The sequence below is a fragment of the Burkholderia sp. Ap-955 genome, from assembly GCF_011753045.1.
Taxonomy (GTDB): domain Bacteria; phylum Pseudomonadota; class Gammaproteobacteria; order Burkholderiales; family Burkholderiaceae; genus Burkholderia; species Burkholderia lata_D.
The window spans coordinates 1-55,390 of sequence record NZ_VWWH01000045.1 but is presented as its reverse complement, the minus strand read 5'-3'; the positions used below and the strand labels follow the sequence as shown (position 1 = coordinate 55,390).

53 protein-coding genes and 1 pseudogene are annotated in these 55,390 nt (G+C 68.4%); 19 read left to right on the top strand and 35 right to left on the bottom strand.

Features of this window, described 5'->3' with window-relative positions:
* Window positions 1–160: pseudogene (locus F3J15_RS22495) on the bottom strand (DUF2760 domain-containing protein); the annotation flags it as partial.
* A 251-nt stretch (window positions 161–411) separates the two neighbouring features.
* Window positions 412–852 (bottom strand): Rrf2 family transcriptional regulator, encoded by a 441-nt coding sequence (locus F3J15_RS22490; RefSeq protein ID WP_166894129.1) that lies wholly within the window; start codon window positions 850–852, stop codon window positions 412–414.
* Window positions 853–1,003: 151 nt separating this feature from the next.
* Between F3J15_RS22490 and F3J15_RS22485 the strand changes: the two genes are divergently transcribed.
* From F3J15_RS22485 to F3J15_RS22465, 5 genes are all read left to right on the top strand, one after another.
* Window positions 1,004–1,918, top strand: a complete 915-nt coding sequence (locus F3J15_RS22485) for an NAD(P)/FAD-dependent oxidoreductase (protein WP_166894127.1) — start codon at window positions 1,004–1,006, stop codon at window positions 1,916–1,918.
* A 114-nt stretch (window positions 1,919–2,032) separates the two neighbouring features.
* A complete protein-coding gene (locus F3J15_RS22480; RefSeq protein WP_166894125.1) occupies window positions 2,033–2,992 on the top strand; it encodes a LysR family transcriptional regulator in 960 nt (319 codons plus the stop codon).
* A 128-nt stretch (window positions 2,993–3,120) separates the two neighbouring features.
* Window positions 3,121–4,251 carry a DSD1 family PLP-dependent enzyme gene (locus tag F3J15_RS22475; RefSeq protein WP_166894123.1) on the top strand — a complete coding sequence of 377 codons (1,131 nt, stop codon included), beginning with the start codon at window positions 3,121–3,123 and terminating at the stop codon, window positions 4,249–4,251.
* Between the two features lie 109 nt (window positions 4,252–4,360).
* Complete coding sequence (locus F3J15_RS22470; protein WP_166894121.1) at window positions 4,361–5,332, top strand: ornithine cyclodeaminase family protein; 972 nt, start codon at window positions 4,361–4,363, stop codon at window positions 5,330–5,332.
* 22 nt (window positions 5,333–5,354) lie between these two features.
* Window positions 5,355–6,077 (top strand): HAD-IA family hydrolase, encoded by a 723-nt coding sequence (locus F3J15_RS22465; RefSeq protein ID WP_166894119.1) that lies wholly within the window; start codon window positions 5,355–5,357, stop codon window positions 6,075–6,077.
* Between the two features lie 128 nt (window positions 6,078–6,205).
* On the opposite strand, the gene F3J15_RS22460 is transcribed toward F3J15_RS22465, so the two are convergent.
* Both F3J15_RS22460 and F3J15_RS22455 read right to left on the bottom strand, forming a co-directional pair.
* Window positions 6,206–6,823, bottom strand: a complete 618-nt coding sequence (locus F3J15_RS22460; RefSeq protein ID WP_166894117.1) for a glutathione S-transferase family protein — start codon at window positions 6,821–6,823, stop codon at window positions 6,206–6,208.
* 88 nt (window positions 6,824–6,911) lie between these two features.
* On the bottom strand, window positions 6,912–7,280 hold the full coding sequence (locus tag F3J15_RS22455) for a hypothetical protein (protein WP_166894115.1): 369 nt from the start codon (window positions 7,278–7,280) through the stop codon (window positions 6,912–6,914).
* Between the two features lie 81 nt (window positions 7,281–7,361).
* Between F3J15_RS22455 and F3J15_RS22450 the strand changes: the two genes are divergently transcribed.
* Complete coding sequence (locus F3J15_RS22450) at window positions 7,362–7,829, top strand: MarR family transcriptional regulator (RefSeq protein WP_046549281.1); 468 nt, start codon at window positions 7,362–7,364, stop codon at window positions 7,827–7,829.
* A gap of 36 nt (window positions 7,830–7,865) precedes the next feature.
* Here F3J15_RS22450 and F3J15_RS22445 read toward each other — a convergent pair whose 3' ends face one another.
* Window positions 7,866–8,459 carry a TetR/AcrR family transcriptional regulator gene (locus F3J15_RS22445; protein ID WP_166894113.1) on the bottom strand — a complete coding sequence of 198 codons (594 nt, stop codon included), beginning with the start codon at window positions 8,457–8,459 and terminating at the stop codon, window positions 7,866–7,868.
* A gap of 117 nt (window positions 8,460–8,576) precedes the next feature.
* Between F3J15_RS22445 and F3J15_RS22440 the strand changes: the two genes are divergently transcribed.
* The 4 genes from F3J15_RS22440 to F3J15_RS22425 all read left to right on the top strand — a co-directional run bounded on the left by F3J15_RS22440 (window position 8,577) and on the right by F3J15_RS22425 (window position 11,973).
* On the top strand, window positions 8,577–9,629 hold the full coding sequence (locus F3J15_RS22440) for a saccharopine dehydrogenase NADP-binding domain-containing protein (protein WP_166894111.1): 1,053 nt from the start codon (window positions 8,577–8,579) through the stop codon (window positions 9,627–9,629).
* Window positions 9,626–10,387: an isocitrate lyase/phosphoenolpyruvate mutase family protein gene (locus tag F3J15_RS22435; RefSeq protein WP_166894109.1), complete on the top strand. Its 762-nt coding sequence runs from the start codon at window positions 9,626–9,628 to the stop codon at window positions 10,385–10,387. The genes F3J15_RS22440 and F3J15_RS22435 overlap by 4 nt, the downstream gene beginning before the upstream one ends.
* Window positions 10,388–10,521: 134 nt before the next feature.
* The gene (locus F3J15_RS22430; protein ID WP_166894107.1) at window positions 10,522–11,079 is read left to right on the top strand and encodes a carboxymuconolactone decarboxylase family protein; all 558 of its coding nucleotides are present in this window, start codon (window positions 10,522–10,524) and stop codon (window positions 11,077–11,079) included.
* Window positions 11,080–11,127: 48 nt separating this feature from the next.
* Window positions 11,128–11,973, top strand: a complete 846-nt coding sequence (locus tag F3J15_RS22425; RefSeq protein ID WP_166894105.1) for a helix-turn-helix transcriptional regulator — start codon at window positions 11,128–11,130, stop codon at window positions 11,971–11,973.
* A gap of 30 nt (window positions 11,974–12,003) precedes the next feature.
* On the opposite strand, the gene F3J15_RS22420 is transcribed toward F3J15_RS22425, so the two are convergent.
* Window positions 12,004–13,215 (bottom strand): MFS transporter, encoded by a 1,212-nt coding sequence (locus tag F3J15_RS22420; protein WP_069250822.1) that lies wholly within the window; start codon window positions 13,213–13,215, stop codon window positions 12,004–12,006.
* A 70-nt stretch (window positions 13,216–13,285) separates the two neighbouring features.
* On the opposite strand from F3J15_RS22420, the gene F3J15_RS22415 reads away from it, so the two are divergent.
* Window positions 13,286–14,335 carry an AraC family transcriptional regulator gene (locus F3J15_RS22415; protein ID WP_166894103.1) on the top strand — a complete coding sequence of 350 codons (1,050 nt, stop codon included), beginning with the start codon at window positions 13,286–13,288 and terminating at the stop codon, window positions 14,333–14,335.
* Between the two features lie 94 nt (window positions 14,336–14,429).
* On the opposite strand, the gene F3J15_RS22410 is transcribed toward F3J15_RS22415, so the two are convergent.
* A complete protein-coding gene (locus tag F3J15_RS22410) occupies window positions 14,430–14,597 on the bottom strand; it encodes a hypothetical protein (protein ID WP_166894101.1) in 168 nt (55 codons plus the stop codon).
* A 56-nt stretch (window positions 14,598–14,653) separates the two neighbouring features.
* Window positions 14,654–16,552, bottom strand: coding sequence for a DUF3857 domain-containing protein (locus F3J15_RS22405; RefSeq protein WP_166894099.1), 1,899 nt, complete (start codon window positions 16,550–16,552; stop codon window positions 14,654–14,656).
* A gap of 342 nt (window positions 16,553–16,894) precedes the next feature.
* On the opposite strand from F3J15_RS22405, the gene F3J15_RS22400 reads away from it, so the two are divergent.
* From F3J15_RS22400 to F3J15_RS22390, 3 genes are all read left to right on the top strand, one after another.
* On the top strand, window positions 16,895–17,080 hold the full coding sequence (locus tag F3J15_RS22400; RefSeq protein ID WP_166894097.1) for a hypothetical protein: 186 nt from the start codon (window positions 16,895–16,897) through the stop codon (window positions 17,078–17,080).
* A 76-nt stretch (window positions 17,081–17,156) separates the two neighbouring features.
* The gene (locus F3J15_RS22395) at window positions 17,157–17,432 is read left to right on the top strand and encodes a hypothetical protein (protein WP_166894095.1); all 276 of its coding nucleotides are present in this window, start codon (window positions 17,157–17,159) and stop codon (window positions 17,430–17,432) included.
* A gap of 45 nt (window positions 17,433–17,477) precedes the next feature.
* Window positions 17,478–17,636, top strand: a complete 159-nt coding sequence (locus F3J15_RS22390; protein ID WP_166894093.1) for a hypothetical protein — start codon at window positions 17,478–17,480, stop codon at window positions 17,634–17,636.
* A gap of 113 nt (window positions 17,637–17,749) precedes the next feature.
* Here the strand turns inward: F3J15_RS22390 and F3J15_RS22385 are convergent, their stop codons facing one another.
* The 4 genes from F3J15_RS22385 to F3J15_RS22370 form a co-directional block, all read right to left on the bottom strand.
* A complete protein-coding gene (locus F3J15_RS22385) occupies window positions 17,750–18,070 on the bottom strand; it encodes a DUF1840 domain-containing protein (protein ID WP_166894091.1) in 321 nt (106 codons plus the stop codon).
* Between the two features lie 318 nt (window positions 18,071–18,388).
* Window positions 18,389–18,820, bottom strand: a complete 432-nt coding sequence (locus tag F3J15_RS22380; RefSeq protein WP_166894089.1) for a DUF3617 family protein — start codon at window positions 18,818–18,820, stop codon at window positions 18,389–18,391.
* A gap of 61 nt (window positions 18,821–18,881) precedes the next feature.
* Complete coding sequence (locus F3J15_RS22375; RefSeq protein WP_166894087.1) at window positions 18,882–19,883, bottom strand: OmpA family protein; 1,002 nt, start codon at window positions 19,881–19,883, stop codon at window positions 18,882–18,884.
* Between the two features lie 158 nt (window positions 19,884–20,041).
* The gene (locus tag F3J15_RS22370) at window positions 20,042–22,012 is read right to left on the bottom strand and encodes an APC family permease (protein ID WP_166894085.1); all 1,971 of its coding nucleotides are present in this window, start codon (window positions 22,010–22,012) and stop codon (window positions 20,042–20,044) included.
* Between the two features lie 489 nt (window positions 22,013–22,501).
* On the opposite strand from F3J15_RS22370, the gene F3J15_RS22365 reads away from it, so the two are divergent.
* Window positions 22,502–23,365, top strand: a complete 864-nt coding sequence (locus F3J15_RS22365; protein WP_069250818.1) for a crotonase/enoyl-CoA hydratase family protein — start codon at window positions 22,502–22,504, stop codon at window positions 23,363–23,365.
* A 48-nt stretch (window positions 23,366–23,413) separates the two neighbouring features.
* Here F3J15_RS22365 and pdeR read toward each other — a convergent pair whose 3' ends face one another.
* The 4 genes from pdeR to F3J15_RS22345 all read right to left on the bottom strand — a co-directional run bounded on the left by pdeR (window position 23,414) and on the right by F3J15_RS22345 (window position 31,911).
* Window positions 23,414–25,417 (bottom strand): cyclic di-GMP phosphodiesterase, encoded by a 2,004-nt coding sequence (pdeR, locus tag F3J15_RS22360; RefSeq protein ID WP_166894083.1) that lies wholly within the window; start codon window positions 25,415–25,417, stop codon window positions 23,414–23,416.
* Between the two features lie 566 nt (window positions 25,418–25,983).
* Window positions 25,984–29,634 carry a hydantoinase B/oxoprolinase family protein gene (locus F3J15_RS22355; RefSeq protein ID WP_166894081.1) on the bottom strand — a complete coding sequence of 1,217 codons (3,651 nt, stop codon included), beginning with the start codon at window positions 29,632–29,634 and terminating at the stop codon, window positions 25,984–25,986.
* Window positions 29,635–29,755: 121 nt separating this feature from the next.
* A complete protein-coding gene (locus F3J15_RS22350) occupies window positions 29,756–31,054 on the bottom strand; it encodes an MFS transporter (RefSeq protein WP_166894079.1) in 1,299 nt (432 codons plus the stop codon).
* Between the two features lie 83 nt (window positions 31,055–31,137).
* Entirely contained in the window at window positions 31,138–31,911 is a 774-nt protein-coding gene (locus F3J15_RS22345; protein ID WP_069250814.1) for a putative hydro-lyase, read from the bottom strand.
* Between the two features lie 205 nt (window positions 31,912–32,116).
* Here F3J15_RS22345 and F3J15_RS22340 point away from each other — a divergent pair, with 205 nt between their 5' ends.
* Together F3J15_RS22340 and F3J15_RS38130 are read left to right on the top strand one after the other, a co-directional pair.
* Window positions 32,117–33,049, top strand: a complete 933-nt coding sequence (locus F3J15_RS22340; protein WP_166894077.1) for a LysR family transcriptional regulator — start codon at window positions 32,117–32,119, stop codon at window positions 33,047–33,049.
* An 81-nt stretch (window positions 33,050–33,130) separates the two neighbouring features.
* Window positions 33,131–33,256 carry a hypothetical protein gene (locus F3J15_RS38130; protein WP_275691234.1) on the top strand — a complete coding sequence of 42 codons (126 nt, stop codon included), beginning with the start codon at window positions 33,131–33,133 and terminating at the stop codon, window positions 33,254–33,256.
* Between the two features lie 36 nt (window positions 33,257–33,292).
* Here F3J15_RS38130 and F3J15_RS22330 read toward each other — a convergent pair whose 3' ends face one another.
* The 10 genes from F3J15_RS22330 to F3J15_RS22285 all read right to left on the bottom strand — a co-directional run bounded on the left by F3J15_RS22330 (window position 33,293) and on the right by F3J15_RS22285 (window position 43,428).
* Window positions 33,293–33,607: a hypothetical protein gene (locus F3J15_RS22330; protein ID WP_240158951.1), complete on the bottom strand. Its 315-nt coding sequence runs from the start codon at window positions 33,605–33,607 to the stop codon at window positions 33,293–33,295.
* A 33-nt stretch (window positions 33,608–33,640) separates the two neighbouring features.
* On the bottom strand, window positions 33,641–33,967 hold the full coding sequence (locus F3J15_RS22325) for an antibiotic biosynthesis monooxygenase (protein WP_089447119.1): 327 nt from the start codon (window positions 33,965–33,967) through the stop codon (window positions 33,641–33,643).
* A 65-nt stretch (window positions 33,968–34,032) separates the two neighbouring features.
* Complete coding sequence (locus F3J15_RS22320) at window positions 34,033–35,019, bottom strand: YkgJ family cysteine cluster protein (RefSeq protein ID WP_166894075.1); 987 nt, start codon at window positions 35,017–35,019, stop codon at window positions 34,033–34,035.
* Window positions 35,013–35,810: a MetQ/NlpA family lipoprotein gene (locus F3J15_RS22315; RefSeq protein ID WP_240158955.1), complete on the bottom strand. Its 798-nt coding sequence runs from the start codon at window positions 35,808–35,810 to the stop codon at window positions 35,013–35,015. The genes F3J15_RS22320 and F3J15_RS22315 overlap by 7 nt, the downstream gene beginning before the upstream one ends.
* An 8-nt stretch (window positions 35,811–35,818) precedes the next feature.
* Window positions 35,819–36,874 (bottom strand): formylglycine-generating enzyme family protein, encoded by a 1,056-nt coding sequence (locus tag F3J15_RS22310; protein ID WP_166894071.1) that lies wholly within the window; start codon window positions 36,872–36,874, stop codon window positions 35,819–35,821.
* Window positions 36,875–36,890: 16 nt separating this feature from the next.
* A complete protein-coding gene (locus tag F3J15_RS22305; RefSeq protein ID WP_166894069.1) occupies window positions 36,891–38,849 on the bottom strand; it encodes an arylsulfatase in 1,959 nt (652 codons plus the stop codon).
* Window positions 38,850–39,062: 213 nt separating this feature from the next.
* Window positions 39,063–39,782, bottom strand: a complete 720-nt coding sequence (locus F3J15_RS22300; protein WP_069250807.1) for an SDR family oxidoreductase — start codon at window positions 39,780–39,782, stop codon at window positions 39,063–39,065.
* A gap of 136 nt (window positions 39,783–39,918) precedes the next feature.
* Window positions 39,919–41,226 (bottom strand): MFS transporter, encoded by a 1,308-nt coding sequence (locus tag F3J15_RS22295; protein ID WP_069250806.1) that lies wholly within the window; start codon window positions 41,224–41,226, stop codon window positions 39,919–39,921.
* 155 nt (window positions 41,227–41,381) lie between these two features.
* Window positions 41,382–42,275, bottom strand: a complete 894-nt coding sequence (locus tag F3J15_RS22290) for a DMT family transporter (protein ID WP_166894067.1) — start codon at window positions 42,273–42,275, stop codon at window positions 41,382–41,384.
* A gap of 241 nt (window positions 42,276–42,516) precedes the next feature.
* The gene (locus F3J15_RS22285) at window positions 42,517–43,428 is read right to left on the bottom strand and encodes a LysR family transcriptional regulator (RefSeq protein WP_039354427.1); all 912 of its coding nucleotides are present in this window, start codon (window positions 43,426–43,428) and stop codon (window positions 42,517–42,519) included.
* A 126-nt stretch (window positions 43,429–43,554) separates the two neighbouring features.
* Here F3J15_RS22285 and F3J15_RS22280 point away from each other — a divergent pair, with 126 nt between their 5' ends.
* Window positions 43,555–44,574, top strand: coding sequence for an NAD(P)-dependent alcohol dehydrogenase (locus tag F3J15_RS22280; RefSeq protein WP_166894065.1), 1,020 nt, complete (start codon window positions 43,555–43,557; stop codon window positions 44,572–44,574).
* A gap of 53 nt (window positions 44,575–44,627) precedes the next feature.
* On the opposite strand, the gene F3J15_RS22275 is transcribed toward F3J15_RS22280, so the two are convergent.
* The 3 genes from F3J15_RS22275 to F3J15_RS22265 are packed head-to-tail and all read right to left on the bottom strand — an operon-like array spanning window position 44,628 to window position 47,830.
* Entirely contained in the window at window positions 44,628–45,818 is a 1,191-nt protein-coding gene (locus F3J15_RS22275; RefSeq protein WP_089486489.1) for a porin, read from the bottom strand.
* Between the two features lie 51 nt (window positions 45,819–45,869).
* Window positions 45,870–46,658: an ABC transporter substrate-binding protein gene (locus F3J15_RS22270; protein ID WP_166894063.1), complete on the bottom strand. Its 789-nt coding sequence runs from the start codon at window positions 46,656–46,658 to the stop codon at window positions 45,870–45,872.
* A gap of 50 nt (window positions 46,659–46,708) precedes the next feature.
* Window positions 46,709–47,830, bottom strand: coding sequence for a M20 aminoacylase family protein (locus F3J15_RS22265; protein ID WP_166894133.1), 1,122 nt, complete (start codon window positions 47,828–47,830; stop codon window positions 46,709–46,711).
* Between the two features lie 184 nt (window positions 47,831–48,014).
* Between F3J15_RS22265 and F3J15_RS22260 the strand changes: the two genes are divergently transcribed.
* Window positions 48,015–48,974, top strand: a complete 960-nt coding sequence (locus F3J15_RS22260; protein ID WP_166894061.1) for a LysR substrate-binding domain-containing protein — start codon at window positions 48,015–48,017, stop codon at window positions 48,972–48,974.
* A gap of 57 nt (window positions 48,975–49,031) precedes the next feature.
* On the opposite strand, the gene F3J15_RS22255 is transcribed toward F3J15_RS22260, so the two are convergent.
* The 6 genes from F3J15_RS22255 to F3J15_RS22230 all read right to left on the bottom strand — a co-directional run.
* A complete protein-coding gene (locus tag F3J15_RS22255; protein WP_166894059.1) occupies window positions 49,032–51,344 on the bottom strand; it encodes a TonB-dependent receptor in 2,313 nt (770 codons plus the stop codon).
* 213 nt (window positions 51,345–51,557) lie between these two features.
* Entirely contained in the window at window positions 51,558–52,775 is a 1,218-nt protein-coding gene (locus F3J15_RS22250) for an MFS transporter (RefSeq protein ID WP_166894057.1), read from the bottom strand.
* Window positions 52,772–53,848, bottom strand: a complete 1,077-nt coding sequence (locus F3J15_RS22245) for an ABC transporter substrate-binding protein (protein ID WP_166894054.1) — start codon at window positions 53,846–53,848, stop codon at window positions 52,772–52,774. The genes F3J15_RS22250 and F3J15_RS22245 overlap by 4 nt, the downstream gene beginning before the upstream one ends.
* Before the next feature lie 34 nt (window positions 53,849–53,882).
* Window positions 53,883–54,293 carry a biopolymer transporter ExbD gene (locus F3J15_RS22240; protein WP_166894052.1) on the bottom strand — a complete coding sequence of 137 codons (411 nt, stop codon included), beginning with the start codon at window positions 54,291–54,293 and terminating at the stop codon, window positions 53,883–53,885.
* Window positions 54,293–55,006, bottom strand: a complete 714-nt coding sequence (locus tag F3J15_RS22235) for a MotA/TolQ/ExbB proton channel family protein (protein WP_166894050.1) — start codon at window positions 55,004–55,006, stop codon at window positions 54,293–54,295. The genes F3J15_RS22240 and F3J15_RS22235 overlap by 1 nt, the downstream gene beginning before the upstream one ends.
* A gap of 41 nt (window positions 55,007–55,047) precedes the next feature.
* Window positions 55,048–55,390 (bottom strand): energy transducer TonB (locus tag F3J15_RS22230; RefSeq protein WP_205190915.1); only part of this gene is annotated, 343 nt, incomplete at its 5' end.

Here is a 55,390-nt window from a genome sequence, read left to right as displayed (position 1 = left end):
CCGGGGCTGGTGCAGCGGCGGGTGCCGGCGCGACCGGTGCCGGGGCGCCATCGCGCACGCGCAGCACGCCGGCCGCGAACTCGCGGTTGCCGAGCACGGAGAAGAACGTGCCGACGGCCAGCGACAGCCGGCCGAAGAAGGACAGGTTGGATTCGGGCATGAGGTCTGGACTCCTGTGGGCTCGCGACATGGCGAGCGTTTCTTGCCTGGGCGCCCGGCGGCGGCGTGCGGATTGCGCACTGCCGCCGCCCGGCGCGTGATTCGGTCGCGCCCTCTCGGGTGCGGAAAACCCGTATTTTGCCCTGTGGCGGGCGAACCGGGCAGAAGTTGGGGGACAGAACATCGCGGTGCAGCGTTTTCGGCCGCGCACGACGGCACGTCGGGCGCGATCGGCCGCGATGCTGCGGCGCGTCAGCGCGGCTTGCGCCGCTTCGCGTGCTTCGCCTCGAAATCGCGCGACAGAATGCCGAGCGTGACTTCGCCGAAGCGGGCGAGCAGCGTCGTCTCGGCCTCCTTCAGCGTGGCCGACAGGTGCGCATTGACGGCCTGCTCGACCAGGCATTCGGCCTCATCGTCGGTCACGAGATCGGAGAACAGCGGCGGCTCGCCCACCGCGCGATAGACGTCGAGCAGCGTGATGTCGTCGAGCGCGACGCTCAGCACCCAGCCGCCGCCATGCCCCTTCTCCGACTGCACGTAGCCGCGGTCGCGCAAGCCGCCGAGCAGCCGCCGCACGACGACCGGGTTCGTGCACAGCATCGTCGCGATCGCTTCGGACGTCATCGGGCCGTCGACCTGATCCATGTGGATCAGCGCATGCAGCATGCGCGACAAGCGGCTATCGGTTCTCACGAGCGGTGCTCCCCTCTCTCGAAACTTTTGAAGTTGCGTGAATGATACCATCGCCCTATCATGCAACTTCTCGTGTTTCGTGAGTTGCGTTGAGTCGGCCACCCTCGGAGCACGTCCGTCATTCACGCAGGTTCAGGAAAGGAGTGGGTGCATGCATGACCATCATGAAGTGATCGTGATCGGCGGCAGCTTTGCGGGGCTGTCGGCCGCGATGCAGCTTGCGCGGGCGCGCCGCCGCGTGCTCGTGATCGACGCCGGCCGGCCGCGCAACCGCTTTGCCGCGCACGCGCACGGCTTTTTCGGGCAGGACGGCAAGCCGCCCGCGCAGATCGTCGACGAAGCCGCCGCGCAGCTCGCCGCGTACCCCACCGTGCAGCGGATCGCAGGCGACGTGCGCACGGCCGAGCGCGATGCGGACGGCCGCTTTCACGTGACGCTGGCCGACGGCAGCCGCGCGAGCGCCGACCGGTTGATCCTCGCAACCGGCATCCGTGACGCGTTGCCCGCGCTGCCGGGGCTTGCGGAACGCTGGGGCGTCAGCGTGCTGCATTGTCCGTATTGCCACGGGTACGAGGTGAGCGGCCAGCGGCTCGGCGTGCTCGCCACGCATCCGCTGTCGGTGCATCAGGCGATCCTGATTCCGGACTGGGGCCCGACGACGTGGTTCACGCAGGGCATGGTCGAAGCCAATCCAGAAGAAGCCGCGTTGCTCGACGCGCGCGGCGTGCGTATCGAGCCGTCGCCGGTCGTGGAAATCCTCGGCGATGCGCCGCGGATCGATGCGTTGCGGCTCGCCGACGGGCAGGTCGTGCCGATCGATGCGCTGTTCGTCGGCGCGCACACGGCGATGGCGAGCGATCTGGCGCAGCAGCTCGGCTGCGCATTCGACGACGGGCCGCTCGGCCCGGTCGTGCGTGTCGATGCCTTGAAGCAGACGAGCGTCGACGGCGTATTCGCAGCCGGCGACGCGTCGACGCCGATGAGCAATGCGACGTTCGCGTCGGCGTCGGGCGTGATGGCCGGGGTCGCCGCGCATCGGTCGCTGATTTTCGGGCTCGGCCGGTAACGGTGCGTGGCGTCGCGGGCCGTGTCATTCGAAGCGGCCAGGCAATCCGATTCGATGCGCGACCGACGCGATCCACAGCCGCATCGATGGATTCGCGGCGCGATGTGCGGTTTAATGCTCGACACATCCGGCATTAAGAGACATGAAATGCTCGACCTCGACGACCTTCGACTCGTACGCGCGATCGGCACGTCGCGCTCGCTGGCTTCTGCCGCGCGATTGCTCGACCTCACGCCGCCCGCGGTCACGATCCGCCTGCAGCGGATGGAAGCGCGATTGAACGCACGGCTCGCCGTGCGGCAGCCGAAAGGGATCGCGCTGACCGACGAAGGGCAGCGGCTGTACCAGGAAGCCGTCGACATCCTCGAGCGCGTGGAGGCGCTGCCGGTCAGCATCTCAGGCGACCACGGCGATGTGCGCGGCACGCTGCGCGTCGTCGCCCCGCTCGGCTTCGGCCGAAAGTACGTCGCGCGGATCGTGCGCGACGTGCAGCGCGCGCATCCGAAGCTCGACATCGCGCTCCACCTGTCGGAGAGCCCGTTGACCAGCGCGTCGGGCGCCGACGTGGTCGTTCACGTCGGCAGCCTCAAGTCGTCGTCGTGGATCGGGTATCCGCTCGCGCCCAACGAACGCTTCCTGTGCGCGAGCCCCGCCTACGCACGTCGCATCAAGGAACTGAACCATCCATCCGACCTGGCCCGCTACGACTGCCTGTGCCTGCGCGAAAACGACGAGGACATCCCGCGCTGGCGCTTCTCGCAAGGCGGCGACGTCAAGGGCGAACCGCGCCGGTCCGCCGTGATCCGCGTCAGCGGCGCGTTGTCGTCGAACGACGGCACCGTCATCACGGAATGGGCGCTGGCCGGGCTCGGGATCGTCGAGCGCTCCGAGTGGGACGTCGCGCCGCTGCTGGCGAACGGCAAGCTCGTGCGGTTGCTGCCCGACTGGCACCTGCCGCCCGCCCCCGTGACAGCGCTGCTGCCGTCGCGCACCGGCCGCTCCGCGCGGCAACGGGTGTTTCTCGAAGCCGCGACGCGGTTTCTGAGCCCGCCGCCGTGGCGCGGCAAGGCGTGAGCCGAGGCACGACCCGCACGATCCAGTCGATTAAGCAGCGTTTAATGCTGGATTAGCCATGCGTTAAACACGGGGCCCGGCGACACCCCTACAGTGTTCGCATCGGCAACCCTCCGAGGCAACGCATCGTGGACCTTCAAACCCTCAACACCCCGGCCGCCCTGATCGACGTCGGCCGCATGCAACACAACATCGGCCGCATGCAGGCGCATCTGGATGCGCTCGGCGTCAGGTTCCGGCCGCACGTCAAGACCACCAAATGCACGCACGTCGTCGATGCCCAGATCGCGGCCGGCGCGCAGGGCATCACCGTGTCGACGCTCAAGGAAGCCGAACAGTTTTTCGCGCACGGTATCCGGGACATCGTCTACGCAGTCGGCATGGTGCCCGCGAAACTCGGCCAGGCGCTCGCGCTGCGCCGGCAGGGCTGCGACCTGAAGCTGGTCGCCGACAGCCTGTCGGCCGCGCACGCGATCGCCGAATTCGGGCGCGCGCACGGCGAGCGCTTCGACGTGTGGATCGAGGTCGACGTCGACGGCCACCGCTCGGGGATTCCGCCCGACGCCGACCTGCTGATCGACGTGGGCCGCGCGCTCGTCGACGGCGGGATGATGCTCGGCGGGGTGCTGGCGCACGCGGGCTCCAGCTACGAATACAGCACACCCGACGCGCTGGCGGCCATCGCCGAGCAGGAACGCAGCCGCACCGTGCGGGCGGCGGAGCGCCTCCGGGCCGCCGGGCTGCCCTGTCCGGTCGTGAGCATCGGCTCGACACCCACCGCCCTCGCGGCGGAACACCTCGAAGGCGTCACCGAGGTGCGCGCCGGCGTGTACGTGATGTTCGATCTCGTGATGCACAACATCGGCGTGTGCGATCTGTCCGACATCGCGCTGTCGGTGCTGACCACCGTCATCGGGCACCAGGAAGAAAAAGGCTGGGCGATCGTCGACGCAGGCTGGATGGCGATGAGCCGCGACCGCGGCACGCAGCGCCAGGCGCACGACTTCGGCTACGGGCAGGTCTGCACCGAACACGGCGACGTGCTCGGCGACTACGTGATGAGCGCCGCCAACCAGGAGCACGGGATCGTGTCGTGCTCGGGCTCGCCCGATGCCGGCATTGCGCAACGGTTTCCGATCGGCACCCGCCTGCGCATCCTGCCGAATCACGCGTGCGCCGCCGGTGCGCAACATCCCGAATATCAGGCGATCGGCGAAGACGGCGGCGCGCAGACGTGGCCGCGCTTCTACGGGTGGTGAATCCGGCCGCGCATCCACGTCGCCTCTTCGACGCATTGACTATTTGTCCAAATCTGGACAAAATTTAAACTACCCCGATTAGCCTGGCGCCGAAAGCGCTTGCCAGAACATGCCGACCGACGACCGACTCCTGCTTCTCGACCGCGATACCGTCGCGCCCGCTCTCCAGGCCGCACAAGTGACGGCGGCCGTTCGCGAAGCCTTCGTGCTGCATAGCCAACGGGCCGGACGCGTGTTCCCGGTGGTGCGCGAGAAACTGCACACCGGCGGCGTGTTCGGCATCAAGTCGGGCGATGTCGCGAATCAGGATCTGCTCGGTTTCAAGGCGGCCGGATTCTGGCCCGGCAACCGCGGGCTCGGCGGCGAACCGCATCAGGCCACCGTCGCGCTGTTCGACCCGGCCACGGGCCGACCGCTGTGCATCATGGACGGCAATGCGATCACCACCGCGCGAACCGGCGCCGCCGGCGGCCTCGGGCTGCAACTGCTCGCGCGTCGCGACAGCGCGCGACTCTGCGTGTTCGGCACGGGCGTGCAGGCGCGCGTCCAGCTCGACTACGCACTCGGGCTGCTGCCGCAACGGTGCACCGTGCAGTACGTGAACGTCAGCGGCGAGCCCGACCCGGTGTTCGAATCGGCCTTCCGGGAACGATGCACGATCGGCGTGGCGCGCGACCGGAACGACGCGGTGGCCGATAGCGACGTGGTCATCACGGCAACGCCTGGCGGCGGCCCGCTGTTCGACGCGGATGCGGTCCAGCCGGGCACCCACCTGACCTGCGTGGGCGCCGACACCGCAGGCAAGCGCGAGCTGCCGGCAGGCGTGCTGGAACGCGCGCGGATTTTCGTGGACGATCACGATCAGGCGCGCAGCATCGGCGAATGCCAGTGGGCACCGGATTTGCCACGCACCGAAATCGGTGACATCCTCGCCGGAACCGCGACGGTCGACCGCGCGCCGCACGAGATTACCGTCTTCGACATGACCGGGCTCGCGCTTCAGGACCTGACCGTCGCACGCTTCCTGTATCGGCAGGCCCTCGAAAACGGCACCGGAATCTCCATTCCGTGGCCCTGGTAAACGAAACTCCCCGTCAACCTCTATGCGTCTCACCCAAGTTTCCGCGCTCTCGTTCGACCTGGACGACACCCTGTGGCCGTTCGGGCCGTCCGTCGTACGGGCCGAACGGGAGCTTCGCACGTGGCTGATCGAGCACGCGCCCGGTACCGAGCGTGTGCTGCCCACGCAGCAGGCGCTCAGCGACCTGCGTGAGGAATACGAACGATTGTGCCCCGACCTCGCCGGCGACTTCCGTGCGATGAGAATCGGCTCGATCCGGCTTGCGCTGGAGCGCGCGAACGAAGACGTCACGCTCACCGACCGTGCGTACGCGGCCTTCTATGCCGCGCGCAACCGGGTCGAATTCTATGACGATGCGTTGCCGGCGCTCGCGTGGTTGAGCACGCGGTTTCCGTTGATCGCGGTGACCAACGGCAACGCAGATCTGCGGCTGACCGGCGGCGGCGAATTCTTTCGTGCAACGCTCAGCGCGCAGGCGTTCGGGGTCGCGAAACCCGAGCCCGGGATATTTCATGCCGCGGCGGAAGCGCTCGATGTTCAGCCGGCGGAACTGCTGCATGTCGGCGACGATTACCACCTCGATATCGTCGGCGCATTGAACGCGGGGCTTCAGGCAGCGTGGGTGGTGCGCGATACGCATCCGGAAGCGGAGCGTGTGCAGCAGCAGGCCGCGACGCCGCACGTCACGCTCAGCGACCTGTCGATGCTGTGCCGCATGCTCGGCGGGCCTGACGACATGGCGTGAGCACCTGCGTGCGCCGCGTTCGCGACGCACGCTTCACCAATCTGAAACGCGGCGAGGCTGCAGCTCGCCGACTGCACACGCGCAGCGGTCGACCATGCCGATGCAACGCATGACCGGCCACCGCCCGTTCACGCCGCCTTGCGCGCGTCCGCGATCCGCTGCGGCGCCTTCGGCCGCGCATACAATCGTTCGAGATAAGCACGCAATTGCGGAAACGATTCGATCAGGTTGCACTCGCCGGCCCAGTCGATCAGGTAAGCCGTCACGCAATCGGCCACCGTCAGCGTGTCGCCGACGATGAACTCGCGCCCTTCGAGATGCTTGTCGAGGATCGTGGCCATCGTCCTGAAATCCTCACGCGCCAGTTCGATGTCGGCCGGCGAGCGCTTCTCCGGCGGATAGATGAACGAGTGCCGCGTGATCCGCCACAGCGGCTGCTCGAGCTCCGTCACCGCGAACATGACCCACCGGTAAGCCTCGGCCCGCAGCGCCGGATCGACCGGCAGCAGCGCCTTCTCCGGGTACTTGTCCGCGAGATACAGCACGATCGCGGCCGATTCGGGAATCACGAGGTCGCCGTCCACCAGCACGGGCACCTTGCCGGCCGGATTGAGGCGCAGGAATTCGGGGCGCTTGTGCTCGCCCTGGAGCAGGTTCACCGAGATGAACTCGAAATCGGCATCCAGCTCTTTCAGCCCCCACAGCGCGCGTTGCGAGCGGGTGCCGGCAAATCCGTAAAGCTTCATCGCCAGTCTCCATCCAGAATGTCGGGAAAACTTCCATCTGCCGGCCACGGCGCATCGCCGATACACGACGCGTGGCCTCGCGCGTCGTTCACGCGCCGGGAATCGCCAGCACCGGCATCACGTCGATCGCCACGCCCGGAAACAGCGTGAAATGCGGATGACCTTCGAACAGCGCGGCCGCGGCTTCGTGCGAGGCCGCCCGCACGACGGTGAAGCCGCTCATCGCGTTCGCCGTGTCCGTGACGCCGGCGGCATCGATGGTCTTCGTCTTGCCGAGCGGCCCGCCCATCTCGACGATCGCGTCGCGATGCCGGTCGACCCACGCATGCCAGGCAGCGATGCCGTCGCGCTCGCGCGTACGCCGCTCCTCGTCCGGCAGCGCCATCCACGCCTTCATCGCCGGGCTGTCCTTGGTCCCGAGAAATACCGCGAGATACAACTGCTGTTGCGCACTCATGCTGTCCCCTTCGGTGACGGACGCGACGGGCTGCCGCGCCTCGACCTTGACAAGATAGGTTGATATCAACACAATTGCAACATGGCACGAAAAGAAAAGCTCCCTTTCGAAACGACGCTGATGGTGCGCGATTGCTGCCTGTGCCTGCACATGCAGCGCGCGGCGCGTAATCTTGCGCGGATCTTCGACGATGTGCTGCGCCCGCTGGACCTCACCAACGGCCAGTTTTCGCTGCTGATGTCGCTGAACCGGCCCCAGCCGGCGCCGATGAAATCGGTCGCGTCGCTGCTCGCGATGGACCGCACCACGCTCACGGCCGCGCTCAAGCCGCTCGAGCGGCGCGGCCTGGTCACGATCATCCAGGATCCGGACGACCGGCGCAGCCGCCTGCTCGAACTGACGCAGGCCGGCCACGACCTGCTGGCCGAAGCGTTTCCGCTGTGGCAGCAGACGCATGCCGAGATCGAACGGCCGTTCGCGCCGGGGGAAGTCGATCAGTTGCGCGGCCAGTTGCGCGCGCTGTCGGTCGATCCGGCCGCGCGCGATTGAACCGAACCGGCGCGCGGATCGCTGCGGCCAGGCGGCTTACTTCCGGCCCTTCTTCGGCAGCAGCAGTTGCGCGAATTCCTGCAGGAAGGCCACGGGCCCATGCGCATGCAGCGCCTGCCCGCTGCTCAGCGCGCCGTCGATCACGGTCGCGAGCCGCAGTGCGAAGGTTTCCGGCTCGTCGACACCCATCGCCTCCGCCAGCTCGGTCAGCCGGCGCCGCAATTCCTGCTTGTGCGCGACGGCCACCTTGCGGGCCGGATGGTTGCCGTCCGCGTATTCGGCGGCGATGTTGATCTGCGGGCAGCCGCGATAGCCGGGGCGCGCAATGCGTTCGCCGATCCATTGCAGCTGCGCATCCAGTTCCTCGCGCGGCGAGCGCCGGTACTGCGCGGCCACCGCATCCCAATGCGCCCAGAAATCGGCGTCCTCGCGCAGCAGGAACGCTTCGATCAGGTCGTCCTTCGTCGTGAAGTAACGATAGAGACTCGTCTTCGCCACGCCCGCCTGCGCGACGATCAGGTCCACGCCGACCGCGCGCGTACCCTCCCGATAGAACAGCTCGCTGGCCGTTTGCAGAATGCGTTCGCGCGTATCGGGCGCGTTCCCTGGTGTGCCTGTTTCCTTTTTCATCCCGACCCGGCCGTGCTGGCCGCCCCTACCGCAACAGTGATCGGATCATAGCACCGCGCGCTTGACGACGCTACAGGTCTGTACTATAAAACAGACCGTTCTGTAGCGGAGTTGATCATGGACGATCGAATGACGGTTGCAGTCTATGGCGCCACGGGTCATACCGGGCGGTTTGTCGTCGCGGAGCTGGCGCGGCGTGGCCTGCGCGCGATCCGCATCGGCCGCGATGCCGCGCGGCTCGCGGATGACGGCGGCGATACGGCGCTCGCGCTCATGCGCGTCGCCACGATCGACGATCCGGCCGCGCTCGACGCCGCGTTGCGCGGCGCGGATGCGGTGATCAACTGCGCGGGTCCGTACCTCGATACCGCTTTGCCGCTGGCCGATGCCGCGCTGCGGGCCGGCATCCCCTATCTCGACCTGACCGCCGAGCAGCCGTCGGTGCTGGCGCTGGCCGAACACAGCGATGCGCGGGCGCGCGCCGCGGGCGTGACCCTCGTGCCGGCCGCGGCGTTCTATGGCGGCCTGGCCGACCTGCTCGTCACGGCCGTCGTGGACGAGCACCAGCCGATCGAGCGCGTCGATGTCGCAACCGGGCTCGACCGCTGGCATCCGACACGCGGCACGCGCGTGACGGGCGAACGCAATCGCACGGTGCGGCTCGTTCAGAAGGACGGGAAGCCGACGCCGGTGCCGTCGACCGCACGCGAACGCGCATGGCCGTTCCCGCCGCCGATCGGCCGCGTCGACGTGACGCTGCTGCCGTTTTCGGAAGTGATGACACTGTCGCGTCACCTGCGCATCGATACGATCGAATCGTGGCTCGCCACCGTCGCGCTGCGCGACGTGCGCGATGCCGCCACGCCGCCGCCCGAGCCGACCGACGAGATGGGCCGCTCGGCGCAGCAGTTCGCGATGGACGCGATCGTCGTGCAGGGCGGCACGACGCACCGCGCGACGGCGTCCGGGCAGGACATCTACGCGGTCAGCGCACCGATCATCGTCGAGGCAGCCGTGCGCCTGATCGCGGGCGACACCGTGGTGTCGGGCGGCGTGCGCAGTCTCGGCGAGCTGTTCGACGCGCGCGATTTCCTCGCGGCGCTCGATTCGGTGGCAGTATCGTTCGGCACGACAACCGATCCGGTTTTCAACCAGGAGACACAGGCATGAGCAGCAATGAAAAGGGTGCGCATTTCCGGTCGCTTCACCGCGCGGGCCAGCCGCTGGCGCTGTTCAACGTGTGGGACGCCGGCAGCGCGCGCACGGCGGCCGACGCGGGCGCCGTCGCACTGGCAACCGGCAGCTGGTCGGTCGCAGCAGCCAACGGTTTCGTCGACGGCGAGCAGATGCCGCGCGCGCTGATGATGGACGTGCTCGAGCGGATCACGCGCGCGACCGACCTGCCCGTCACCGTCGATCTCGAAAGCGGGTACGGCGAGCGGCCGGAAGATGTCGCCGAAACGATCGCGCTCAGCATCAAGGCCGGCGCGATCGGCTGCAACCTCGAAGACAGCTTCCCGGCGACGGGCGAATTGCGTGACGTCGACGCAGCGGCGGCCCGTCTCGCGGCAGCACGGCAGGCTGCCGATCGCGCGAGCGCAGACTACTTCATCAACGCGCGCACCGACGTGTTCTTCACGGCGCCGGCCGACACGCACGACGAGCGCCTGCTCGACGCCACGCTGGCCCGCGCACGCGCATATGCCGCGGCCGGTGCCGATGGCCTGTTCGTGCCGGGGCTGCGCTCGCCGGCACTCATCCGCGCGCTGACGGCCGCGTCGCCGCTGCCGGTGAACGTGATGCGCGTCACGGAAACGCCGACGCTCGCCGAATTCGCGGAATACGGCGTGGCCCGCATCAGCCACGGACCGTATCCGTACCTGCAGGCAATGAAAACACTGGCGGAGATGGTCAGGCAAGGCGGCTGACAGATTCGCAAAACGGACGGCGTCACGCGCGCACCGAACGATTACATCCCATGTAATTGGCGCACGACACGACCGCTCCTACGCTTCGGGTGTCGCGCCGCCATTCCGGCGGCGCTCATCGCCCCGGAGACATCATGTCCGCCTATCCGCTTCATACGATCGACTCGGCACCGGCCGCATCCAGGCCCGTCCTCCAGCAGCTCCAGCAAACCTTCGGCATCGTTCCGAACATCGCAGCGGCCATGGCCGCGTCGCCGGTGCTGATCAACAGCTTCATCGGCCTGTTCGAGCGCGTGCACGCCAGCAGCCTCACCGAGCCGCAGATCCAGACGCTCCTGCTCACCAACGCGGTCACGAACGCGAGCGAGTGGCCGGTCGCCTTCCATACCGCGCTTGCGTTGAAACAGGGTGTGACCCACGCCGACGTCGACGCGATCCGCCATGGCGCCCTGCCCGGCGACGCGACGCTGGCCGCGCTATCGGCCACGGCGCGCAAGCTGATCGACACCCGCGGCCGCCTGCCCGATGCCGACCGGCAGTCGTTCCTCGACGCCGGCTTCAGCGCCGAACAGTTGCTGGAAGTGATCGCGGTGGTCGCCGCATCGACGATCACGAACTACGTCGGCAGCGTGACGAAGCCCGCACTCGAAGCGCCGTTCGACGCATTCGCATGGCAGGCGAACGCCGCGTGAGTCCGATATAGTCGATCGCGTCGCTCACGGAACGTCCAGGGAGGCACGATGAACGCCAGCCGCCGCGAACCGCACGCGCCGCCGCATGCACTCGGCCAGTTGCTGCGCTACTGGCGCGACGTGCGCGGTGTGAGCCAGCTCGACCTGTCGCTCGACGCGGGCATCTCGCAGCGCCAGATCAGCTTCATCGAAAGCGGCCGCAGCGTGCCGGGCCGCGACACGCTGCTGACGCTCGCGCAGACGCTGGACGTGCCGCTGCGCGAGCGCAACGCGCTGCTGCTCGCGGCCGGGTATGCACCCGTGTATTCGGAAGCGCCGTGGGATGCGCAGGAGATGCAGGGCGTGATCGGCGCGCTCGAACGGGTCGTGCGCCAGCACGATCCGTTTCCGGCGATCGTGATGGATCGCCACTGGAACGTGTTGATGACCAACGACGCGGCGCCGCGCTTCTTTGGCTGCTTCATCGACATGGCCGCACGCGACGGCCCGCGCAACCTGCTGCGCCTGATGTTCGATCCACACGGCATGCGGCCGTTCCTGGCCGACTGGGAGACGGTGTCGCGCAGCTTGCTGCAGCGCGTGCATCGCGAATCGGTCGGCCGCGTGATCGATGACGACACACGGAAACTGCTCGACGACCTGCTCGCCAGCCCCGATGCGCCGCGCGACTGGAAAACGCCGCCGACACCGGCCGCCGCGCCGTCGCTGCCGGTCATCCCGATCGGCTTCGTGCATGAAGGCGTCGTGCTGCGTTACTTCTCGCTGGTCACGACGGTAGGGACGCCGCAAAGCGCCGCCGCGCAGGAACTGCGCATGGAGTGCATGTTCCCCGCCGACGACGCGACCGAAGCGCGCCACCGGCAGTTGCTCGACACGCACGCACCGGTGCGCTGAGCGGCGGGCCGGGCGGCCCGCCGGTGCCGGTCATTCCGCCAGCGCGGACACCACGCCGACACGCTTCGGCACGCCGGTCACGATCGTCGCGACCGCGACGGCCAGCACGACGGCTGCGGCAACGAACACGCCGGCCGCCCCGTTCGCGTCGAACACGACGCCACCGGCTGCCGCGCCCGTCGCGATCGCGAGCTGGATCGCCGCGACGATCAGCCCGCCGGCGCTCTCGGCTTCATCGGGCACGGTGCGCGTGACCCACGTCGACCAGGCGACGGGCACGCCGCCGAACGCCATCCCCCACAACGCGACGAGCACCGCGTCGATCATCGGCGCACGGCCGAGTGCGACGAGCGCGACGCCGAGCACGACCATCAGCGCGGGCATCCCGATCAGCATCGGCCGCAACCGGTGTTCGAGCACGCGGCCGGCGAGCGACGTGCCGACGAAGTTCGCGATGCCGTAGCCGAGCAGGATCGCCGACAGCCCGTTCACGCCGACGCCCGCGACCTGTTCGAGGAACGGCCGCAGGTACGTGAAGAACGCGAAGTGCCCGGTGAACACGAGGATCGTCGCGAACATGCCGAGGCCGACGGTCGGCCGGCGCAGCACGTCGATCAGCGTGCGCAGCCGCGTCGTGCCGCTCGGCGGCATCGACGGCAGCGTGAGGATCTGCGACACGAACGCGATGCCGCCGAGCGCGGCCGCGATCAGGAACACGTTGCGCCAGCCGATCAGGTGACCGAAGTAGCTGCCCATCGGCGCGGACGCGATCGTCGCGACCGCCACGCCGCTGAAGATAATCGACAGCGCACGCGGCACCATCGACGTCGGCACGAGCCGCATCGCGGTCGCGGTCGCCATCGTCCAGAAGCCGCCGAGTGCGATGCCGAGCACGACGCGGCCGATCAGCAGCATCGTCAGGTTGGGCGCGAACGCGACCGCCAGGTTCGACGCGACGAGCAGCACCGAGAACACGAGCAGCACGCGCCGCCGGTCGATCGTGCGCGTCAGCGCCGAGATCAGCAGACTCGTGACGAGCGCGACCGTCGCGGTGGCGGTGACGGCCTGCCCGGCCACGCCTTCGGTCACGCCGAGGCTGTCGGCCATCGGCGTCAGCAGGCTGGCCGGCAGGAATTCGGCCGTGACGAGCCCGAAGACGCCGAGCGTCATCGCGAATACCGCGCCCCAGGCCGGTTCGCGAGGGGCCGCCGTCGAGGCGGCCGTGGAGATTCCGGGATTCATGCGTGGTTCCGTGTCGGTTAGGGAAAGTACTGATAAGGGCGTATCGTAAGGAACCACGTCAGGACGGTCTATGACATACAATCCGTTCTTGTTGATCGTTCGTCCGAATCTCGCTATGTCCGAGCCCCTGCTTCCGCCCATCCCCGACGTGCACGACCTCGTCAGCGAGCTGCTGCTGGGGATGCGCCTGAGCGGCGTCCAGTACCGCCGCATCCAGGTCGCGCGGCCGTTCGGGCTGAATTTCGGCCACGTGACGGGCCGCGCGCAGTTCCATTTCGTTGGGCGCGGGCCCGTGCTGCTGCGCGACGCGTCGGGCGACACGATGCGGCTCGAAGCCGGCGACGCGATCCTGCTGCCGCACGGCGGCATGCACGCGCTGGTTTCCGACCCCGATGCACCGTGCCGCGAGATCAACGGCTTCGAGGTCGCGAAGATCTGCGATACGGTCGCGTCGGTGGCGTCGGCCGGCGTGTCGCCCGCCCGTTGCGCGACGACCGAGCCGGGCGCCGGCGATGCGCTGATCTTCAGCGCGTGCATGGAGCTCGATCTCGGCGGCATGCAGCCGCTCGTCGGCACGATGCCGGAGTTCATGCACGTCGGCACGCTGCTCGCGCGCTACCCGGAAATCCGCCCGATGCTCGATGCAATGGAGCGCGAAGCGTGCTCGGCCCGCGCGGGTTTCGCGGGCATCCTCGCGCGGCTCGCGGATGTGGTCGCCGCGTTCATCGTGCGCGGCTGGGTCGAGTGCGGATGCGGTGATGCAACGGGCTGGGTGCAGGCGCTGCGCGAACCCAAGCTCGGCCGCGCGATCGTCGCGCTGCATCGCGATCCGGGGCGCAACTGGAGCGTGGCGGAACTCGCGACCGAAGCGGGCGTGTCGCGTTCGGTGTTCGCCGAGCGCTTTCTCGCGGCCACCGGGATGACGCCGGTGCGCTACCTGACCGAGCTGCGGATGCGGCTCGCCGCGCAATGGATCACGCGCGACCACGAGACGATCGAGGCCGTCGCGTACCGGCTCGGCTACGGCTCGCTCGCCGCGTTCAGCCGCGCGTTCAAGCGCGTGGTGGGCAAGCCGCCGGGCGCCGTGCGCGCGGACGGCGAGGTGCGTGTCGAAGCGTAATGCGTGACGTGGCGCGCGTCACGCTTCACGCGTGATGCCGGCCGCGGCCGCCACGCGTCGCTCCCATTGCCTTCACACGTGATGCCAGCGCCGTTCAGTCACTGCGCGCTTCCAGCTTGTCGACCAGCGCCGTCGCGCACTGCACGGCAAGCGCCGCGCACTGCTCCGCATCCACGACTGCGCCGCTTGCGACGGTGCCCTGCACGATCCGGCCCAGCAAATCCTTCGAGAGATCGGCGATCTCGTAGTCCCGTTCCGTCATGATGTCCCTCCTGCGCATCGATCAATTGCCTCGACGCGCGCACTTCCCCTGCCCGTTCAACGCCCTTTCGCCCGCACGACGATCTGCGCCTGCGTGTCGCGTTCGATGTGTTCGAGCGACGCGCGCAGCGCCGTGAATTCGTCAGGCGTGCACACCTGACGGCCGAAATCCGCGGTCATCCGCCGCGTGACCTGCACGACGCGCGCGGCCGCGTCGAATACGTAATGCGACGTGAAGTCGACGAAGCGGTCGTGCACGGCCGTATCGGCCGGCAGGTCGGTCACCGCGACGTCGGCCGGCAGCGCGATCTGGCCGGTCTCGTCGAACGTGCCGCCGATGCAGCCCCACGGCTGCGTGCGCACGGGCTCGGCGAGCCAGTTCTCGACCTGCGTCGCGATGCCGCCCGTCAGGCTCGACAGCGCGGGCAACGCGGTCGTGCCGTCGGGCCACACGAAATGATCGAGCGTGCCCGACATCGTCACGTCGAACGGCCCGTCGGTGACGCGCCGGTCACTGGTCGACAGCTCCGCGCGGCCGCGCAAGCCGCTTTGCCGCAGCCGGTTGTTCGCCAGCTGCGCGATGCCATCGGGCGTCGCGCGGCGAAACAGGTTGCGTTCGAGTTCGGCCGTCCAGCCGTCGTCCTCGGTGTACGCGTGAAAACGCGTGGCGCCCGGCCCCGCGGCGTCGATCTCGACCCGCGCGATGCGGCCGCGCGGTTGCGTGGCCGGCGTACGCGACAGCACGCCCGTGTCGACCAGCAGCGCGGGACGGTCCATCACGATCGGCGGCAGATAGCCGAATGCGATGCCGGCCGTCGTCGTGTCCGCATAGCGCGCGAGATCGGGCAGCCACGTGATCGCGTGATTGATCGCACCGCCGCCGTAGCCGGGCACCGACGCCAACGTGTAAACGGACCCGAGATTGAGCAGCACCGGCTCGCTGCGGATGCCGACCGCCGCGAGCAGCGCGCCGAACAGCGCGACATGATCCTTGCAGTCGCCGTAGCGGTTGCGCAGGATGTCCGTCACGCGATGCGGCGCGGCGGCCGTTTCGCCGAGAAACAGCCCGACGTAGCGGATGTTCGCCTGCACCCAGTCGTACAGGATGCGCGCCTTGTCGCGCGGATCGGCGACACCAGCGGTGAGCGTGCGCGCCAGCTGCGCGACGGCCGGATCGTCCGCACCCGGATCGACCGCCGCGTTGCGGTAGCGCGCGGCGAACGCCGCATAGTCGGGCAGCGTCGAGACGACGAGCCGGTCGCCGTAGGTCGCGTAGCCGACCGCGCCGCTTTCGATGCGGTCGTACGGGCCGTGCCGGTAGTCGAATTCGTAGCGCGTGCGGCCGTTCGCGGTGACCGGCGGCAGCGCGACGTAGCCGCGCGCATCCGCGTACAGCGGCATGTCGGCCGGCACGTCGAAGATCAGCCGCTGGCTGTCGACCGGCTCGCGCGACGGCTCCACGGTATAGCCGAAGTAGCCGCGGTTGACCGGCTTCGTGCGGGTCTTGCGGAACGCCACGCGCGTGCTCGATCCGGCTTCGACGCCGGGGAACACGACAGTACGCAGCAGCCCGTCCTGGAACGTCGGCGCGCCGGCCGAGCGCGGCTCCTGCACGTCGCGGATGCCGTCCGCGCCGACCGGGTGCGCGACCCCGTCGCGGCCGATCGTCTCGGCCGCGAGCAGGTCCACCTTCTCGAGATTCTTGTCGAACCACACGTAGCGCTGCGCGACCGCGTCGATGCCGTTCGCATTGTTCGCACGCAGCGTCGAGTCGTCGTGCTCGTCGAGCGAACCGTCGTGCTGGATCACGAATTCGTGGACATCGCTGACGAGCGTGACGGGCGCGCCGGTGCCCGAATCGCCGTTGTCGCGCACATCGGCCACGGCAGCACCTGCGCCGAACGCGATCGCGCAGGCGAGCAGGCGGCCGGTCCAGCGGGAAGGAAAAAGCACCACGTCGAAGCTCTCCGCGTTCGTTGCCGGGCGCCAGGGCCGCGCGCCGGCGCGGACGGTTCGATCCGCATGACGCGCACGTGACCGCTCGCGCGCCCCGTGCCCGTCGTGCGAACCAGTGTGGGTGACGTGCCGGCGAGCGTCAAGCCGCGCGGCGGCGAGCGGGCTCGCGTGCATCACCCGCTTCGCCACGCCGGTATGCCGCCCCCGTGCGCCCTGTCCCGGGCGAGCGGGCTTTTTTGTATCACGTCGCGACATATAATTCAGTCAGATCCTCCATGCGTGCGACGTCGACGGAATGACACGCCGCCGGACACGACACGCCGACATGGGGAAGGAGGCATCATGCCGATCATCAATAGCGACTTCGAAGTGGGTTACCTCGTGATCGCGTTCACGCTGCTGGGCCTGGTCCTGTTTGGCGCACTGCTGACGGCGCTACATCTACGGTGGCATCCGAGACTGGTCGGCGCCGCGATCGGTGCGTTGCTCGGCATCGCGCTGATCGAAGCGATACCGATGCTGACGTGAATACCGCCCGGCGCCCATTCGTCCGATCACGCGCTGCGCGGGGTCGGAACGACCGGCGCCTGCCACGGTGGCCGTCATGGCTTCACCGCTCTGCCTGACCTATCGCCAGTGCGGGATTCGCGCGGTCGCGCTCGTCGACCCGGTAGCCGGCGAAGGGCTCGAACTCGGCGCGCTGTACGAGCCGCTCGCCGTCGTGATCTGGCACGATGCAGACGGATGCCACGAGGCGCACCTGCTCGATCCGAAGCATCACGTATTCCGCAACGACGCGGACGCAGTCAGGATCTCGATCGCGCTGGCCAAGCGCTTCATCGACACGATGCTCGCCGGCACGTTCATGCCCGCCGGCTGACGGCCGGTCGCGGCGCCCTTCGTCCCGCGTCATGCTGGAGGCGACATGGAAAACGGTATCGTCCAGGCGCTCTTGCTGCTCGCGCTCCTCGTGTTCGCGGTGCTGTTCTTCACGGCCGGGCGCGGCCGCGACCGCGTGCGCGACAGGCTGCTGCACCGGCCCGCGCGACGCTCGTCACGCTCGCATACGCATCATCATCCGTAGTCGCGTGACGCGCCGCGCAAAAAAATCGGCCGGCGGCCGCGCGTCGAACGACGCACACGCCGCCGGCCTTCCAGCGGAGGTCCGGTCCCGCGAGCGGCACGCGCGATGCGCGCCTACACGCCCCACATCACGTGCCGGCCCTGTTCGTGCGCCGCACGCATCATGTCCAGCAACGGCCACGCGCGCTGCGCGAGCCCGCCCGCATGCGGCGACACGTCGTCGCGCAGCGCCTGCGTCGAATGCTCGTGTGAGCGTTCACGCGCCGCATCGTCCCTGATGGCCTGTTCGAGCCGCGCGATCGCACCCGGCAACTCGTCGGTGGAAATCACGCCGCGGACGTCAAGCCCCTTGCCGACCAGCCCGAGCAGATACTGCGCCAGATCGCCCAACATCACGATGTCGGGTGCGGCGGAGGAGCGAAACGTGATCAGCATCGTCATTTCCCCATGTCGTCGCCGCGAACCGTACGGCGCATCGTGCCGCCGGTCGCGGCGAGGCCCCGCGGCCATCCTGCTGCGCGTGAGCGCCGCCCGTTCTTCTGAACCGGACGTTCGCCCGGCACGATGCGCGCGTCGCGCGGCCGGGTTCGTTGGTGGCGTGGAGGCCGGATGGCACGAAGGCCTGCTTTGATTTTATGTCGCATTGTGATGCAATCAAGCGCACGGCCCCTGAATGGCCACAATCTTGTGGCGAATGCGCGGACGGGCGCGGCACGCGGCGTGTGACGCGCGCGACGTCATCCCTTGCCCCGGCTACTTGCAGTCGCCCACGCGCTTGCCGCGCCACGTCCACGCGAGCGTGTACGCGCCGGCCTGCGCGTGTTGCCCGTGCAGCTGCCCTTTCAGGTCGTAGCGCGTCGGCGTGACGGCGCCCGTCACCGTGCCGTTGCCGCGCCCCTGTTCGTTCGCACAGGACAGCGCGACCTTCAGCGTCGTGCCCGCGTAGTCCCAGTTCGTGATCGTGCAGTGGACGTTGTCGCGTTGCAGGCGGGCGGCCATCGTCTTGCGCAGGTTCTTCGCATCCGCGTCGGTCAGGCACTGGTCCGGCATCGGATCGGTGCCTTGCGGCAACGGCTTGCCGTTCAGCGTGTACGCGGTGTCGTCGTGCCAGATGCCCGGCGATACGGTCTGCGCAAAGGACGCGGCGGCGAAGGCGGCGAGCGCGGCGGCTATCAGCAGTTTCATGAGTTCGATCTTCGAATGGACGACGCCCGCGCGGTCACGCGAGCGCCCGGCTGGAACGGAATTACTGCTGCACGAGCTCGACGCGGCGATTCTGCGCGCGGCCCGCGTCGTCGGCGTTGGACGCGACCGGCGACAGCGATGCGACGCCCTTCGCGACCAGGCGCGCCGGCGCGATCCGGTACGTCGTCGCGAGCGCCTGCGTGACGGCCTCCGCGCGCTTCTGCGACAGGTCGACGTTGTGCGCGAGCTGCCCCTGGTTGTCGGTATGCCCGACGATGTAGACCTTCAGCGCCGGGTTCGCCGTCAGCAGCTTGGCCATCTCGTCGAGCTGCGCCTTCGACTCGGGCTTCACCTGCGACTTGTCGGTGTCGAAGTAGATGCCGTACAGCGCGATCTTGCCCGTCGCGGCCAGCCCCTTCTGCAGCGCGCCGGCATCGACCACCTTCACCTGCCCGGTCTGCATCGGCTTCACCTCGACGACTTCCTCATAGACGAGCGTGCGCTTGTTCGACGCCGAATCGTCCATCACGTGCACGAACACGTACGCATCGCCCGACGCGCGCGGCAGCTTCGCGAGGATCGTTCGGTGCTTGTCGCCAAAGTTCGCGTCACCGAAACCGGCCTTGCGCATGCGCCCGGAATTGATCACAAGGCTCTGGAAATCGCTGCCGCCGCTCTTGCCGCACTGTTCCGCCGTGCAGCGAAACAGGATCTGGAAGCCGCCCTTCTGCAGCGCATCGAGATAGTTGCGCTCGACTTCGAGCGTCGACTTGTCGCCGCCGATCACATAGCTGATACGCGTGACCTTGCCTTCCAGGTTCAGCCCTTTCGCATTCTTCTCGTCGTCGATCGGCTGGTTCGGCAGGAACGCCTCGTCGAATGCCGTCTGCGAATAGGCCTTGATCGTCGCACCCGCGAAGCGGGTCAGCAGCGGATGGTCTTTCGAGCCGGGCACGTCGCCGGCGGCGCACGCGAGCGCGGAAAGCGACAGCAGCACGGCGGCGGACAGCGCGCGCGGGACGTGGCGCAGGAAACGGGGAGTAGTCGTGGCGACGGACGTCATGAAGTCTCTCGGAATGGATTTGTTGTGGATTCGAAGCGCGCGAATCTTACCAAATCTTTCCGACGAAACCAGCGAATTGTTTTCTATTGCTTAAGATCTGACGCGATACGTCAGGTTGATACCGTTTTCATCTGCGGGGTGGGCCGTTTCACCCGCCGCTACCCGACGTTCATCGGCAGCAGCACCATCTGCTTGCCCTCGACGTGCAGGCGCGCCTGCAGCTCGACGGGCGTCTGGTTGTGCAGCCAGGCCGTGAGGAAATTCACGCGCCGGAAGATCAGCTTGCTCGCGAAGCACACGGCGTTCGGGTATTCGTCGAGCGTCGACGAAGCCAGGTTCATGAATTCGACGACGGGGTTCGTGCCGAACGCGATCCGGTAGTCGGCCGCGATGCCGTTGCGGCGGCAGTGCGCGACATAGTAGTCGAGCGCTTCAGTGATCGCATGGCGCAGCCGTTCGAGATGCTCGTGACCGTCGTACGCCTTCGCGTCGACTTCGCCGACCGCGAGGAAGATCACGTTGCGGAAGTGCCCGGGAAACAGGCGGTTGACCCACAGCAGCGCGTGCATGCTCGCGCCGCGATGCTTGCCGACCAGCAGCACGGCCGTCGGCTGCGACGGGTCGGGCTTGCCCGGCGCGGTGGCCTCGTCGACTTCGGGCGTCTTCCCCGAGAACAGCGCGTCTTCCTTCGCAAGCTGTGCACGCGTATAGGCGTAGTGGCGGTTGATCATGAAGCACAGCGCGATCACCGCGCTCGTCACGAGCACCGTGAGCCAGCCGCCCGCCGTGAACTTCTCGATCAGCGTGATGACGAGCACGGTTGCCGTCACGCTCAGCCCGAGTGCCGACAGGAAGAAGTGCTTGAACCAGCCCTGCTCGCGACGATGGCGCCACCAGTACGTGCACAGCCCGAGCAGCGACAGGCTGAACGTGAGGAACACGTTGATGCTGTACAGCACGACGAGCACGTCGACGCTGCCGTGCGTCCACAAGAGGATCAGCAGGCTCGACAGCCCGACGACGATGATGCCGTTCTGCCGCACGAGGCGCGTCGACAGATCGCGGAAATGGCGCGGCACCCACGAATCCGACGCCATGTTCGACAGCACGGCCGGGCCGTCGAGGAAGCCCGTCTGCGCGCCGACCATCAGCAGCCCGGCCTCGAACGCGAGCACGGCCGCGAGCAATGCGTGGCGCGCGAATGCCGAGCCGAGCCCGAGATGGTCGATCACGCTGCCGAACACGACCGCGTTGAGCGTCTGGCCTTCGACGGGCCGTGCGTGCCACAGCATGTACAGCAGGATGATGCCGCCGGCCGTGAACGCGAGCGACGTCGACATGTACCACATCGTCACCTTGCCGTTCGGCACGCGCGGATCGGCGAGCATGTTCACGTTGTTCGACACGGCCTCGAGGCCCGTGTAGGTGCCTCCGCCGAGCGAGAACGCGCGCATCAGCAGCGCGAGCAGCACGAACAGGCCGAGCGACTGCGACATGCCGTGCGCTTCGTGCACGGCGTCGGGCACCACCATCGCGAGGCTGCTGCCGTGCACGGCAACGCCATACACGATCAGCCCGAAGTGCAGGATCACGAAGCCGATGAAGATCGGCAGCAGCACCATGATCGATTCGCGCATTCCGCGGAAATTGAGCCCCGTCATCATCAGGATCAGCACGATCTCGGTCGTGAGCTTGAACGCCTGCGCGCTCACCGGCAGCAGGCTGAAGAACGCGTCGACGCCGCTCGCGAGCGACGTCGCGACGGTCAGCACGTAGTCGACCAGCAGCGCCGCGCCGGATACCAGCCCCGGCTTCGAGCCGAGCAGCGACGTCGCGACGCGATACCCGCCGCCGCCGGTCGGGAACAGCTCGATCACCTGGTTGTAGCCGAGCGCGATGATGAACACGGTCGCCGCCGTCGCGAGTGCGAGGAACAGCGCGAGCGCATGGTGCTGGCCGAGCGCGAGAAACGCCTCCTCCGGGCCGTAGCACGACGACGATAGCCCGTCGGCGCCGAGCCCGACCCAGGCCAGCAGCGGCGTCACGGCGATCGCATGCCGCGTGCGCGGATCGAGCGGGTCGAGCGGCTTTCCGACGAGCAACTGCCACACTTTCTGGAACGTGGTCATGGTCCCCTCCCGGCACGCCTGGCGCCACGCGCGGCGTGATCCTTTAAAGCTAATCGACGCACGGGCGCGGCGCCAGTCCGCATCTTCCATAGGGGCCGCACGGCGGCCCGGCACCGCTTTCAGCATGTAAGCGGACAACGCCGGCGGCCACGCGCCGGATCGGCCGTTTACACGCATTCGCGCAACGCGGCGAACCTGCACGGCACCCTTTCCGGCCGCCTTCGCACGCCTGCCGGCCCCGCCCGACGCACTGTCCCACGCGCCGCCCACCGCCGCCCGATACCGGCCAGCCGTGCTCGCCGCCACCCTCCCCGCCCGCGCCGATGCGACCGCCACCCGCGTCCCGGTCGTGCGTGGTTCCTCGCAATTCGACTTTTGTGCGCGCGCAACAATGGCGATGCCTCGCGCCCGGCGCCCTGCAGGACACTCGCCTCCCGCTCGGCACCGGGCACGACGGTCTTCAAAAACCACATCTCACGAGGACATACCATGCAACTCCAATCCCATCCCGCGTGCCGCCCGTTTTATGAGGCCGGCGAACTCACGCAACTGACTGCCTTTTATGAAGAGGGACGTAATGTCATGTGGATGATGCTGCGATCGGAGCCGCGGCCGTGCTTCAACCAGCAACTCGTTACCGACATCATCCATCTCGCGCGCGTCGCACGCGACTCGGGCCTGCCGTTCGACTTCTGGGTGACGGGCTCGCTCGTCCCCGAGCTGTTCAACGTCGGCGGCGACCTGAGCTTTTTCGTCGACGCGATCCGCAGCGGCAAGCGCGACCTGCTGATGGCCTATGCGCGCTCGTGCATCGACGGCGTGTACGAGATCTACACGGGCTTCGGCACCGGGGCGATCTCGATCGCGATGGTCGAGGGCAGCGCGCTCGGCGGTGGCTTCGAGGCCGCGCTCGCGCATCACTACGTGCTCGCGCAGAAGGGCGTGAAGCTCGGGTTTCCCGAGATCGCGTTCAACCTGTTCCCGGGCATGGGCGGCTATTCGCTCGTCGCGCGCAAGGCCGATCGGGGCATTGCGGAGGAACTGATCTCGACCGGTGAAGCGCACGCCTCCGAGTGGTACGAGGATCGCGGGCTGGTCGACCAGACGTTCGACGCGGGCGACGCGTATCTCGCGACGCGCACCTTCATCGACGTGACGAAGCCGAAGCTGAACGGGGTACGTGCGATGCTGCGCGCGCGCGAGCGGGTGTTCCAGCTGACGCGTTCCGAGCTGATGGACATCACGGAAGCGTGGGTGCACGCGGCGTTCACGATCGAGCCGAAGGACCTCGCGTACATGGAACGCCTCGTGATGCTGCAGAACCGGCGCGTGTCGAAGCTGCGCACGGTGTAATGCGGCGGGCGCCGCCGCTGGCTGGCGGCGCCCGTTCATGAACGAAGCTCAGGCGATCAGCCTGAGCTTCCTCGTCTCCGCGAGCCACGCCTCGAACGCCTGTGCCGGCATCGGGCGCGCGTAGTAGTAGCCCTGCGCATGATCGACGTCGATCTGCTTGAGGAATTCGGCTTCCGCGTGCGTTTCGACGCCTTCGGCGACCACCGCGAAATTCAGCGCCTTCGCGAGCGACACGACCGAGCGCACCAGCGCCTGCGAGCGCGGATTGCGGTCGATGCCCGTGATGAAGCTGCGGTCGAGCTTGATCGCGTCGAGCGGCAGGCGCGACAACTGCGACAGCGACGAATAGCCGGTGCCGAAATCGTCGAGATGGATCTCCGCGCCGAGGTGGCGGAACTGCCGCATCAGCCCATTGGCCGCATCCTCGTCCTCGATGAAGCAGCTCTCGGTCAGCTCGATGTCGAGCAGGCCGGGCTTGAGCCCCGCGGCGTCGAGGATCGACGCCAACTGGTGCACGATGTTCATGTCCTGCAACTGCCGCGCGGACACGTTTACCGCGATCCGGATGCCGAGCCCCTTCGCCTTCCATGCGGCGGCCTGCGCGGCCGCGGTACGCATCACCCAGCGTCCGAGCGGCGCGATCAGGCCCGACTCCTCCGCGAAGCGGATGAACTCGACCGGCGCGACGAGCCCGCGATCGGGCGACTGCCAGCGGATCAGCGCCTCGACACCGTGCACGTCGCCGGTCGCGATATCGACGACCGGCTGGTAGTGCAGCACGAACTGCTCCTCTTCGAGCGCCTTGCGCAGGTTCGTGTCGAGCCACATGTACTTCGCGACCTTCTGGTTCATCTCCAGCGAGAACACGCGATACGTATGCTTGCCCTCCTCCTTCGCGACGTACATCGCGGTATCCGCGCTGCGGATCAGCGTCTCGAGCGAGTCGCCGTGCTGCGGATGCATCGCGATGCCGATCGAGCAGCTCGTGTAGACCTCCATCAGCCCGAGATGAATCGGCGTGCGCAGCCGTTCGAGAATGATCTGCGCGGTCGCTTCGAGCAGCGGCCGCGTGCCGTGCTCGAACAGCACGAGGAATTCGTCGCCGCCGAGCCGCGCGAGCGTCGCGCCGGACGGCAGGCAGCCGCTGATGATCTTCGACACGTCCTGCAGCAGCCGGTCGCCGGTGATGTGCCCGTAGTGATCGTTGACGCGCTTGAAGTTGTCGAGATCGAGGAACAGGATGCCGACCTGCCCGCGCGTCTCGGCGGTCTCGGCGGCGATCGCCGCGTGGATGCGCTCGCTGATCGCATGGCGGTTCGGCAGACCGGTCAGCACGTCGGTGTTCGCGAGTTCGATGAGCCGCTGCTGCGCGTTGCGCTCCTCGGTGATGTCGATGCCCGAGCAGATCAGGAACTGCTCCTCGACGCCGCTGCCGCTCTGCACGAACTTGTTGCGGAACTGGAACAGGCGCGGCCCGTTGACCGTGTTGATGTAGCGCTCGACCGCGAACGAGTGGTTGCTCGCGAAAAAGCCCGTGATGTTGGTGCGCGACTGCGCGCCCTGCTCCGGGCTCATGAACAGCTCGAACGCGCTGCGGCCGATCACGTCGACCTCGCGCTTGCCCGTCACTTCCTCGCACAGGCGGTTGAAGCGCTGCACCCTCCCGTTGCGGTCGAGGATCACCACGAGCGAATTCACTTCGGACACGACCTGCTCGGCGAACGCGAGCCCGTGCGAGAGATCGCCCGCGACGGATTCGGCATCGGAATAGGCGCAAGCCGTTCCGGCCCAGTCGGTCGTGTCGACCTTCCTGCCGACGAGATGGAGCTTGACCGGTTCGCCGAACAGCGCGATGTCGAGCACGAGGTGCGACGTGACGCCGGTCAGCGCGCGGACACACGCGGCCTGTTCGCCCGTCAGTGCGACGGCGACGTTGGTCAGGCCGCGGACGGCCGCCAGTTCGAGTGCGTTGCTGTCGCTGCCGAGACGCCAGCAGGGGCTGCGCGTACCGACGTGCGCCTCGAGCACCGCGCTATCGTTTTCGTCATCCATGGAGACGCCCCGATCCAGAAAAAAACGCACAGTGTAGACGGAGGCGAGCCGGCCGACCGCCGTTCCGGGCCGCGCGTCATGCGCGCCCGGCAAGGCGGCCGTGATTGCCGTGATGATGGGCCTCGTCCCGTACTTTGTTTCCCGCTAATGCGACCCGGCGTTCGCGCGTCATGCGCGCAGGTGCTGCCTAACGAATGATGAGAGCCATCTTATCAAATGACGATCAGGAATGGCACTCACAATTAGAGCAGAGTGTCAAGGAATTGGGACTCGATTGGCAAGCCGGATTTTTCATGATTGGCAGGCTGATCAATCGCGGTTGCGGCGGTGCGCAACGGGTACGGCGAGTCGGGCTGAGCGCCCCGCCAGGCGGGCATTTGCGGCTGATTTCAGGATTCGGCGGCGGCGCTTCGGAAGGCGCGTGGAGACGGGGCCGGATCGCCCTCCGGCGACCCGGCTTTCCGTCGATTTTGATTCCTTTCGTGCGTCAATGCGCGGCTTTATTCCACAGTCCGTTGCAATGCCGTACGAGCACCGGCGCGGCGCGCCGGCACCGGCTGCACGGCTCAGCCCGCCGCGCCGTATCCGCCGCCGCCCGGCGTTTCGACGACAAATACGTCGCCCGGCGCCATCTGCGCGCGGCCGATATGGTCGAGCGCCTCGATCGTGCCGTCCGCGCGCTCGATCATGTTGCGGCCGAGCGCGCCGGCCTCGCCGCCCGCCGCGCCGAACGGCGCGTGGATCCGGTTGTTCGACAGGATCGACGCGGTCATCGGCTCCAGGAAGCGAATCCGCCGCACCGCGCCGTCGCCGCCGCGCCAGCGCCCGCCACCGCCCGACCCGGCGCGGATCCGGTGCGAGTCGAGCCGCACCGGGTAGCGCCATTCGAGCACCTCCGGATCGGTGAGCCGCGAGTTCGTCATGTGCGTCTGCACCGCGCCGACGCCCGCGAACCCGTCACCGGCACCGCTGCCGCCCGCAATCGTCTCGTAGTACTGGTAGCGATCGTTGCCGAATGTGAAGTTATTCATCGTTCCCTGGCTCGACGCGACGCAGCCGAGCGCGCCGTACAGCGCGTTGGTGATGGCCGACGACGTCTCGACGTTGCCCGACACGACCGCCGCCGGATACTCGGGGTTCAGCATCGAGCGCGCGGGCACGATCACCGTGAGCGGCTTCAGGCAGCCGGCGTTCAGCGGGATGTCGTCGCCGACCAGCGTGCGGAACACGTACAGCACGGCGGCCATGCACACGGCCTTCGGCGCGTTGAAGTTGTTGTCGAGTTGCGCGGACGTGCCCGTGAAATCGATTTCCGCGCGCCGCGCCGCCCGGTCGACGCGGATCGCGACGCGAATCTCCGCACCGTTGTCGAGCGGATAGCGGTACGCGCCGTCCTGCAGCGCGCCGATCACGCGCCGCACGGCTTCTTCCGCGTTGTCCTGCACGTGCCCCATGAACGCGAGCACGACGTCGCGGCCGAACTGCGCGACCATCCGGCGCAGTTCGTCGACGCCCTTCTGGTTCGCGGCGACCTGCGCGCGCAGGTCGGCCATGTTCTGCTCGACGTTGCGCGCCGGGTAGCGGCCCGATGCGAGCAGCGCGCGGGTTTGCGCATCGCGCAGCGTGCCGGCCGACACGAGCTGCCAGTTGTCGATCAGCACGCCCTCCTCGTCGATGTGGGTCGAGTCGGGCGGCATCGAGCCCGGCGTCGTGCCGCCGATGTCCGCGTGGTGGCCGCGCGAACCGACATAGAACAGCGGCGCGTCCGAGCCGTCCGCGAACACCGGCGTGATGACCGTTACGTCCGGCAGGTGCGTGCCGCCGTGATACGGGTCGTTCAGCATGAACACGTCGCCGTCGCGCATGCGGCCGCGGTTGCGCTCGATCACCGTGCGGATGCTCTCGCCCATCGAGCCGAGGTGCACGGGCATGTGCGGCGCGTTCGCGATCAGGTTGCCGTCGCCGTCGAAGATCGCGCACGAGAAGTCGAGCCGCTCCTTGATGTTCACCGAGTACGCGGTGTTCTGCAGCCGCAGCCCCATCTGCTCGGCGATCGACATGAACAGGTTGTTGAAGATCTCGAGCCGCACCGGGTCGGCATCGGTGCCGAGCGAGCGGCGCGTCGGCAGCGGCGTCGTGCGTGTCAGCACGAGGTTGCCCTGCGCGGTCATCTGCGCGCGCCAGCCGGGCTCGACGACGGTCGTGCCGTTCTTCTCAGCGACGATCGCCGGGCCGTCGATCGCGTCGCCGGCCAGCAGCGTGTCGCGCACGTAGAGCGCCGCGTCGTGCCATTGGCCGCCGGAATGGAAGCGCACCGCGGAATGGGCGCGTAGCGCGGCTGCGTCGCCGTTGCCCAGGTTGCGCGGCGCGAGCGGTGCGATCTCCACCGGCGCGTCGGAGCGGCCGATCGCCTCGACCGAAGCGAGCTCGGCGACGAGCGGCGTGCCGGGCATCAGGAACGCGTAGCGCTGCCGGTAGGCGGCCTCGAACGCCTGCTGCATCGCTTCGACGCTGCCGGCCGGCACGTCGAGCGCCGAATCGGTGCCCTGGTAGCGCAGGTGCACGCGCCGCTCGGTCGCGATCCGCTCCGGCGGCACGCCCTGTTCGAGCAGCGCGCCGACGGCTTCGTCAGCCAGCCGGCCGAGCGCGGCATTCAGTGCCGGCAATGAATCGTCGGACAACACGGCCTCGACCGCACGCTCGCGCATCGCGGTCTGGTCGGCGAGGCCCATTCCGTATGCCGACAGCACGCCCGCGAGCGGATGCGCGAACACCTGCGTCATGCCGAGCGCATCGGCCACGCCGCACGCGTGCTGGCCGCCCGCGCCGCCGAACGTCGTCAGCACGTAGCGCGACACGTCGTGGCCGCGCTGCACGGAAATCTTCTTGATCGCATTCGCCATGCTGCCGATCGCGATTTCCAGGAAGCCTTCGGCGAGCGCCTCGGGCGTCTCGCGCCGCCCGGTCGCCGCGTGGATCTCGTCGGCGAGCGCCGCGAACTTCGCGACCACGCCGTCGCGGTCGAGCGGTTCGTCCGCGTGCGGGCCGAACACGCGCGGGAAATGATCGGGCTGGATCTTGCCGAGCATCACGTTGCAGTCGGTCACCGTCAGCGGGCCGCCGCGCCGGTAGGCCGCCGGCCCCGGGTTCGCGCCGGCCGACTCGGGCCCGACGCGCAGCCGTGCGCCGTCGAAGCCGAGCACCGAGCCGCCGCCCGCGGCCACCGTATGGATGCTCATCATCGGCGCGCGCATCCGCACGCCGGCCACCTGCGTCTCGAACACGCGCTCGAACTCGCCGTGATAGTGCGACACGTCGGTCGACGTGCCGCCCATGTCGAAGCCGATCACGCGCTCGAAGCCGGCCGCCTGCGCGGCGCGCACCATCCCGACGATGCCGCCGGCCGGGCCCGACAGGATCGCGTCCTTGCCCTGGAATGCGTCGGCGCGCGTCAGCCCGCCGCTGCTCTGCATGAACTGCAGGTTCACGCCCGGCATCTCGTGCGCGACCTGCTCGACATAGCGGCGCAGGATCGGCGACAGGTACGCGTCGACGACGGTCGTATCGCCGCGCGACACCATCTTCATCAGCGGCGACACCTCGTGCGACACCGACACCTGCGTAAAGCCGATCCGGCGCGCGAGTTCGGCCAGCATACGTTCGTGCGCGGTGTAGCGATAGCCATGGATCAGCACGATCGCGAGCGCACGCACGCCCGAGTCGAACACGCGGCGCAGCGACGCTTCGGCACCCTGAACGTCGAGCGGCACGACGATGTCGCCGTGTGCGCCGATACGCTCGTCGATCTCGACGACGGATTCGTACAGCGCGTCGGGCAGCACGATGTCGAGATCGAACAGGCGCGGCCGGTTCTGGTACGCGATGCGCAGCACGTCGCGAAAGCCGCGCGTCGTCGCGAGCGCGGTGCGTTCGCCCTTGCGTTCGAGCAGCGCGTTGGTCGCGACCGTCGTGCCCATCTTCACCATGTCGACGCGCTCGGGCGTGATCGGCTCGCCGGCCGCGAGGCCGAGCAGGTGGCGGATCCCGGCCACGGCCGCGTCGCGGTACTGCTCGGGGTTCTCCGACAGCAGCTTGTGCGTGACGAGCGTGCCGTCGGGCCGACGCGCGACGATGTCGGTGAAGGTGCCGCCGCGGTCGATCCAGAATTGCCAGCGCGCAGTGTCGGAGGGAACGGGGGAAAGGTGTCGGTCAGTCATGATGTCGGGTCGATGCGTCGTGGAATCGAGGGATGAGCGCCGCCGCACGGCGCGCGTCGCGCGCCGTGTCACGGGGTCGGTCAAAGGGGAAGAAAAACGAAGGGCGGGCCGCCCCCGCCGCTTATGCGGCGTCGAGTTCGCGGCCGCGCGTCTCGGGCAGCGTCAGCGCGGCGACGATCACCACGCCGTATGCGGCGACCGCGAAGATGCCGATGCTCGTGCCGAGCCCGTATTGCTTGGACAGCGCGCCGATCAGGAACGGGAACAGCGCACCGATCGCGCGGCCCACGTTGTAGCAGAAGCCCTGGCCGGAGCCGCGCACGCGGGTCGGGAACAGTTCGGTGAGGAACGCGCCCATCCCCGAGAAGATGCCCGATGCGAAAAAGCCGAGCGGGAAGCCGAGCCACAGCATCGACGCGTTGGTCAGGTTCAGCGACGTGTATGCGAACGCGATCACCATCGAGCCGACCGCGAACAGGATGAAGTTCGGCTTGCGGCCCAGCCGGTCGGTCAGGTACGCGCTCGTCAGGTAGCCGACCCACGAGCCGAAGATGATCATCGCGAGATAGCCGCCGGTACCCATCACCGTGAGGTGCCGCTCGGTCTTCAGGAAGGTCGGCAGCCACGTCGTGATCGCGTAGTAGCCGCCCTGCGCGCCGGTCGTCAGCAGCGCCGCGCGCAGCGTCGTCGTGATCAGCTTCGGCGCGAAGATCTCGGTCAGGCGCGGCGCGTCGGCCACTTTCGCCTGCGCGGCCTTCTCCTTCGCATAGACGTCCGGCTCCTTCACGTAGCGACGGATCGCGACGACCAGCAGCGCGGGCGCCAGCCCGACGAGGAACAGCGCGCGCCACGCCTGCTCGGCCGGCAGCACCGAGAACAGCAGTGCGTACAACAGCGCGCACAGCCCCCAGCCGATCGCCCAGCCCGACTGCACGAGGCCGACCGCCCTGCCGCGATCGCGCGCGCGGATCACTTCGCCGATCAGCACCGCGCCGGCCGTCCATTCGCCGCCGAAGCCGAAGCCCATCAAAGCGCGCGCCGCGAGCAACTGGTGGTAGTTCTGCGCGAGCCCGCACAACGCGGTAAACACGGCGAACCACAGCACGGTGAGCTGCAGAGTGCGCACGCGGCCGATCCGGTCGGACAGGATGCCGGCGATCCAGCCGCCGGCCGCCGACGCGAGCAGCGTGATCGTGCCGATGAAGCCCGCATCCGCGAGCGAGATGCCCCAGGTCGCGACGAGCGTCGGGATCACGAACGACAGCATCTGCGTGTCCATCCCGTCGAGCATGTAGCCGACCTTGCAGCTCCAGAACGCGCGTCGCTCGCGCGGCTGCGCGTCCCCGTACCACGAGAACAGGCCGTTGCGCTCGGGGCTCGCGGGCTCCGCGGCGTGCGCCGCGAGGGTCTTGCTTTCCATGGTGGTGCTCCTGTCGTTATGCGCCGTCAAATGATTGTCGCGCGTGCGGCGTGCCGTGCGGGTCGGGTTGTCGTCGTCCGGGCTCAGAACACGGCCAGCGACGCGTTCGTAATGTCGGTCATCAGCATGTGGCCGGGCGTGTGCGCGATCGCGATCGGCAGCTTCGCGTCCATCAGCGCGGTTTGCGGCGTCACGCCGCATGCCCAGAACACCGGCAGCTCGCCGTCGCGGATCGTGACCGCGTCGCCGAATTCGGGCGCGTTCAGGTCGGCGATACCCAGTTCGCGCGGATCGCCGAGATGGATCGGGGCGCCGTGCACGCCCGGAAAACGGCTCGTGATCTGCACCGCGCGAATCGCGTCGGCGCCGCGCAGCGGCCGCATCGACACGACGAGCTGGCCGCCGAAGATCCCCGCGCGGCGATTCGGAATCGACGTGCGGTACATCGGCACGTTGCGCCCCTCCTCCACATGACGCAGGCCAATCCCTTCGCGCGCCAGCATGTCCTCGAACGAGAACGAGCAGCCGATCGCGAATACGACGAAATCGTCGCGCCACAGTGCTTCGAGCGATTCGACACGTTCGGTCAGGCGGCCGTCGCGATAGACGTTGTAGCTCGGCACGTCGGTGCGGATGTCGAGATCCTCGCCGAGCACGTCGACCCGGAACGCGCCCGGTTCGCCGACGCCCAGCAGCGGGCAGGCTTTCGGATTCGCCTGACAGAAGCGCAGGAAATCGTGCGCATACGCATCGGGCAGGATCGCGAGGTTCGCTTGCGCGTACGGGCCGCAGTGGCCGGCGGTCGGGCCGCGGAACGCGCCGTGGCGCACGGACTGGCGGAATTCGGAAGGCGTCATGGGGTTCTATCGCAGGTCGGTGTGTCGTCGGGATGACGGTGCCGTGTCATCGGATACAGCGAAGAGTAGAAAAGAAAAAATTTTGTCGCCAACGAGTTTTTTTGCGCTTCGTGTATAGAATTTCTTAACGGGTCTCGGGGTTTTCCCCGGCTCCGTTCACTTTTCCTCACCGGCAAAGTGCGCGCTCACCCTCCGTCCGCCCGCCATGAACACGCGTTTTCTCGAAACCTTCGTCACGCTCGCGAAGTTGCGCAACTTCCGCACGACGGCCGCCGCGCTGCACGCGACGCCGGCCGCGATCTCGCAGCGCCTGAAGGCGCTCGAGGACGAACTGCAGACGGTACTCGTCGACCGCGACAGCCGCGAATTCCGGCTCACGCCGAACGGCGAATACCTGCTCGGCTATGCGAAGGCCGTGGTCGAGGCGACCCAGGAGCTGCAGGCCGCCGCCGCCGGCGAGAGCGCGCTGCGCGGCAAGCTGCGGCTCGGCGTGATCGAAACCGTTGTGCACAGCTGGCTGCCGCACTACCTGCGGCGGCTGGCGGCCGATTATCCGCAGCTCGAGATCGACCTGACCGTCGACGTCAGCGTCGTGCTGCAGCGCCGTCTGATGGCCGGCGAACTCGACCTGATCATCCGCGTGGAAGGCAGCGACGAGGCGTCGGTCGTGTGCGATGCGCTCGCGAACTATCCGGTGCGCTGGATCGCGCGCGCGGGGCTGCTGCCGAACACGCGCACGGGCCTCGCGCGGCAGGTGCTGCGCCAGCCGATTCTCACCTACGGGCGTGGTACGGCGCCTCATCGTGCGCTCGAAGATATCGTCCGCACGCTCGCGCATGCGCACGGCGTGCCGTTGTCGGACACGCGCATCACTGGGTCGCCGTCGATCTCGGTGATCGTGCAGCTCGTGCGCGACGGTTTCGGCGTGGCGGCGATTCCGGTGCTGTTCGTCGATGCGTTGATCGAAAGCGGTGAAGTCGTGGAGCTGCCGCTGCAGCCGTCGCCGCCGTCGATCGTCGTGTCGATGTCGCGGCGGGCCGATGCGCCGCGGTTCGTGCATGGCGCATCGATTGCGGCGCGGGCGGCTTGTCATGAGTATTGCGAGAAGAGCAAGCGGTTGCTGGTCGAAGCGCTTTGACGCGGTGTGGGCCGACGGATGGCGAGGCCGGGCATCGATCACCGCAAGCTCATCGACGCGCAGACGTCGGTCAAGAATGCGATGTTCCCGATCTGGCAGCGCGTGGAGCAGGCGGAGCCGAAAGACGGCGAAGCGCAACGCGCCGACTGCATCCACACCACCATGAAGTCGAAAGGCACCGCCACACAAACGCGCGGCCGTGCCTGAATCACCCGGCATCAATCAGCCGGGGGCGCTCCTACTTCAATGCGACCGCCCCGTATCCGTCCCCGGCGCGAACTCGATCCCCCGCAGCACTTCCGCGAACTTCGCAGTCCGCAGCACGGCGAACTGCTCACGTGCAGCCGTCGCCGCGCTCGTGCTCTTCAACATGTCACGCACTGCAACCAGCCGGTTCGGATCCGCACCGATGTCGCCGTTGCCGCTGACCGTCGACGTAATCGCCCAGATCGTCACCGTGCCGTCGCGTTCGACGCGGCCCGTCAGGTTGCGCAGGCCGGCCGTCGCCGGTGCCCACGGCAGGCCCGTGGCCGAATTGTTGCCCGCCGGATTGTTCATCCGTAATTCGAAAAAAATGAATCAGACAGCCAATCAGGCGGATTGGCCTGCATGCGGCTGCGTGAGCTTGCCGTCGCCATACTCGCGCAACACTTTCGAAATCACGACGCGATAGCCGTCCAGCCAGCGCGCCTGCTTCGTCTTTGCCTCGAGATGTGCCGGGTGCTGCATCAGCTGGTGCAGTGCCGCCTCCGACTCCCAGTAATAGACGTTCTGGATCAGCCCCGATTCGGCGTTCTCCCACGTCTCCTCGCCGAGATAACCGGGCGTTGCGCGCGCCATGTCGGCGATCTGCCGGTCGAGCCGGTGGAATTCGTCGTCGTATTGCCCGGCACGGAAAATGAAGGTTGACGCGTACATGCCTGCTCCATCGAAAGCGATTGAAAGAGCGCCGATTGTAAGGCACGTGCGGCAGGCCGCCGTCGTTACGTGGCGATCGTATCGAGGTCGGGCAGGTCGGCGAGCCACGCGTCGATGCGCGGTGCGTCCTCGCGGATGCCGGCCGCGGGCGCCGGCATCGCGGCCAGTGCGTGCCGTGCCCGTTCAAGCGCCTGCGCGAAGCCGCGCAACTCGCGCGTCGCGGGCCGATCGTCGGCATGCCGGCGCGCGAGTGCTGTTTCAATGTTCATACCGATCAACGCGAGTTGCGCGTCGATGAATTCAACGCAGCGTGTGCGGCAATACGCGGATACCGGTGCGACGGCCAGCAGGACCGGCACGATCGACACGGTCAGGTAGCCGCCGGGCGCAAGCCGCGACAGTGCATGACGCACATCCTGCCCGCCGTCGGTCAACGATGCGAACACGGCATCCCGCCACACCGCGCGCTCGAACACCAGCGCATCGCGATACGCGTCGAGCGCCGCACGGTCCGCGACCTGTCCGGCCGTCACCAGCGGAATCGGGAATGACGATTCAACGGACGATTGCGTGCTCACCGTTTCGACGATGCAGTTCGCGCCGAGCCATCCCGCATCGTCGCGTCGCGCGGCCAGCACGCGGGGCTGCAAGCGGTCGGGCAGCATCGGATCGAGCGGCACCGCGCGGCAGATCGACGGCTTGTCCGCATGCACGCTGCAGCGTCCGTCGTCGGCCAGCGCCGCGCAACGGCCGAGCGACGGATAGTCGTAGCCCTGCAGCGTCAGCGCGATCCATTCGCTCCCCGGGCCGCCGGCGCGATGAAACAACCGCGCCGCCAGCGCATCGGAAGCCGCGACGTCCTCCGCGTCGAGCACGTGTTCGCGGCCGCCCGCCCACCAGCGCTCGCCCGCTCGACGCTTCGGCACGCGGCGGATCGTCAGCGCACCGACGAAGCGATGCCGATGCCGGAACAGTTCGCGCAACGACAGCGTCGGTGCGCTGTTGCAGCAGCGTCCGCATGCGTTGCACGCGAGCAGCCAGGTGTCTACCACGGCCGGCGCACCGAATCCTGGTAGCGCGTGAGGATGAAGCGCGCGACGTCGTCCGAGTGATACGCGGCGACGAGCTGCGTCACCCACGGCTTCGCGCGATCGGCGTCGCGCACCGTCAGCACGTTCGCATACGGCGAGCGCGCATCCTCGATGCTGATGCTGTCGCGCGCGGGCTGCAGCCCGGCACGCGCGGCATCGTCGCTGTCGATCGCAACGAACGCGGCCGTGTCGAGCGCAGCATAAAGGCGATCGCGACGCAGCGCGACGAGCTTCAGCCCGAGCCGGTTGCCGGTCACGTCGCGCAGCGTCGCACGCAGCCCCGCCCGCTCGCGCAGCGTCACCAGCGTGTCGTTTTGCAGCAGCACCAGCGCGCGTGCCATCCCGCGCGGATCGGCGGGAATCGCGACCGTCGCACCGGGCTGCAGTTCGTTCAGGTTCTTCAGCGTGCGCGAATAGAGCGCCATCGGCAGCGTGACGGTCGGCGCGATTTCGGTCAGCGCGTAGCGTTTCTGCGCGCGCGTCGCGGCGAGCTGTTGCGCATCCTCGAAGCTGGCTGCGTCGATCCGGCCGTCGGCCAGCGCCGCGTCGATGCGCGATGCATCGTCGAATTCGACGACGTCGATGCCGAATCCTCGCGACGCGGCGACCCGCTTCACTTCGTCCAGGATCTGCGCATGCACACCGCGCGTCACGCCGACGCGTACCGCCGGCGCGGCCGATTCGGCGGCAACGGCCGAACCCGAATGAACGATCACGCACGCCGCCATCAGCCACGCGCCCACGCAAACCATGACGCGCTTCATGACGCATCCCTCAGAATCGTGCGAAACCCGATATGCGACGCGCCGAGATCGGCTTCCTGCTGTTCGCGCGACGACGCGCGATAGCGCACGCAGTAGTCGCGCGAGCACAGGAACGAGCCGCCCTTGATGACCATCGGCGTATCGTGCCGGCGCGTCGGCGGCGCGACGGCCGCCGTGTCGCCGTTCGTATGCGGCTGATGCGGGCCCGTGTACGTGTCCTTGGTCCATTCCCATGCATTGCCGATCATGTCGTAGAGCCGGAACCCGTTCGCCGCGTAGCAGCCGACGGGCGCGAGCCCCGCATGGCCGTCCTCGGCCGTGTCGAGCACCGGGAACACGCCCTGCCAGTAGTTCGCGGCCGGCTTGCCCTGCGCATCGCGCGGCGCCGCGTCGAGCGATGCGTCGTCGCGGCCGGCCTTGCCCGCGTATTCCCATTCGGCCTCGGTCGGCAGGTCGCGGCCGAGCCAGCGCGCATATGCGAGGGCATCGCGCTGCGTGACGAGCGTGACGGGCAGGTTGCCGAGCCCGTCGACACCGCTGCCCGGCCCGCGCGGATGACGCCACGACGCGCCCTTCACCCACGACCACCATGCCAGGTCGCGCGCGTTCATCTCGTCGCGCGTCGGCACATGGAACACGGCCGCCCCATCCTGCTGCTCGGCCTCGGTCACGTAGCCGGTCGCCTGCACGAACGCGGCGAACTGCGCGATCGTCACGTCGGTCTGGTCGATCCAGAACCCGCCGACACGCGTGCGGCCGTCGCCCGCCGGGCGCTCGTCCGCATAGCCGCGCGTACTGCCGAACACGAACGCGCCGCCACGCAGGTGCACCATCCCGGCCTTCGGGTCGTCGCGCCATCCGGCCGGCAGCCCCGAATAGCGCGCGCACTGTCGCTCCGAGCCGAGCGGCGCGAGCGCGCGGCCGCGATTCGCGTCGTCGAATGCGCCGCCCGCCGGTGCGACGGGATTCGCATAGCCGGCCGCGAACGCGGCGGCGAACAGCGTGCCGGCCAGCGCCGCGCCGATGGTCCAGAACCGGAACCGGAACCGCATCGTGTCGCTCCCTGGCTCAGTAGTAGCCGCGCGGACGCAGCGGTTCGACACCGCCGACGTTGCTCATGTAGGTCTTCCACTGGTCGACGAGCGTGCTGATCACCGACGGGTTCTGCGCGGACACGTCGGTCGTCTCGCCGCGATCCGCCGCGAGGTCGTACAGCTGCCAGTGACCGTCGAGCGGCCCGAGCGGCGGCTCGGTCCACAACGCCTTCCAGCGGCCGTCGGCGCTGCGCAGGTACGCGCGGCCGTACGCTTCGTCGCCGAACGGCGCGGTATGCACCTCGCCCGTCGCCGTGCCCGTCAGCACCGGCAGCAGCGACTGGCCGGTGACCGGATACACGTAGCGGTTGTTGTAGATCACCTTGCCCTTGTTCTGGTCGACGCCCGTCAGTGTGTTGACGAGCGGCGGCGCCGGCTGCGACGGCGGCGTGACGCCTGCGACCGCGAGGAACGTCGCCGTGTTGTCGGTCACGTGCGTGAACGCGCGCAGCGTCGGCAACTGCTGCGTCTGGCCCGGCAGGCGCACGATCGTCGGCGTCGAGACGCCGCCTTCGGCCGAATAGCCCTTCGTGAGCCGGAACGGCGACGCGCTCACTTCGGCCCAGCGCAGCCCGTACTGCAGGCGCTGCGCGTTCTGCTTGCCGTTGTCGGTGCCGAGCGTCGAGTAGATCGGGTCCTGCCCGTTCGCGGTGTCGGTCGCCGTCGGGTCGGCGCCGCCGTCGATCGGCCAGCCTTCCGCGCCGTTGTCCGACTGGAACATGATGAACGTGTTGTCGTATTCGCCGATGTCCTTCAGGTGCTGGATCAGCAGGCCGATGTTGTAGTCGAGGTTCTCGACCATCCCCGCATAGATCTCCATGTAGCGCGCCTGTGCCTTACGCTCGGCCGGCGACAGGCTCGACCACAGCTTGTCGACCTTGCCGGGGCCGTAGTCGCTGTAGCCGTCCGCGGCCGAATGCACCGCGCTGATGTATTTCGCGGCGGCCGTGCCATTGTTCGCGGTCGCGGGCGACGCGGCCGTCGTTTCAGGCAGGCCGTCGAACGGCTTGAAATCGGCGGGGATCAGGCCGAGCGCCTTCTGCCGTGCGATCCGCGCGTTGCGGATCGCATCGTAGCCGGCGTCATACACGCCCGCGTACTTGTGCAGCCACGGCTCGGGCACCTGCAGCGGCCAGTGAGGCGACGTGTAGGCCGCGTACGCGAAGAACGGCTTGCCGTCGCGCTGGTTCGAATCGATGTACGAGATCAGCTTCTGCGTATAGAAATCGGTCGAATAGAACACGGCCGGGCTGCCGCCCGTGCCGCCCGGCTGCCCGGGCTGGCCAGGCTGCACGTAGCGGCCGTCTTCCGTGTAGTTCGACGAGCCGGCCGGCTCGTGCGCGAAGTGATTCGTCGCCGCGCCGCCGAGCAGCACGTAGCTGCGCTCGAAGCCCCACTGGTCGGGTGTCTGCCCGCTGCCCGTCGCGCTGCCGACGATCCCCGAGCCGATGTGCCACTTGCCGGCGATGTACGTGTGGTAGCCGGCATCCTTCAATAGTTGTGCGAACGACAACGCACGGTCGTTCAGGTACCCCTCGTAGCCGGGCAGCCCGCGCCGTTCGTCGGTCGGTACGCCCATCGTGCCTTCGCCGACGAGATGGTGGTCGGTGCCGGACACCAGCATCGCGCGCGTGATCGCGCAGACGGTGCCCGTGTGATGGTTCGACAGGATGCGGCCCGACGCGACGAGCGCGTCGAGGTTCGGCGTGTTGATCTCGCCGCCGAATGCATGGATGTCGGAATAGCCGAGATCGTCGGCCATGATGTACAGGATGTTCGGGCGTTTCGCGGCCTGCGGCGGCGTGGTGTTCGTCGGTGGCGACGATGTATCGCTGTCGACGCCGCCGCACGATGCGAGCGACAGCGCGCCGGCAATCGCGGCGCAGACGACACGGAAACGAAAAGCATGTAACGGCGACGCGGACTTTTTCATTGTTGTGAACGCTCGATCTACGGGATCGGCGATCTTAGCGTCGCATGCGCGGCACCCAAAGTCCGATTCGTCACATGCTAACGGGGTGGCGGAATATGCGCGCAAGCAGAATGCCCGCCATCAGCGCGCCCACATGTGCGCGCCCGCGATCCGCGCCGAAACCGGCCGCTGCCGGGCGCCAAATCCACGGCGCCCGACGCGTCGACGTCGGCGTCAGCTGCGCCCGCCGAGACTGCCGCCGCCGTCCACGGCCAGCACCTGCCCGGTGACGAAGCCGGCTTCGTCCGACAGGAAGAACGCAATCGCCGCGGCCACATCGTCGGGCGTGCCGAGCCGGCGCGCGGGAATCGTCGCGAGTACCTTGCGTTCGGCTTCGCTGCCGACCGGCCGCGTCTGCCGGAACAGTTCCGTCTCGATCGGGCCCGGCGCCACCGCATTGACGGTCACGCCGTGTTCGGCCAGTTCGAGCGCCCACGTGTGCGTGCAGCCGACGAGCGCACTCTTCGCGGCGGAATACGCGGTGCGATCGAGGCTGCCGAAAATCGCGCGGCTGCAGATGTTGACGATGCGCCCGTGGCCGCGTGCCTTCATCGCGTCCGCGAAGTGCTGCGTGACCTGGATCGCGGCCCGCACGTTGAGATCGAACACGGTCTGCAGCGACTGGAAATCGATCTGTCCGAGCGGTTGCGGCAACACGATGCCCGCATTGTTCACGATGCCGTCGACATCGTGCTGCTCGCTGATGCGTGCAAGCGCCGCCGCTGTCTGTTCGATGTCGGCGAGATCGCATGCGTGCAATTCGCCGGGGAAGTCGATGCCCTGCGCGTGACGCGCAAGACCGATGACGCGATGGCCGCGCCGTGCGAGCAACGCGCTGATCGCGAGGCCGATGCCGCGCGATGCGCCGGTGACGAGATACGTGCGAGATGACATGTGTGCTCCCGAAGTCCGTTCACGTGAGTAGCGTGGAGAGAAGTTTCCGGGGCGGAAGCCCGGAACCTGCGCTTTCGTCGGACGATTCTACGTGCGTAACGGGACTTACGTCGTGTCGCATCGGCGCGCGCAGCAGTCAGCCGGCCCGCCCCGCCGCGACCGGCATCGCGCGTCGCGACGCGATCCGCAACGCCAGCACGCCGCCGGCCAGCAGCGCGACCGCGACGAGCAGCAGCGCGAGGTCGTACGAATGCGTGACGTCCTTGATCCGCCCCATTACCGGCGGCAGCGCGAGCCCCGCGATGTTCGCGACCGCGTTGATCAGCGCGATCGACGCGGCGGCCGTGAGACCCGACACGTATTCGGTCGTCACGGCCCAGAACACGGGCGTCGCAGCCCAGTTGAAGCCGACCGCGAGCACGAGCAGCGCATACGCGACGGGCAGCGTCGGCGTATAGATCGCCGCGATCAGCAACGCGCCGGCCAGCAGCATCGGCACGCCGAGATGCAGCGCGCGTTCGCCGCCGAGATCCGAATGCCGGCCGTTCACGTACATCGCGACGCACGCGAACAGGAACGGCAGCGCGGACAGGCTGCCGACCGCGAAACTCGATTGCCCCGACAGGCTTTTCACGAGCAGCGGCAGGAACAGCGTGAGGCCGATCGTGCCGAACGCCTGCAGCAGCCAGAACGCGGCGAGCGCCCATACCTTGCCGTCGCCGAACGCACGCCGCAGCGCGACGCCGTGCGACAGGTGCTCGCGCGGCGCGCTGTCGCGCAGTGTCGCTTCGAGCCACGCCCGCTCGTCGGCCGGCAGCCAGCGCGCATGGGCGGGCGTGTCGGGCAGGCGGCGCAGCACGACGAAGCCGAGCAGCAGCGCGGGCACGCCTTCGAGCAGGAACAGCCAGCGCCAGCCCTCGATGCCGAGCACGCCGTTCAGGTTCAGCAGCGCGCCGGACAGCGGCAGCCCGATCACCGACGCGAGCGTCGCACCGATGTAGAAGAACGACATCGCGCGCGCACGATCGCTCGGCGGATACCACGCCGACAGGTAGTAGATGATGCCCGGCGTGAACCCCGCTTCCGCCGCACCGAGCAGCAGGCGCATCGCATAGAGTTGCCCCGGCGTATGGACGGTGCTCATCGCGGCCGCGACGATGCCCCACGTGATCATGATCCGCGCGATCCAGCGGCGTGCGCCGACCCGCGCGAGGAACAGGTTGCTCGGCACCTCGAACAGGATGTAGGTCACGTAGAACAGCCCCGCGCCCAACCCGTACATTTCGGCGCTCAGCCCGAGGTCGGCGTTCATCTGCAGCGCCGCGACCGAGATGTTCGAGCGGTCGATGTACGCGACGAGGTACAGCAGCATCAGGAACGGAATCAGGCGCAGGTTCAGGCGTCGCATCGTCGCGGCGTGCAACGGCGGGGCGGCAGCGGTCATCACGGTGTCTCCTGGTTCGTCTCGCCCGTCGTGCGGGACGGTGCGGCCGCCGCGTGAGGCGCGGCGTCATCCAGGCCAGTCTAGGAGCCGCGTGAATTTCGCGTCAATTAACGGGACGTCGTCTCGATATGTGAGATGCACGCGGCGCGTTCGGTTCAGTAGCGCATCACGAGAAACAGGCCGGCGGCCGCGAGCGCCATGCCCGGCCACGCGAGCGCGCCGATCGTCTCGCCGAGCGCCACGCGTGCGATCAGCGCGGTCGCGGGCGGGATCAGGAAGAACAGCGCCGACACGCGCGACGCCTCGCCGTACCGCACCATCGCGAGCAGCAGCGAGATCGCGATCAGCGAGTTGCAGATGACGAGGTACGCCAGCGAGCCGGCGAGCCCGGCGGTCCATTGCACGTGCATCGGCTCGAGCGCGAACGCGAGCGGCGCGGTGACAGCCAGGCCGACCGCGTACTGCACGAGGTTCGCGGTGACCGGATGCACGTCGGTGCCGAAGCGCTTTTCCCACAGCGTGCCGCCGGTGATGCACGCGAGCGCGAGCAATGCGAACGCGAGCGCCCACGGTGACGCGACATCGACCGACGAACGCGCGAGGATCACCAGCACCGCGCCCGCGGCGCCGAGCGCGAGCCCGATCCAGCGCAGCACGCCCACACGCTCGCCGGCAATCATCGGCGCGAGCAGCCCGACGAGGATCGGCTGCTGCGACGTGACGAGCGCGACGGCGCCGGCCGACATGCCGAGCTTCAGGCTCAGGTACGTGAACGCGAAATAGCCGGCCTGCAGCAACAGGCCGACCACGACGAGATCGCGCCATGCGCGCCCCGTGCGCGGCAACGCGGGGCGCAGCCACAGGAACGGGCCGGCGAGCAGCGCGACGACGCACGCATAGCGCAGCGCGAGGAACGTGAACGGATCGGCATAGCGCAAGCCGAGCTTCAGGAACACGAAGCCACTTGCCCACAACAGCAGGAACAGCGCGGGCGCGATGCGCAGCCAGCCGGGTGGACGTGCGGCCTTCGGGGTATCGATCGCCGTCATGCGTGCTCGCATTGTGCCGTCGCAGAGATATCGGCCCCGCTAGCGCCAGGGCCGCGTGCCAGCGCGCGCATCAGCGGCACACCGGGTGACAGGTGAGGTTCGGTACGGTCACGGCCATGACGATGACGACCGGCTGTTTCCTCTTCATGACGGCGTGCCCCCGATAGATTCGGCGTGCGACGATCATACGCCGCGTCAGTCGGTCATGCTTCGTGGGGAAGTCGCGATAACCGTGCCCGCGTCAATCATCCGACGCCAGCATGCGCGGTATCTCGTCGACGAGCGCATCGATGACGACGCGCACCTTCGACGGCACCTGGCGCGATGCCGGCCGCACCGCGAACACTTCGGCGCCCGACACGCTGTTGCTGTCCATCACGAGCGCGAGGCGGCCGTCGCGCAGGTAAGGCGCCATCAGCCAGCACGGCAACCACGCGAGGCCCGCGCCGGCGGCGGCTGCATCGGCGATCGCCTGCAGGTCGTCGAGCCGCAGGCGGCCGGCCGGGCGATGGTCGTGCACCGCGCCGTCCGCGCCGACGACCCGCCATGGCGTCGGTTGCCCGCCGCGCGAATACGCGATGCCGACGTGCGACGCGAGTGCGTCTAGCCCCGCCGGCCGGCCGTGACGATCGAGATACGCGGGCGACGCGCAGATGCCCATGCGCTGCACGCCGAGCTTGCGGCCGACCAGCGCACTCGTGTCGGCCAGCTCGCCGATACGCACCGCGATGTCGAAGCCGTCGTTGACCAGGTCGGCCACGCGGTCGCTGAACGACACGTCGATCTCGAGCCGCGGATGGCGCTCGACGAGGCGCCGCATGACGGGCGCCACGCATTGCCGCCCGAACAGCACGGGCACGCTGACGCGCAGCCGCCCCGCCGGCTCGCGCTGCCCCGCGTCGAGCGCGGCCTCCGTCTCGCCGAGTTCGGCCAGCAACCGCCGGCACTGCTCGTAATAGACGAGCCCCTCATCGGTCAGGCCGAGCTGGCGGGTCGTGCGCTGCAGGAGCCGCGCGCCGAGGCGGCGTTCGAGCCGCGCGACGACCTTCGCGACGGCCGAGCGCGTGACGCCGAGCCGCAGCGCGGCCGCCGCGAAGCTGCCCGACTCCACCACGTCGACAAATTCGGCCACGCCTCTCAGCCGCTCGTCCATGCCATTCCGCTCCGGTTGGGTCACAGGGTTGTATCCGCACCGGCGACAGTCATCGGCCGAATTCTCGCCAATGCGTCCCCGTGCGCAACACTATGATAGTCCGCTCTACCTCGAAAAGGAGTCGACATGCACGCATGGCAAGTGAAACCGGGCGACGGCGTGGCCGGGCTTCGGCGCATCGACGCGACACGCCGCGCGGTCGGGCCGACCGACGTCGTCGTGAAGATCCACGCCGCCGGGCTGAACTACCGCGACCTGATGTTCGCCCGCGGCGACTATCTCGGCATCGGCACGGACGCGCTGATCCCGGTCGCCGACGGCGCCGGCGAAGTCATCGAAACCGGCCGCGACGTCACGCGCTTCAAGCCGGGCGATCGCGTGATCAACACGTACTTTCCGCACTGGATCGACGGGCCGCCCACGCCGCAGAAAGTCTCGGGGTCGCCCGGCGCGCAATTCGACGGCGTGCTGGCCGAACATTTCGTATCCGACGAAGCCGCGCTGGTCGCGATTCCCGCGCATCTGAACTATGACGAGGCGGCGACGCTGTCGTGCGCCGGGATTACCGCGTGGAACGCGCTGTTCGCCGACGGCGGCCTGCGGCCCGGCGCGACCGTCGTGCTGCTCGGCACCGGCGGCGTGTCGATCGTCGCGCTGCAGCTCGCGCATGCGGCGGGGCTGCGCACGATCGTCACGTCGTCGAGCGATGCGAAGCTCGAGCGCGCCCGCGCACTCGGTGCGAACGCAACCATCAACTATCGCGCGACGCCCGAATGGCAGCACGAAGTGCTGCGGCTTACCGGCGGTGCGGGCGCGGACCTGGTCGTCGAAGTCGGCGGCAAGGATACGCTGCCGCGCTCGGTCGACGCGACGAAGCTGGGCGGCATCGTGTCGGTGATCGGCGGCCTCAGCAGCTTCGCCGGCCCCGAACTCGGGCTGCTGTCGCTGATCGGCGGGATCCGGCAGCTGCACGGGATCATGGTCGGCAGCCGCGCGATGCTCGACGATGTCGTGCGCCTCGTCGACGCGAAGCAGATCAGGCCGGTGGTCGATCGCGTGTTCGGCTTCGACGAAGCACCGCAGGCGTATGCACACCTGCAGTCGGGGCAACACTTCGGGAAGGTCGTGATCCGCGTCGCGCAGTGAGCGCATCGAGGCGGCGGGCAGTCCGGGCCGCCGCCTCGTCCATCATCGCGCCGTCAGAACTTGTGGCGGATCCCCGCGTGAACCATCAGCTGCTTCGAGGTCGACGACAGATCCGCCGCGCCGGGAATATAGGCCTGGTCGAGCGACGAGCCCGTCGCATCGCCCGCGATCCGCTGGTACGCGCCCATCAGGTACACGTCCGTGCGCTTAGACAGATTGTAGTCGGCCATCAGCCCGAGCGAATGGATCTTCGGCTTCGCGCTGCCCGTCGTCGCGTCGTAGCGCACCGTCGTGTACACGTACTGCGCACCGACGAACAACGCCGGCGTGAACTGGTATTTGCCGTTCACCTCGAAGTTCTGGTACTTGATCGACGACACCGTGCCACCCGCGAGCGGGCCGGTCACCGGCTCGATCGTTTCGTCGCCGAACAGGTAGCCGACGTTCGCGGTCGGCCGCGTGACGTTGCTGTTCGTGTAAGCGAACCCGACGGTCGCGGGCCCCGCCGTGTAGTTGATGCCCGCACCGAAGATCCGCAGCCGCGCCGACGCAAAGTTCGCATCGGCGCCGACCGACCCCGAGCCCGCGATCGCGCCGCCCGACGTCGCGCCCGGGTTGTCCGCATTCAGGAAGGCCGCGCCGACCAGCAAACCGCCCTGCTCGTACTGCGCGCCGACGCTCCACTGCCGGTTGTTCGCGAAGCCCGTGTCGTTGCTGAAACTGTATGTGCCGCCGAACGAGAAGCCGGCGAAATCCGGGCTCGCATACTTCACCGTGTTGTTCACGCGAAACGTGTTGCCGGTGTTGTCGTTGTCGAGCGGATGCGAGAACGGATAGACGCCCCAGCTGCCGTTCGCGGTCGTCGGCGCGAGATAGTCGACCACCGCATCGTATTGCCGGCCGAGCGTCAGCGTCCCGAACCGCGCGCTGCCGAGCCCGACGTACGCCTGCCGCCCGAACATGCGGCCGCCCTGCGCGAGCGTGCCGTTGTTCACGTTGAAGCCGTTCTCGAGCTGGAACAGCGCGCTGTAGCCGCCGCCCAGGTCCTCGGTGCCCTTCAGCCCCCAGCGGCTGCCTTGCGCGAAGCCGCTTGCCATCTGCCACGCACTGTGGCCGCCGACGTTGTTCGTGTAGTCGATGCCCGCATCGACGAGCCCGTACAACGTGACGCTGCCTTGCGCGAATGCGAACGCGGGCGCTGCACACAGCGCCGGAACCGCGACGAAAGCCAATCTCCAGTTCATTCGTTTTCCTTATTTATATTGTCGTGACCGCCCGTTTCCGGGCGTCGCCGCTTACTTCGCGCCGTAAATGTCGAAGTCGAAGTACTTCTTGTTGATCCGCTGGTACGTGCCGTTCGCGAGGATCGTCGCGAGCGCGCGGTTGAAGGCGTCGCGCAGGTCGTTGTCCTGCTTGCGCAGCCCGAGCCCGTCGCCCTGCCCGAAGTACTTCACGTCGTCGATCGCGGCGCCGACGAACGCGAAATCCTTGCCCTGCGGCTTCTTCAGGAAGCCGTCGCTCGCCGCGATCGATGCCTGGAACGCCGCGTCGAGCCGGCCCGTCATGAGATCGGCGTAGACCTGATCCTGGTTCTGGTACGACACGACCTGCACGCCGGCCGGCTGCCAGTTCGCGACCGCGTAGTCGGCCTGTGCGGAACCCTGCTCGACGCCCACGCGCTTGCCCTTCAGCGCGTCGGCCGTCGGCAGCAGCGGCGAGCCCTTGCGCGCGATGAGGCGCGCCGGCGCATTCGAGATCCGGTTCGTGAAGGCGATCTGCTGCTGCCGCTTCGGCGTGATCGTCATCGACGACGCGATCACGTCGAACTTGCGCGCGAGCAGCCCCGGGATCATCCCGTCGAAACTCGACTCGACCCACACGCAGCGCGCACGCAGCTCCGCGCACAATGCGTTCGTGACGTCGATCCCGAAACCCGTCAGCGTGCCATCGGGCAGCTTGTATTCGAGCGGCGGGTAAGTCGGATCGACCGCGAGGCGGATCTCCTTGCCCGCCCAGTCGCCCGCATGCGCCGCCCCTGCCGCCAGCGCCACCGCGAGCGCCGCCATCCGTTTCCACTGCTTCATTGCCAGTCTCCTTCCGTGTGTGAATCGTCAGTCAAAACCATGCCGGCACGTCACGCGAGGTAGCGCTCCGCCAGTGCAATCCAGTAGCTCGCGCCCGTGGCGAGGCACGCGTCGTTGAAGTCGTAGCCGGGGTGGTGCAGCCCGCATCCGGCGGCGCCGTCGCCGTTGCCGATCGACAGGTAGCTGCCCGGGCAGGCGTTCAGCATGAACGCGAAGTCCTCGCTGGCCGCGATCGGCCGCAGATGCGGGATCAGTGCGCCATCGCCGCCCCATTCGCGGGCGACGTCGCGCGCAAACGCGGTTTCCGCGGCGTGATTGACCAGCACCGGGTACTCGTGCCGGTAGTCGATCTCGGCGGTCGCGCCATAGCTCGCGGCCTGCCCGTGCACGATCTCGCGGATGCGCCGTTCAAGCAGCGCCCGCACGTCCGGCGACAGCGCACGCACGCTGAGCGCCAGATCCGCGTGCGGCGGAATCACGTTCGATGCGGTGCCCGCATGGATCGAGCCGGCCGTCACGATCGCCATATCCTGCGGGTTCACGTTGCGTGACACGACGGTCTGCAGCGCCATCACGATCGATGCGCACACGACCACCGGATCGATCGTCGTGTGCGGCGCCGCGCCATGCCCGCCGCGCCCGGTCACGCGCACCCGCACCTCGTCGGCCGACGCCATCGCGGGGCCATCGCAGAAACCGAGCACGCCGGCCGGCAGGCCCGGCACGTTGTGCATCGCGAACACCGCATCGCACGGAAACTGCTCGAACAGCCCGTCGTCGATCATCCGCTTCGCGCCGCCGAGCCCTTCCTCGGCCGGCTGGAAAATCAGGTTCAGCGTGCCCGTGAAGCGTTCGCGCCCGGCCAGGCAGCGCGCCGCCGCGAGCAGCATCGCCGTATGGCCGTCGTGGCCGCACGCGTGCATCACGCCGTCGCACCGGCTCGCGTGCGGCAGCCCGGTCGTCTCGCGGATCGGCAGCGCGTCCATGTCCGCGCGCAGCCCGAGCCGCTTTCCGGGGCCGCGCGTCAAGGTGCCGACCACGCCCGTGCCGCCGAGCCCGCGCGTCACCCGATAACCCCACGTTGTCAGCAAGCCGGCCACGAGATCGCTCGTCGCGTGTTCCTCGAAACCAAGCTCCGGATGCGCGTGCAGCCGGCGGCGCAGCGCGATCATCTCCGCCTCGATGGCCGCCATTTCCGGATGGATGTGTGTGTGGTCCAACCCCGATTCTCCTCGATGGTTTCCGGTTGCCGATCGCCCGAATGACCGATCGTGGCCGCATCGTAGGCAGCGAAAATCCCGGCGAACAGCCGCGGTTTCGTTATGATGACAACCTTTCGTTGTCGGGTAGCGCACCATGAGCACGATCAAGCTGCATCAGCTGCAGGCGCTCGTCGCGAGCGCGGAGGCCGGGAGCATCCGCGGCGCGGCGCGCACGCTCGGGCTGTCGCAGGCGGCCGTCACGCGCGCGCTGCGCGAGCTGGAGGCCAGCGAACGCCTGCCGCTGCTGGTCCGCGCGCCGGAGGGGATCGGCTTCACCGAATACGGCAAGACGCTGCTCACGCACGCGAAGCTCGTGCTGAAGCAGCTCGAACACGCGCAGAGCGATCTCGAGCGCATGCGCGGCCGCGTCGAGGGCCGGCTGAGCATCGGCGTCACGCCGTGGCTGACGATGACGTTCCTCGCGGAAGCGGTGCTGCGTTTTCGCGCGCAGATGCCCGACGTGCGCCTCGAACTCTACGAAGCGCTGATGGCCGTCGCGCAGCCGCTGTTGCGCGACGGCAGCATGGACTTCGCGCTCGGGCACGTGCAACCGGGCGGCACGCAGGAATTCGCGTTCGAGCCGATGCTGCGCTACGAGACAGCGGTGATGGTGCGCGCCGGCCATCCGCTCGAGCACGCGCGGTCGATTCACGACCTGCTCGACCACGACTGGGTGCTGAATTTCGCGGCCGACGGACAGGCCGCGCTCGTCGATTACCTGTTCACGCGCCATGGCGCCAAAATCGACGAGCGGCGCATCGTGCGTGCGCAGTCGGTGGCGATGCTGCAGACGATGCTCGAGCAGGCCGACATGTGCACGTGGTGCCCGACGATCCTCGCGGCCGTGCCGTCGTTCGGCGAACGGATGCGCGCGTTGCCGCTGAAGGAGACCTTCGAGCCGCGCGACCTCGGGATCGTCACGCGGCGCAGCAGCACGCTGAGCGATGCGGCGCGCTGCTTCATCGACTGCCTGCTGCATGTGATCCGCCGCCATGCGCGATCGGCACGCAAGGCGGATCTCGCGCTGTTCAGGACGCTGTCGCTGCTGATCTGACGCGCGGCAGACACGGCTCGCCGACGCGCCGCCTGCGCCTCATGCACGTGCTGCCCGTCAGATCTTCGCCGTCAGCGTGATCCCGACCGTACGCGGATCGCCGTACAGCACCGGATACGCGCCATACGACGGCAGCAGCTCGAGCTTCTTGTAGACCTTGTTGGTCAGGTTCGTCACGTAGCCCGTCACGATGTACTTCTGGTTCGGCGTCGTGTAGGACACGTGCGCGTTCAGCACCGTGTAGCCGCCCTGCCAGAGCTGCGGCATCGTCTGCCGCGTCGCGCTGAAGTATTCGCGGCTACGGTAGTTCACGTCGCCGCCGGCCGTCAGCGTGCCGAACGACACCGGCACGCGATAGTCGAAGCCCGCGTTGAGCGTGGTATGCGGCGAGCGCGCGAACGAATTGCCGACGGCCGTCGGCACGTTGCGGAACTCCGTGTAGCGCGTGTTCAGCATCCCGAGGTTCGCGAACAGGTAGAGGCTGTTGACCGGCTGCGCCTTCAGCTCCAGCTCGAAGCCGTCCGCGCGCCCCTGCCCCGCATTCGACAGCGTCGACACCGGCGGGCCGCCGAACGGGTTCGGCGCGAGCGCGAACACCTGGATGTCGCGATAGTCGTAGTGGAACACGCTCGCGTTGACGATCAGCCGCTTGTCGAACCACTCGCTCTTGATGCCGACTTCGTAGTCGGTCAGGTACTCGGGCGACACGGTCGACACCGTGCTTTGCGTATACGCGTTGCCGTTGTAGCCGCCCGACCGGAAACCGCGCGCATAGCGGAAATACGCGCGCACGTTGCTGCTGAGCGCATATTCGGGCGTGAGGTCCCAGGTCGGCGCGCGCCACGTGTTCGTCTGGTTCTGCCGCGCGCTGACCGCCAGCGGCGACGACACCGACGACGGATCCCACCAGCTGCCCGGATTGCTGAACGTCACGTTGCCGGTGCCCTGCAGCCCGGTCAGGTTGATGTTCTTCCGCTCGATCGTGTAACGCAGCCCGCCCGTCACGTTGAAGCGGCCGGTGAACCGGTATTTCACGCTGCCGAAGATCGCCGCGCTCTGCGTGTGCTGCGTGAGGTCGGTCAAGTGGTAGAACGCGGGCGACGGCGAGCCCGGCAGGCCGCCGCCGGCGCCCTGCTCGGCCAGTTGCTCGGTGAACAGGTGCGTGCCGACGAGCCAGCTCAGACGGTCGTTCTGCGGCGATTCGAGCCGGAATTCCTGCGAGAACTGGCGGCTCGACAAGCGATCGTGCGAGCGTGCGGCGTCGAACGCGGAATAGTCCTCATCGTCCTGGTACCAGCGGTGCAGCCCTTCGAACGCGGTGATCGACGTCAGCGTCACCGCCGGGTTGATGCGCCAGTGCGCGGTGAGCGACGTGCCCCAGGTCGAGATGTGATCGCTCGACGGCGCGTTGAGCGACACCGTGTACGGATCGCTCGACCCGACGAAGCCGAACTGGTTCGCGCCGCCCGGCCCCGCGCCCTGCGCGTGCCATGCATTGCCGCCGCCCGTGTAGTTGCGGCCGTGGATGTTGAACAGGTAGTCGGTATCCGAGGTCGGCACGGCCAGCACCTGGAAGCGCACCGCATTGTCGTGGAAGCCGCCGAAGCGCCCTTGCTGCACGGTATTCGTGTAGAAGCTGTCGGCGTTCTCGTGATACACCGACACGCGCGCGGCCAGCACGTCGTTCTTGCCGATCGGCCCGCCAATCGCGGCTTCCGCGAGCCGGCTGTTGTACTGGCCGAGCCCGACCTTGCCGTAGCCGCTCACGTCGAAGGTCGGCTTCTGCGACGTGATGCTGAGCGCGCCGCCGACGGTATTCTTGCCCCACAGCGTGCCCTGCGGGCCGCGCAGCACTTCGATGCGGTCGAGGTCGAACAGCGGAAAGCCCTGCCCGAACACGCTGTTGATGTAGACGTCGTCGAAGTACACGCCGATCGGGCTCAGCGACAGGTCCGACGGATCGTTGCTGCCGACGCCGCGCAGGAACCAGCGCGGCCGCTCGCGGCCTTCGGTCGATTGCCCGGTAAAGTTCGGCACGTACTTCGTGACGTCGTTCACCACGCGCAATTCGTTGTTCCTGATCGTGTCGCCGCTCAGCGCGCTCACCGCGACCGGCACGTCCTGGATGCTCTCCTTGCGCCGGCGCGCGGTCACCGTCACCGTGCCGAGGTTCGTCTCGCGTGCGGCCGTGCCGCGGTTCGCGCGGGCTGCCGTCGGCGCGACCACGGTGGTATCGTCCCCGCCCTGTTGTACCGGCTTCGCGTCCGGTGCCGCCGTCGCCGCGCCATCTTCCGCCCACGCGGGCACCGATACGGCTCCGCCCGTCAGCAGTCCCCCCAGCGCGGTGACGATTAGTTTTTTCCTGAACATCGATGAGTCATCCTGTTTGATCGGTTGAACGCTCGTGCGTGCACAACGCACGGGTGACCTATTGCAATTCGGATGCCAGCATCGAGAAGCCCGTCGCACGGGGCTTCCGGCATGCGCGTGGTACAGGTGTTGCTGCAAGCGCATCTGTGACGGGAAGCAAACTGCTTGTCACGCAACACCTTGTGGATCCCGCAATACCCGATCCGATGGTCGTCAGGAGAGCTTTGCAGTCACGGACTGCGACGCCTCGCGCCGCCTCGTCGACACGCGCAACGCGAACGCAACCAGCACGACGACGGGAAGCCAGCACAGAAACACGCCCGGCAACCCAACGACCGGCACGAGCGCGCTGCCGGCCAGCGGGCCGCAGAACGCGCCCGTCATCGACGCGAGGTTGTAGAGGCTCGACACCTGGCTCTTGTCGGCCGGATGACGGCCGAGACTTTGCATGTTGACGAGATGCAGCAGCGACGACCCGGCGCACAGCGCGACGAGCCCCGCGCCGACGGTCCATGCGTCATGGGCGAGACCCAGCGCGAGCAACCCGGCCATGCCGCCGGCAAGACTGAGCGCGTGGCAGCGGCGCGCGGCCATCCGTTGCGCGACATGCCCGAGCCCGAACAGCGCGATCACCGCGACGACGCCCTGCAGCGTCAGCAGCCCGACGGCTTTCGTTTGCGACAGCCCGAGCGACTGGATCGCCAGCACCACCGTATACGCGCCGGCGAGCGAACGTGTCGCGCTGTTCACGGCTTCCAGTACGAGTTGCTCGCGCACGTCGCGATTCCACGCGAGCGCCAGCAACGCGCACAGGCCACCGGGTTGAGGCGGCGCACCGCGCGCCGCGGGCTCCGCATCGCCGAGCAGCGTCCGGCTGAACAGCGCCATGCCCGCGAAGCTCGCCGATGCCGCGCAGAACGTCGCGACCGCGCCATGCGCGCCGATCAGCCCGCTCGCGAGCCACGGCCCGACCATGCCGGACCCGATCGACATCGCCGCGCGGTACCAGCCGGCGCGCGCGAGGCCGATCTGCGCGAGACGCGCGAGGAACACGCCGTTGATCGACACGATCCGGAACGGGATGCACAGCCCGATCAACACTTGCGTGAGCGCGATCAGCGGCCATGCGCCGGTAAACGGGACGACGAGATTGAGCAGCATCGGCCCCATGCTCGCGACGAAGTACACGCGCCGCGCGCCGTAGCGCGCGACGAGCAACCCGGCCGGCAGCGTCATCAACGCGATGCCGAGGGGTTCCATCGCCGCGATGATGCCGAGCCGTGCGCTGTCGACGCCGAGCGCGAGCGCGTACAGCGTCGTCGCGAGCTGGGCCATGCTGATCGTCGTGCCGCTCGCGAGCGCCAGCAGCATGAAGCCACCGGTGAAGCGCTCGCGCCGCCATGCGTCGGCGACGCGTGCCGGCGCGTTCACCGCGCGGCGTCGCGAGACAGCGTCGCGATGCCGTCGAGCGCACGCCGGTCGATCCACGCGCGCACGTCGAAGTCGGCCGGCAGGAAGCGCCATTCGACGAGGAAGCGCTTGAAATCGTCGAGCGCGGCGATCGACGCTTCGTCGAGATCCGTGCGCAGCCGCCGGTGCACGTCCGCGCCGTACGCGAGCCGCAGCCAGTCATGGCCCGATCCCGTCTCGCGGCCGAGATAGCCGAGCACGTCCTGCTCGTGCTCGCGCGCCCAGCCTTCGACATCGGTCACGCGCGCGAGGAAGCGGCTGACGATGTCGGGATGCCGTTCGAGCGTCGACGCATTGACGGTCAGCGGCCGTGGCGACCCGTTGTTGATGCGGATCTGCGGATCGGGGTGAAAACCGATGTCGACGACTGCCTGCGCGCCGATCAGGTGCGCGGTTTCGAGCCCGAGCGACCCCTTCACGTAGATCGCGTCGACCTCGCCGCGCACGAGCGCGGCCGCTTCGGCCGCATAGAGCCGGCGGCTCGACAGGCTCGCGGGATGGCTGAAGGCCGCGTCGCGCGTCACCGGTGTCGACACCGGTGCGCGCAGGTTCGATGCGGGGACGTCGATCCATTCGACGTCGGCGGGGCCGAGCCCGTCGAGCGACAGCGCACTGACGAAGCCGCGCAGCGCCGCCGCACGGAAGATGTCGATGCGCTCGCCGTCACGGCGCGGCAGGCCGATGCGGCGCCCGCGCAGGTCCTTCGGCCGCTTCAGACCGCTTTCCGGCAGCGCGACGATCGCCTGCGCCTCGTCGACCCAGGTCAGGGCGACCACGCGCGTATCGGCGCCGGCCGCGCGCGCCCACAGCGCGGGGATGCTGCCGCCCTGCCGGAATGCGTTGTCGAGCGAATGATCGACGTGCGCGTGATGCAGTGCCGCGTGCTGGCTCTCCTGCAGCGCACGCACGGTGATGCCGTCGCCGGCGAATTCGCTGTCGAGCCAGCCGAGATGCGCGGCGATGCCGAGTGGCGTCGGCACCGGACAGCGTGTGTACCAGATCGACTGGACGTTGGAGGAAGCCGTGACGCTCATGGATGCGTTCGTAGAGGGAGTCGTGAACCACGCGTCAGCCGCGCGGCGCGGTGAGCACCGACAGCCGCGTGATGCCCGCATGCTCGATCGCGGCCATCAGCTTCGCGACCGTGCCGTACGGCACGTGCTCGTCGGCCTGCAGGTCGAGCGCGACGTCGGGCCGGCCGGCCTTCAGCGCCGCCAGCTCGGCCGGCACCGCGGAGAGCGCGACCACACGCTTGTCGAGATACACGACACCCTTGTCGTCGACGCTCACGGTGACGTTCGGCTTGCGATCGGCCGGCGCCGTGGCGACCGTGTTCGGCAGATTCACGTGCACCGCGTTGTTCAGCAGCGGCGCCGTGACGATGAAGGCGACGAGCAGCACGAGCATCACGTCGACGAGCGGCGTGATGTTGATTTCGCTGAGCACGTCGTCGTTGTCGGAGGACGAGGAGAAAGCCATTATGCGAAGGCCTCCTGACGGGTGTCGTCGGCACGGCGTGCCGGTGTGGGCGCGGCGGCGGCCGGCACGCGGAAGCCGGCCTTCTGCGCGAGCGTGACGAAATCGGTGGCGAACGCATCGAGATCGGCCGACGCGGCCTTCACGCGGCGCACGAAGAAGTTGTACGCGAGCACGGCCGGCACGGCGACCGCGATGCCGATCCCGGTCGCGACGAGCGCCTCGCCGATCGGCCCGGCCACGACGTCGATGCTCGCCGACGCGCTGTGCGTGATCGCCGTCAGCGCGTGGATGATGCCGAACACGGTGCCGAACAGGCCGACGAACGGCGCGGTGCTGCCGATCGACGCGAGCACCGCCAGCCCCGCCTCCTCGCGCCGGCGCGCGTTGTGGATCTGCTGCCGGAGATGCCGTTCGAGCAGGTCGTGGCGGCTCCAGCTGTGTTCGAGGTCGTGCGCGCTGCTCTCGTCGGCGCGCCGCAGCGCGTCGAAGCCCGTCGCGGCGAGTTCGCCCACCGGGCTGTTCGCGCCGTCGAGCGCCGCGGCCTCGTGGAAGCTGTTCGCCGCCCAGAACGCGCTGACGTAACGCCGGTTGCGCGCGCTCGCCCGCAGGCTCTGGATCGCCTTCACGACGATCAGCGTCCACGTGACGACGGAGAAGACGACGAGCAGCCAGAGCGCGCCCTGGACGATGAAGGTGGTCGGGATACCGTTCATGATGTGAGTTCCTTGAAAAATGTGGCGGGCCGCCCGGCGGGTCAGCCCAGCTTGAAATCGATCGGCACGTTGACCCAGCCGTCGACCGCTTCGTCGCCGCGCTTCGCGGGCACGAACGTCCAGCGCTTCACCGCGGCCACCGCCGCGGTGTCGAGCATGCGGCGGCCGCTGCTCGTGCGGACCTCGACGGAATCGGGCGTGCCGTTCGCGAGCACGTGCACGCGCAGCACGACGCGCCCTTCCCAGCCCTGGTCCTGCGCGAACGCCGGATAGTCAGGCGCCGGGTTGCGCAGGTAGGCCGCGTCGCCGATCGGTGCGGTTTCGCGCACCGGTGCGGTGGGCGCCGCCGGCGCGGCTGGCGCGGCGGCGGCCGGTGCCGCCGTC

Bases quoted from the DNA above. Each gene is read 5' to 3' on its own strand.
- F3J15_RS22485 (WP_166894127.1), top strand. From the start codon at position 1,004: ATGCATGACCATCATGAAGTGATCGTGATCGGCGGCAGCTTTGCGGGG.
- F3J15_RS22480 (WP_166894125.1), top strand. From the start codon at position 2,033: ATGCTCGACACATCCGGCATTAAGAGACATGAAATGCTCGACCTCGAC.
- F3J15_RS22470 (WP_166894121.1), top strand. From the start codon at position 4,361: ATGCCGACCGACGACCGACTCCTGCTTCTCGACCGCGATACCGTCGCG.
- F3J15_RS22465 (WP_166894119.1), top strand. From the start codon at position 5,355: ATGCGTCTCACCCAAGTTTCCGCGCTCTCGTTCGACCTGGACGACACC.
- F3J15_RS22460 (WP_166894117.1), bottom strand. From the start codon at position 6,823: ATGAAGCTTTACGGATTTGCCGGCACCCGCTCGCAACGCGCGCTGTGG.
- F3J15_RS22455 (WP_166894115.1), bottom strand. From the start codon at position 7,280: ATGAGTGCGCAACAGCAGTTGTATCTCGCGGTATTTCTCGGGACCAAG.
- F3J15_RS22450 (WP_046549281.1), top strand. From the start codon at position 7,362: ATGGCACGAAAAGAAAAGCTCCCTTTCGAAACGACGCTGATGGTGCGC.
- F3J15_RS22445 (WP_166894113.1), bottom strand. From the start codon at position 8,459: ATGAAAAAGGAAACAGGCACACCAGGGAACGCGCCCGATACGCGCGAA.
- F3J15_RS22440 (WP_166894111.1), top strand. From the start codon at position 8,577: ATGGACGATCGAATGACGGTTGCAGTCTATGGCGCCACGGGTCATACC.
- F3J15_RS22435 (WP_166894109.1), top strand. From the start codon at position 9,626: ATGAGCAGCAATGAAAAGGGTGCGCATTTCCGGTCGCTTCACCGCGCG.
- F3J15_RS22430 (WP_166894107.1), top strand. From the start codon at position 10,522: ATGTCCGCCTATCCGCTTCATACGATCGACTCGGCACCGGCCGCATCC.
- F3J15_RS22425 (WP_166894105.1), top strand. From the start codon at position 11,128: ATGAACGCCAGCCGCCGCGAACCGCACGCGCCGCCGCATGCACTCGGC.
- F3J15_RS22420 (WP_069250822.1), bottom strand. From the start codon at position 13,215: ATGAATCCCGGAATCTCCACGGCCGCCTCGACGGCGGCCCCTCGCGAA.
- F3J15_RS22415 (WP_166894103.1), top strand. From the start codon at position 13,286: ATGACATACAATCCGTTCTTGTTGATCGTTCGTCCGAATCTCGCTATG.
- F3J15_RS22410 (WP_166894101.1), bottom strand. From the start codon at position 14,597: ATGACGGAACGGGACTACGAGATCGCCGATCTCTCGAAGGATTTGCTG.
- F3J15_RS22400 (WP_166894097.1), top strand. From the start codon at position 16,895: ATGCCGATCATCAATAGCGACTTCGAAGTGGGTTACCTCGTGATCGCG.
- F3J15_RS22395 (WP_166894095.1), top strand. From the start codon at position 17,157: ATGGCTTCACCGCTCTGCCTGACCTATCGCCAGTGCGGGATTCGCGCG.
- F3J15_RS22390 (WP_166894093.1), top strand. From the start codon at position 17,478: ATGGAAAACGGTATCGTCCAGGCGCTCTTGCTGCTCGCGCTCCTCGTG.
- F3J15_RS22385 (WP_166894091.1), bottom strand. From the start codon at position 18,070: ATGCTGATCACGTTTCGCTCCTCCGCCGCACCCGACATCGTGATGTTG.
- F3J15_RS22380 (WP_166894089.1), bottom strand. From the start codon at position 18,820: ATGAAACTGCTGATAGCCGCCGCGCTCGCCGCCTTCGCCGCCGCGTCC.
- F3J15_RS22375 (WP_166894087.1), bottom strand. From the start codon at position 19,883: ATGACGTCCGTCGCCACGACTACTCCCCGTTTCCTGCGCCACGTCCCG.
- F3J15_RS22370 (WP_166894085.1), bottom strand. From the start codon at position 22,012: ATGACCACGTTCCAGAAAGTGTGGCAGTTGCTCGTCGGAAAGCCGCTC.
- F3J15_RS22365 (WP_069250818.1), top strand. From the start codon at position 22,502: ATGCAACTCCAATCCCATCCCGCGTGCCGCCCGTTTTATGAGGCCGGC.
- pdeR (WP_166894083.1), bottom strand. From the start codon at position 25,417: ATGGATGACGAAAACGATAGCGCGGTGCTCGAGGCGCACGTCGGTACG.
- F3J15_RS22355 (WP_166894081.1), bottom strand. From the start codon at position 29,634: ATGACTGACCGACACCTTTCCCCCGTTCCCTCCGACACTGCGCGCTGG.
- F3J15_RS22350 (WP_166894079.1), bottom strand. From the start codon at position 31,054: ATGGAAAGCAAGACCCTCGCGGCGCACGCCGCGGAGCCCGCGAGCCCC.
- F3J15_RS22345 (WP_069250814.1), bottom strand. From the start codon at position 31,911: ATGACGCCTTCCGAATTCCGCCAGTCCGTGCGCCACGGCGCGTTCCGC.
- F3J15_RS22340 (WP_166894077.1), top strand. From the start codon at position 32,117: ATGAACACGCGTTTTCTCGAAACCTTCGTCACGCTCGCGAAGTTGCGC.
- F3J15_RS38130 (WP_275691234.1), top strand. From the start codon at position 33,131: ATGTTCCCGATCTGGCAGCGCGTGGAGCAGGCGGAGCCGAAAGACGGC.
- F3J15_RS22330 (WP_240158951.1), bottom strand. From the start codon at position 33,607: ATGAACAATCCGGCGGGCAACAATTCGGCCACGGGCCTGCCGTGGGCA.
- F3J15_RS22325 (WP_089447119.1), bottom strand. From the start codon at position 33,967: ATGTACGCGTCAACCTTCATTTTCCGTGCCGGGCAATACGACGACGAA.
- F3J15_RS22315 (WP_240158955.1), bottom strand. From the start codon at position 35,810: ATGGTTTGCGTGGGCGCGTGGCTGATGGCGGCGTGCGTGATCGTTCAT.
- F3J15_RS22310 (WP_166894071.1), bottom strand. From the start codon at position 36,874: ATGCGGTTCCGGTTCCGGTTCTGGACCATCGGCGCGGCGCTGGCCGGC.
- F3J15_RS22305 (WP_166894069.1), bottom strand. From the start codon at position 38,849: ATGAAAAAGTCCGCGTCGCCGTTACATGCTTTTCGTTTCCGTGTCGTC.
- F3J15_RS22300 (WP_069250807.1), bottom strand. From the start codon at position 39,782: ATGTCATCTCGCACGTATCTCGTCACCGGCGCATCGCGCGGCATCGGC.
- F3J15_RS22295 (WP_069250806.1), bottom strand. From the start codon at position 41,226: ATGACCGCTGCCGCCCCGCCGTTGCACGCCGCGACGATGCGACGCCTG.
- F3J15_RS22290 (WP_166894067.1), bottom strand. From the start codon at position 42,275: ATGACGGCGATCGATACCCCGAAGGCCGCACGTCCACCCGGCTGGCTG.
- F3J15_RS22285 (WP_039354427.1), bottom strand. From the start codon at position 43,428: ATGGACGAGCGGCTGAGAGGCGTGGCCGAATTTGTCGACGTGGTGGAG.
- F3J15_RS22280 (WP_166894065.1), top strand. From the start codon at position 43,555: ATGCACGCATGGCAAGTGAAACCGGGCGACGGCGTGGCCGGGCTTCGG.
- F3J15_RS22275 (WP_089486489.1), bottom strand. From the start codon at position 45,818: ATGAACTGGAGATTGGCTTTCGTCGCGGTTCCGGCGCTGTGTGCAGCG.
- F3J15_RS22270 (WP_166894063.1), bottom strand. From the start codon at position 46,658: ATGAAGCAGTGGAAACGGATGGCGGCGCTCGCGGTGGCGCTGGCGGCA.
- F3J15_RS22265 (WP_166894133.1), bottom strand. From the start codon at position 47,830: ATGATCGCGCTGCGCCGCCGGCTGCACGCGCATCCGGAGCTTGGTTTC.
- F3J15_RS22260 (WP_166894061.1), top strand. From the start codon at position 48,015: ATGAGCACGATCAAGCTGCATCAGCTGCAGGCGCTCGTCGCGAGCGCG.
- F3J15_RS22255 (WP_166894059.1), bottom strand. From the start codon at position 51,344: ATGTTCAGGAAAAAACTAATCGTCACCGCGCTGGGGGGACTGCTGACG.
- F3J15_RS22245 (WP_166894054.1), bottom strand. From the start codon at position 53,848: ATGAGCGTCACGGCTTCCTCCAACGTCCAGTCGATCTGGTACACACGC.
- F3J15_RS22240 (WP_166894052.1), bottom strand. From the start codon at position 54,293: ATGGCTTTCTCCTCGTCCTCCGACAACGACGACGTGCTCAGCGAAATC.
- F3J15_RS22235 (WP_166894050.1), bottom strand. From the start codon at position 55,006: ATGAACGGTATCCCGACCACCTTCATCGTCCAGGGCGCGCTCTGGCTG.